The sequence below is a fragment of the Thermostichus sp. OS-CIW-26 genome, assembly GCF_054058395.1.
In genome coordinates this window covers 57,672-114,886 of the sequence record NZ_JBSSAG010000001.1, presented here as the reverse complement: position 1 = coordinate 114,886, position 57,215 = coordinate 57,672, and the positions used below count along the sequence as shown (strand labels likewise).

The 57,215-nt window shown below is 58.5% G+C and carries 47 protein-coding genes, 1 tRNA gene and 1 riboswitch (2 of these 49 cut by a window edge); of the genes, 20 read left to right on the top strand and 28 right to left on the bottom strand.

Translation table 11 applies throughout. From position 1 onward, the window contains the following. Both recG and purL read left to right on the top strand, forming a co-directional pair. Positions 1-2,398 carry the 3' portion of an ATP-dependent DNA helicase RecG gene (recG, locus tag ACVW0C_RS00480; protein ID WP_457384032.1) on the top strand. 116 nt of this gene lie to the left of the window's left edge, so the window shows 2,398 of its 2,514 coding nt (coding positions 117-2,514); the start codon falls outside the window, past its left edge; it ends in the stop codon at positions 2,396-2,398. Positions 2,399-2,419: 21 nt separating this feature from the next. Further along, on the top strand, positions 2,420-4,756 hold the full coding sequence (gene purL / locus ACVW0C_RS00475) for a phosphoribosylformylglycinamidine synthase subunit PurL (RefSeq protein ID WP_457383961.1): 2,337 nt from the start codon (positions 2,420-2,422) through the stop codon (positions 4,754-4,756). Between the two features lie 135 nt (positions 4,757-4,891). Here the strand turns inward: purL and trxB are convergent, their stop codons facing one another. Next, positions 4,892-6,307 (bottom strand): thioredoxin-disulfide reductase, encoded by a 1,416-nt coding sequence (gene trxB / locus ACVW0C_RS00470; protein ID WP_457383960.1) that lies wholly within the window; start codon positions 6,305-6,307, stop codon positions 4,892-4,894. Positions 6,308-6,772: 465 nt separating this feature from the next. Between trxB and glnA the strand changes: the two genes are divergently transcribed. Continuing rightward, positions 6,773-8,197 carry a type I glutamate--ammonia ligase gene (glnA, locus tag ACVW0C_RS00465; RefSeq protein WP_457383959.1) on the top strand — a complete coding sequence of 475 codons (1,425 nt, stop codon included), beginning with the start codon at positions 6,773-6,775 and terminating at the stop codon, positions 8,195-8,197. Positions 8,198-8,445: 248 nt separating this feature from the next. On the opposite strand, the gene ACVW0C_RS00460 is transcribed toward glnA, so the two are convergent. Beyond that, positions 8,446-8,898, bottom strand: coding sequence for a DUF4278 domain-containing protein (locus tag ACVW0C_RS00460; protein ID WP_414356533.1), 453 nt, complete (start codon positions 8,896-8,898; stop codon positions 8,446-8,448). 80 nt (positions 8,899-8,978) lie between these two features. After that, positions 8,979-9,074, bottom strand: a riboswitch (Glutamine riboswitch). Between the two features lie 265 nt (positions 9,075-9,339). Between ACVW0C_RS00460 and ACVW0C_RS00455 the strand changes: the two genes are divergently transcribed. Both ACVW0C_RS00455 and moaA read left to right on the top strand, forming a co-directional pair. After that, a complete protein-coding gene (locus ACVW0C_RS00455; protein ID WP_457383958.1) occupies positions 9,340-11,247 on the top strand; it encodes a cation:proton antiporter in 1,908 nt (635 codons plus the stop codon). 198 nt (positions 11,248-11,445) lie between these two features. Further along, positions 11,446-12,423, top strand: coding sequence for a GTP 3',8-cyclase MoaA (gene moaA, locus ACVW0C_RS00450; RefSeq protein ID WP_011434340.1), 978 nt, complete (start codon positions 11,446-11,448; stop codon positions 12,421-12,423). Here moaA and ACVW0C_RS00445 read toward each other — a convergent pair. Continuing rightward, positions 12,420-13,784, bottom strand: a complete 1,365-nt coding sequence (locus ACVW0C_RS00445) for a CRTAC1 family protein (protein WP_457383957.1) — start codon at positions 13,782-13,784, stop codon at positions 12,420-12,422. The two genes, moaA and ACVW0C_RS00445, sit on opposite strands and share 4 nt — an antisense overlap. Before the next feature lie 87 nt (positions 13,785-13,871). On the opposite strand from ACVW0C_RS00445, the gene rpsT reads away from it, so the two are divergent. Beyond that, on the top strand, positions 13,872-14,201 hold the full coding sequence (gene rpsT / locus ACVW0C_RS00440) for a 30S ribosomal protein S20 (RefSeq protein WP_414355736.1): 330 nt from the start codon (positions 13,872-13,874) through the stop codon (positions 14,199-14,201). 123 nt (positions 14,202-14,324) lie between these two features. Then, positions 14,325-15,536 (top strand): RNA-guided endonuclease InsQ/TnpB family protein, encoded by a 1,212-nt coding sequence (locus ACVW0C_RS00435; protein ID WP_457384030.1) that lies wholly within the window; start codon positions 14,325-14,327, stop codon positions 15,534-15,536. Between the two features lie 64 nt (positions 15,537-15,600). Here the strand turns inward: ACVW0C_RS00435 and ACVW0C_RS00430 are convergent, their stop codons facing one another. Then, positions 15,601-16,038 carry a hypothetical protein gene (locus ACVW0C_RS00430; RefSeq protein WP_414329770.1) on the bottom strand — a complete coding sequence of 146 codons (438 nt, stop codon included), beginning with the start codon at positions 16,036-16,038 and terminating at the stop codon, positions 15,601-15,603. Between the two features lie 209 nt (positions 16,039-16,247). Here ACVW0C_RS00430 and ACVW0C_RS00425 point away from each other — a divergent pair. Further along, positions 16,248-16,320: transfer RNA gene (locus tag ACVW0C_RS00425), tRNA-Arg, on the top strand. A 13-nt stretch (positions 16,321-16,333) separates the two neighbouring features. Here the strand turns inward: ACVW0C_RS00425 and ACVW0C_RS00420 are convergent. Next, positions 16,334-18,994, bottom strand: coding sequence for a sensor histidine kinase (locus ACVW0C_RS00420; protein ID WP_457383956.1), 2,661 nt, complete (start codon positions 18,992-18,994; stop codon positions 16,334-16,336). Positions 18,995-19,904: 910 nt separating this feature from the next. Between ACVW0C_RS00420 and ACVW0C_RS00415 the strand changes: the two genes are divergently transcribed. Next, positions 19,905-21,905, top strand: coding sequence for a primary-amine oxidase (locus ACVW0C_RS00415; protein ID WP_457383955.1), 2,001 nt, complete (start codon positions 19,905-19,907; stop codon positions 21,903-21,905). 181 nt (positions 21,906-22,086) lie between these two features. Here the strand turns inward: ACVW0C_RS00415 and ACVW0C_RS00410 are convergent, their stop codons facing one another. Both ACVW0C_RS00410 and ACVW0C_RS00405 read right to left on the bottom strand, forming a co-directional pair. After that, positions 22,087-22,344 (bottom strand): DUF3146 family protein, encoded by a 258-nt coding sequence (locus ACVW0C_RS00410; protein ID WP_414329773.1) that lies wholly within the window; start codon positions 22,342-22,344, stop codon positions 22,087-22,089. Between the two features lie 229 nt (positions 22,345-22,573). Further along, the gene (locus tag ACVW0C_RS00405) at positions 22,574-22,915 is read right to left on the bottom strand and encodes a DUF3155 domain-containing protein (protein ID WP_049749658.1); all 342 of its coding nucleotides are present in this window, start codon (positions 22,913-22,915) and stop codon (positions 22,574-22,576) included. An 827-nt stretch (positions 22,916-23,742) separates the two neighbouring features. Between ACVW0C_RS00405 and ACVW0C_RS00400 the strand changes: the two genes are divergently transcribed. Then, positions 23,743-24,234: a DUF4168 domain-containing protein gene (locus tag ACVW0C_RS00400; RefSeq protein ID WP_414329775.1), complete on the top strand. Its 492-nt coding sequence runs from the start codon at positions 23,743-23,745 to the stop codon at positions 24,232-24,234. Here ACVW0C_RS00400 and ACVW0C_RS00395 read toward each other — a convergent pair. Continuing rightward, the gene (locus ACVW0C_RS00395; protein WP_457383954.1) at positions 24,224-26,038 is read right to left on the bottom strand and encodes a response regulator; all 1,815 of its coding nucleotides are present in this window, start codon (positions 26,036-26,038) and stop codon (positions 24,224-24,226) included. The two genes, ACVW0C_RS00400 and ACVW0C_RS00395, sit on opposite strands and share 11 nt — an antisense overlap. 295 nt (positions 26,039-26,333) lie before the next feature. Here ACVW0C_RS00395 and ACVW0C_RS00390 point away from each other — a divergent pair, with 295 nt between their 5' ends. Together ACVW0C_RS00390 and ACVW0C_RS00385 are read left to right on the top strand one after the other, a co-directional pair. Then, complete coding sequence (locus tag ACVW0C_RS00390; RefSeq protein WP_457383953.1) at positions 26,334-27,257, top strand: FAD-dependent oxidoreductase; 924 nt, start codon at positions 26,334-26,336, stop codon at positions 27,255-27,257. Continuing rightward, positions 27,142-27,819, top strand: a complete 678-nt coding sequence (locus ACVW0C_RS00385) for a hypothetical protein (RefSeq protein ID WP_457383952.1) — start codon at positions 27,142-27,144, stop codon at positions 27,817-27,819. The genes ACVW0C_RS00390 and ACVW0C_RS00385 overlap by 116 nt, the downstream gene beginning before the upstream one ends. Here the strand turns inward: ACVW0C_RS00385 and lpxB are convergent. The 6 genes from lpxB to ACVW0C_RS00355 form a co-directional block, all read right to left on the bottom strand. Then, complete coding sequence (lpxB, locus tag ACVW0C_RS00380; protein ID WP_414419323.1) at positions 27,816-29,024, bottom strand: lipid-A-disaccharide synthase; 1,209 nt, start codon at positions 29,022-29,024, stop codon at positions 27,816-27,818. The genes ACVW0C_RS00385 and lpxB overlap by 4 nt on opposite strands. 26 nt (positions 29,025-29,050) lie before the next feature. Beyond that, the gene (gene lpxA, locus ACVW0C_RS00375; RefSeq protein WP_414382304.1) at positions 29,051-30,028 is read right to left on the bottom strand and encodes an acyl-ACP--UDP-N-acetylglucosamine O-acyltransferase; all 978 of its coding nucleotides are present in this window, start codon (positions 30,026-30,028) and stop codon (positions 29,051-29,053) included. Positions 30,029-30,261: 233 nt separating this feature from the next. Next, positions 30,262-30,762, bottom strand: a complete 501-nt coding sequence (gene fabZ / locus ACVW0C_RS00370; RefSeq protein WP_011434327.1) for a 3-hydroxyacyl-ACP dehydratase FabZ — start codon at positions 30,760-30,762, stop codon at positions 30,262-30,264. A gap of 340 nt (positions 30,763-31,102) precedes the next feature. Then, complete coding sequence (locus ACVW0C_RS00365) at positions 31,103-31,279, bottom strand: hypothetical protein (protein WP_457383951.1); 177 nt, start codon at positions 31,277-31,279, stop codon at positions 31,103-31,105. Next, positions 31,269-32,123, bottom strand: coding sequence for a UDP-3-O-acyl-N-acetylglucosamine deacetylase (gene lpxC, locus ACVW0C_RS00360; protein ID WP_011434326.1), 855 nt, complete (start codon positions 32,121-32,123; stop codon positions 31,269-31,271). Before lpxC ends, ACVW0C_RS00365 begins: the two co-directional genes overlap by 11 nt. A gap of 14 nt (positions 32,124-32,137) precedes the next feature. Then, positions 32,138-32,725 (bottom strand): hypothetical protein, encoded by a 588-nt coding sequence (locus ACVW0C_RS00355; RefSeq protein WP_414422127.1) that lies wholly within the window; start codon positions 32,723-32,725, stop codon positions 32,138-32,140. Between the two features lie 67 nt (positions 32,726-32,792). On the opposite strand from ACVW0C_RS00355, the gene ACVW0C_RS00350 reads away from it, so the two are divergent. Then, entirely contained in the window at positions 32,793-33,623 is an 831-nt protein-coding gene (locus tag ACVW0C_RS00350) for an RNA methyltransferase (protein ID WP_457384028.1), read from the top strand. 140 nt (positions 33,624-33,763) lie between these two features. Here ACVW0C_RS00350 and ACVW0C_RS00345 read toward each other — a convergent pair whose 3' ends face one another. The 3 genes from ACVW0C_RS00345 to pstS form a co-directional block, all read right to left on the bottom strand. Beyond that, positions 33,764-34,723: a DnaJ C-terminal domain-containing protein gene (locus ACVW0C_RS00345; RefSeq protein ID WP_457383950.1), complete on the bottom strand. Its 960-nt coding sequence runs from the start codon at positions 34,721-34,723 to the stop codon at positions 33,764-33,766. 208 nt (positions 34,724-34,931) lie between these two features. Further along, positions 34,932-36,824 (bottom strand): molecular chaperone DnaK, encoded by a 1,893-nt coding sequence (dnaK, locus tag ACVW0C_RS00340; protein WP_414329477.1) that lies wholly within the window; start codon positions 36,822-36,824, stop codon positions 34,932-34,934. A gap of 290 nt (positions 36,825-37,114) precedes the next feature. Beyond that, on the bottom strand, positions 37,115-38,215 hold the full coding sequence (gene pstS / locus ACVW0C_RS00335; protein WP_457383949.1) for a phosphate ABC transporter substrate-binding protein PstS: 1,101 nt from the start codon (positions 38,213-38,215) through the stop codon (positions 37,115-37,117). 448 nt (positions 38,216-38,663) lie between these two features. Between pstS and speA the strand changes: the two genes are divergently transcribed. Beyond that, on the top strand, positions 38,664-40,586 hold the full coding sequence (speA, locus tag ACVW0C_RS00330) for a biosynthetic arginine decarboxylase (protein WP_457383948.1): 1,923 nt from the start codon (positions 38,664-38,666) through the stop codon (positions 40,584-40,586). A 1-nt stretch (position 40,587) separates the two neighbouring features. On the opposite strand, the gene ACVW0C_RS00325 is transcribed toward speA, so the two are convergent. The 4 genes from ACVW0C_RS00325 to ACVW0C_RS00310 form a co-directional block, all read right to left on the bottom strand. Beyond that, the gene (locus tag ACVW0C_RS00325; RefSeq protein ID WP_457383947.1) at positions 40,588-41,799 is read right to left on the bottom strand and encodes an RNA-guided endonuclease InsQ/TnpB family protein; all 1,212 of its coding nucleotides are present in this window, start codon (positions 41,797-41,799) and stop codon (positions 40,588-40,590) included. A gap of 687 nt (positions 41,800-42,486) precedes the next feature. Continuing rightward, complete coding sequence (locus tag ACVW0C_RS00320; protein ID WP_457383946.1) at positions 42,487-43,791, bottom strand: metallophosphoesterase family protein; 1,305 nt, start codon at positions 43,789-43,791, stop codon at positions 42,487-42,489. Between the two features lie 123 nt (positions 43,792-43,914). Then, positions 43,915-44,166, bottom strand: coding sequence for an RNA recognition motif domain-containing protein (locus tag ACVW0C_RS00315; protein WP_011434316.1), 252 nt, complete (start codon positions 44,164-44,166; stop codon positions 43,915-43,917). A 69-nt stretch (positions 44,167-44,235) separates the two neighbouring features. Then, complete coding sequence (locus ACVW0C_RS00310; protein ID WP_414350215.1) at positions 44,236-44,424, bottom strand: hypothetical protein; 189 nt, start codon at positions 44,422-44,424, stop codon at positions 44,236-44,238. Positions 44,425-44,543: 119 nt separating this feature from the next. Between ACVW0C_RS00310 and ACVW0C_RS00305 the strand changes: the two genes are divergently transcribed. The 4 genes from ACVW0C_RS00305 (at position 44,544) to def (ending at position 46,097) form a co-directional block, all read left to right on the top strand. Continuing rightward, the gene (locus ACVW0C_RS00305) at positions 44,544-44,720 is read left to right on the top strand and encodes an NblA/ycf18 family protein (protein ID WP_041437678.1); all 177 of its coding nucleotides are present in this window, start codon (positions 44,544-44,546) and stop codon (positions 44,718-44,720) included. Further along, a complete protein-coding gene (locus ACVW0C_RS00300) occupies positions 44,720-45,046 on the top strand; it encodes a DUF2499 domain-containing protein (RefSeq protein ID WP_457383945.1) in 327 nt (108 codons plus the stop codon). Before ACVW0C_RS00305 ends, ACVW0C_RS00300 begins: the two co-directional genes overlap by 1 nt. A gap of 3 nt (positions 45,047-45,049) precedes the next feature. Further along, a complete protein-coding gene (locus ACVW0C_RS00295; RefSeq protein WP_414388950.1) occupies positions 45,050-45,364 on the top strand; it encodes a DUF3593 domain-containing protein in 315 nt (104 codons plus the stop codon). Positions 45,365-45,506: 142 nt separating this feature from the next. Further along, the gene (def, locus tag ACVW0C_RS00290; RefSeq protein WP_414350211.1) at positions 45,507-46,097 is read left to right on the top strand and encodes a peptide deformylase; all 591 of its coding nucleotides are present in this window, start codon (positions 45,507-45,509) and stop codon (positions 46,095-46,097) included. Positions 46,098-46,135: 38 nt separating this feature from the next. Here def and ACVW0C_RS00285 read toward each other — a convergent pair whose 3' ends face one another. After that, positions 46,136-46,489 (bottom strand): hypothetical protein, encoded by a 354-nt coding sequence (locus ACVW0C_RS00285; protein ID WP_414350209.1) that lies wholly within the window; start codon positions 46,487-46,489, stop codon positions 46,136-46,138. Positions 46,490-46,688: 199 nt separating this feature from the next. Between ACVW0C_RS00285 and cbiD the strand changes: the two genes are divergently transcribed. Further along, a complete protein-coding gene (gene cbiD, locus ACVW0C_RS00280) occupies positions 46,689-47,795 on the top strand; it encodes a cobalt-precorrin-5B (C(1))-methyltransferase CbiD (protein ID WP_457383944.1) in 1,107 nt (368 codons plus the stop codon). Between the two features lie 277 nt (positions 47,796-48,072). Here cbiD and ACVW0C_RS00275 read toward each other — a convergent pair whose 3' ends face one another. The 4 genes from ACVW0C_RS00275 to ACVW0C_RS00260 form a co-directional block, all read right to left on the bottom strand. After that, positions 48,073-50,604 (bottom strand): ExeM/NucH family extracellular endonuclease, encoded by a 2,532-nt coding sequence (locus ACVW0C_RS00275; RefSeq protein WP_457383943.1) that lies wholly within the window; start codon positions 50,602-50,604, stop codon positions 48,073-48,075. A 166-nt stretch (positions 50,605-50,770) separates the two neighbouring features. After that, on the bottom strand, positions 50,771-52,237 hold the full coding sequence (locus ACVW0C_RS00270) for a hypothetical protein (RefSeq protein WP_011434306.1): 1,467 nt from the start codon (positions 52,235-52,237) through the stop codon (positions 50,771-50,773). A gap of 235 nt (positions 52,238-52,472) precedes the next feature. Beyond that, the gene (locus ACVW0C_RS00265) at positions 52,473-52,742 is read right to left on the bottom strand and encodes a hypothetical protein (RefSeq protein WP_457383942.1); all 270 of its coding nucleotides are present in this window, start codon (positions 52,740-52,742) and stop codon (positions 52,473-52,475) included. 319 nt (positions 52,743-53,061) lie between these two features. Continuing rightward, the gene (locus tag ACVW0C_RS00260; RefSeq protein WP_457383941.1) at positions 53,062-54,087 is read right to left on the bottom strand and encodes a hypothetical protein; all 1,026 of its coding nucleotides are present in this window, start codon (positions 54,085-54,087) and stop codon (positions 53,062-53,064) included. Between the two features lie 169 nt (positions 54,088-54,256). Here ACVW0C_RS00260 and ACVW0C_RS00255 point away from each other — a divergent pair, with 169 nt between their 5' ends. After that, a complete protein-coding gene (locus tag ACVW0C_RS00255) occupies positions 54,257-55,708 on the top strand; it encodes a BCD family MFS transporter (RefSeq protein ID WP_457383940.1) in 1,452 nt (483 codons plus the stop codon). Here ACVW0C_RS00255 and ACVW0C_RS00250 read toward each other — a convergent pair. Beyond that, entirely contained in the window at positions 55,705-56,058 is a 354-nt protein-coding gene (locus ACVW0C_RS00250; protein ID WP_414349734.1) for a DUF6464 family protein, read from the bottom strand. The genes ACVW0C_RS00255 and ACVW0C_RS00250 overlap by 4 nt on opposite strands. 267 nt (positions 56,059-56,325) lie before the next feature. Then, positions 56,326-57,215: the 3' portion of a DUF697 domain-containing protein gene (locus ACVW0C_RS00245; RefSeq protein ID WP_457383939.1), read on the bottom strand. Its footprint extends 613 nt past the window's final position; the window shows 890 of its 1,503 coding nt (coding positions 614-1,503); its start codon lies beyond the right edge, outside the window; it ends in the stop codon at positions 56,326-56,328.

Sequence of the window (57,215 nt, the reverse complement as noted above, 5' to 3'; positions counted from 1 at the left end):
TCCCCCCTCTGACTGGGTGCTGAATGGAGATGACCGGCGGCGATGGAAAGAACTGGGATCCCGCTATACCCTGTATTCCGAGCTGGAGCTGCCCGAACGCCAGCACCTGGTGGCCGAAACCCGCCGCTGGCTGGAGCGAGTCCGACGTCAGCAAGAGCTGTCCCGACCGAGTTCCCACCAACCTGGCTCGTTTGCAGCCTCGTTGCCACAGCGCTCTGGTTTCCCTGCCGTAGGCGTAGCAACAACCCCCCCAGAGGCAGGGCGGAGCACGATTTCCCCATCTCTCCCCGCCGGCCTTAGCCTGGAGCAGCCGCTGCAATTTCTCAAAGGCATTGGCCCCAAGTCGGCGGAAAAGCTGGCACAACTGGGCCTACACAGCGTGCGGGATGCCCTCTACTACTTCCCCCGCGACTACCTGGACTATTCCCGGCGGGTGCTCATCCGCCAAGCCAAGGTGGGGGAGACCGTTACCCTTGTAGGGACGGTGAAAAGTTGCAGTTGCTTTACCAGCCCTAAGAATCCCTCGCTGACCATCTTCAACCTAAAGATTGCCGACAAAAGTGGTGTAATTACCCTCAGCCGCTTCTACAGCGGGCGGCAGTTTGCCCAGCGCAGTTGGCAAGCTTCCCTGGAGCGGCGATACCCCAAGGGGGCCCTGGTGGCTGCCAGCGGCCTGGTCAAAAAGGGCCGGTTGGGCCTAACGCTGGATAACCCGCAACTGGAGGTGCTGGGGGGAGAGGGCGAGGAGCTGGACAGGCTGGGCAAGATCTTGCCAGTTTACCCTCTCTCAGAAGGGATCCCCGCCGATCTGGTGCGCAAGGCGGTGCAACTGGCTTTGCCGGCGGCGGCCTTGGTGGAGGATCCCTTGCCGGCGGATCTCAAGCGGCAGTTGCAGCTTTTGGACTTGCCTGTTGCCCTGCAGCAGATCCACTTTCCTGAGACCCGAGAGCTGCTGGCCCAGGCCCGGCGGCGGCTGGTGTTCGATGAGTTTTTCTACCTACAACTAAGCCTATTGCAGCGGCGACACCGCTATCGTGCCCAAGCTCAGGCCATACCTCGTTACCAGCCGGCTAGAGGGGAGCTGTTGGATCGCTTCTACCAAATCCTGCCCTTTCAGCTTACCGCTGCCCAGCAGCGGGCCATCGACGAGATCCTAGCGGATCTGCGGGATCCCTTGCCCATGAACCGCCTCTTGCAGGGAGATGTGGGATCCGGCAAAACCGTGGTGGCGGTGGCAGCTGTGCTGGCAGCCATTCAATCCGGTTGGCAGGCGGCCCTCATGGCTCCCACCGAGGTTTTGGCCGAGCAACACTACCGCAAGTTGGTGGAATGGCTCAGCCAGCTGCAGGTGCCCGTTGAACTGTTGACTGGATCCACGCCCCCTGCTAAGCGCCGGGAGATCCTGCGGCAGTTGCAGACCGGGGAATTGCCCTTGGTGGTGGGCACCCATGCTCTCATCCAGCCGGCAGTGCAGTTTCGCAACCTGGGCTTGGTGGTCATCGACGAGCAGCACCGCTTTGGCGTGGAGCAGCGGGCCGCCCTGCAACAGAAAGGGGATCACCCCGATGTGCTCACCATGACCGCCACCCCCATCCCCCGCACCCTCACCCTGGCCCTGCATGGGGATCTGGATGTTACCCAAATTGACGAGCTGCCGCCGGGGCGCAAGCCCGTGCACACCCTGGTAGCCCGGCCAGGGGATCGCCTGCAGGTGATGCGGCTTATCGAGCGGGAAATTGCCCAAGGGCGGCAGGCCTACGTGGTGCTGCCGTTGATTGAAGAGTCGGAGAAGCTGGATCTGAAATCTGCCATCGAGGAACACCAGCGTCTGCAGGAAAAGGTTTTCCCCCAATTTCGGGTGGGCCTGCTGCACGGGCGCTTGACCAGTAGCGAGAAGGAAGCTGTCATTGCGGCCTTTCGCCGGCGGGAGCTGGATATTCTGGTCTCTACCACGGTGGTGGAGGTGGGGGTAGATGTGCCCAATGCCTCGGTGATGCTGGTGGAGCATGCGGAGCGCTTTGGGCTCTCCCAACTGCACCAACTGCGGGGGCGGGTAGGGCGGGGATCTGACCAGGCCTACTGCATCCTGATGACAGGATCCAAAAGCGAGGAGGCCCTGCGGCGGCTCAAGGTGCTGGAGCAGTCCCACGACGGGTTTTTCATTGCCGAGATGGATCTGCGCTTCCGCGGCCCAGGGGAGGTGATGGGCACCCGCCAGTCGGGGCTACCCGATTTTGCCCTGGCCAGTCTCATGGAGGATCAAGAGGTGCTGCAGCTGGCCCGCCAGGCGGCAGAGCAGCTTATTGTCCAAGACCCCGACCTGAAGCGCTGGCCCCCCTTAAGCCGCATACTGGAAGAGCGTCAGGCCCGTCTCTTGGGCCCTGGGTTGTTGACCTAAGCTAGGGGCAATTGGAGCACTATGCCCTATACTCTCGAAGACTTAAAAGCCCACGGCCTTTCCCCGGCGGAATATCAACAGATCCAGCAGCAGCTGGGCCGGGATCCCAACCCCAACGAGCTGGCCATGTTTGGGGTGATGTGGTCAGAGCACTGCTGCTACAAAAACTCCCGCCCTCTGCTGAAAAACTTTCCCACCACGGGCGAGCGGGTAGTGGTGGGGCCGGGGGAAAATGCCGGCGTAGTGGATCTGGGGGAGGGGGATTGGCTGGCGTTTAAGATCGAGTCCCACAACCATCCTTCGGCAGTGGAGCCCTTCCAGGGGGCAGCTACCGGCGTGGGAGGGATCCTGCGGGATATCTTTACCCTGGGCGCCCGTCCCATTGCCCTGCTTAACTCGCTGCGCTTTGGGCCGCTAACAGATCCCCGCAACCGCCGCCTCATGGCCAGGGTGGTGGAAGGGATCGCCCACTACGGCAACTGTGTCGGGGTACCCACAGTGGGGGGAGAAGTGGCGGTGGATCCCTGCTACAGCGGCAATCCCTTGGTCAACGTCATGGCCTTGGGGCTGCTGGAGACCCCTACGGTTGTCAAATCTGCAGCCCAAGGGGTGGGAAATCCCGTTTTGTATGTAGGCTCCACTACAGGGCGGGATGGCATCCGCGGCGCCAGCTTTGCCAGCGCCGAGCTCAAGGAGGATGCGCAGCAGGATCGGCCGGCAGTGCAGGTGGGGGATCCCTTCCTGGGCAAGTGCCTCATCGAGGCCTGTCTGGAGGCCTTTGCCACAGGAGCTGTGGTGGCTGCCCAGGATATGGGGGCAGCCGGGATCACCTGCTCCACCGCGGAGATGGCGGCCAAGGGAGGGGTGGGGATCCGCTTTGACCTCGACCGAGTGCCGGCGCGGGAAAGCGGCATGGCTGCCTGGGAATACCTGCTCTCGGAATCCCAGGAGCGGATGCTGCTGGTGGTGCAAAAAGGCCGCGAGGCGGAGGTGATGGAGATCTTCCACCGCTGGGGTTTGCAAGCTAGTGTGGCCGGGGAAGTCATTGCCGAGCCGCTGGTGGAGATCTGGCACCAGGGATCCTGCGTGGTGCAGGTGCCGGTGCGGGCTTTGGCCGAAGACACCCCCGTCTATGTCCGTCCGGTGTTGCCAGAGCCGCCAGCCTACGTGCAGGCAGCGTGGCGATGGGATCCCGCCACTCTACCCCCTTGTGATTGCCAGGGGATCCACCTCGCTCAGGCAACGCTGGCATGGAAAGAGGTGCTGCTGCAGCTTTTGGCCAGCCCCACCCTGGCCAGCAAAGCCTGGATCTATCGCCAATACGACCACCAGGTGCAAAACAACACCGTCCTTTGGCCGGGCCAGGGAGATGCGGCGGTTATCCGCATCCGTTCCCAAAAGTTTGGCGTGGGCGAGGTGCCGCCCCTGCGAGCTTCCCGCAAGGCCATCGCTGCCACCCTGGATGGCAATGGCCGCTGGGTGTATTTGGATCCCTACGAGGGGGCCAAGGCAGCCGTGGCGGAAGCTGCCCGCAACCTCACCTGTGTGGGGGCCGATCCCCTAGCTGTTACCGATAACCTTAACTTTGGCAATCCCGAAAACCCGGTGGTGTACTGGCAGCTGGCCCTGGCCTGTCGGGGGATTGGAGATGCCTGCCGTGCCCTCGGTACGCCGGTAACGGGGGGAAACGTTTCTCTCTACAACGAGACCCTCACCCCCCAGGGATCGCAGGCTATCTACCCCACCCCTGTCATTGGCATGGTGGGTCTGGTTCCCGATTTGCAATTTATCTGTGGCCAAGGGTGGCAGCAGGCAGGGGATCTCATTTACCTCCTGGGATCCCAGGCCCTCACCAGCTTGGGGGGCAGCGAGTATTTGGCGGTCATCCACGAGCAAGTTACGGGCCGGCCCGCGCCAGTGGATCTGGAATTGGAAAAGCGGGTGCAAGCTGCCTGTCGCCATGGAATCCGCCAGGGCTGGGTGCGCTCTGCCCACGACTGCAGCGAGGGGGGATTGGCTGTGGCTTTGGCAGAAGCCTGCTTGAGCGGAGGCCGCGGCGCAACCCTCTCCCTGGCTCCTGGATCCTTGCGCTGGGATCAGGCCCTGTTTGGCGAGGGATCCAGCCGCATCCTGGTTTCTGTGGATCCGGCCCAGCGCTCTGCTTGGGAAGCCTACTTAGAAGCGCAGCTTGCCGGCCAGTGGCAGCTTTTGGGAGAGGTGGGATCCCCTGCGGATCCCCTGCTCTTAAGGACGGCAGAAGAGGATCCCTTACTGGTGGTGTCTTTGGCAGCCATGCAGGCCGCCTATCACGGCGCCTTTGCAGACCATCCAGACCCCAGTTATTTCCAATCCAAATGAAACTGCTTCGTTGGATTATCCCTAGCCCTCCTCTCGTTCTGGGAAAGGGATCGGCGGCGAGGGAATAGCTCAAACCAAGGCATAACCCACGACCACCCCTTAAAGCCAGGGGTTGAAGAGGACGGGGAAAATGTCCTAACACAAATTTGCCTGAATCACCTCTCGATATTGGGACTTGGGCTTAACGCCCACCAACTGGGCCACCAGCGTCTTGTTTTTGAAAAATTGCACCGTCGGGGTGCCCGCCACCCCCCCTGCCTCTGCAATCTCCGGATCTTTCTCAATATCGATCTCCACCACGTGCAGCTTGTCCGAGAACTCATCGATGATCTTGTTCAAGATCGGCTTGAGGGCATGACAAGGGGCACAGGTGGGGGCGGTGTACTTGACCATGAGCAGGCGATCGCTTTCGTGGTAGAGTCGCCGCAGGGCATAGCTCCCCTCATGGCAAGTCTTGCTGAAGTCTAAGTCATCCTGTCCATTCTCCTCAAAGCTGGCCTCCTCAACAGCAGGATCCCCAGCAGACTCTGCCGCAGAAGTCGCAGCAGGGCTGGGTTCAGGATGGCTTTGGGGAAGGACGTGATACTCCTGGGCCAAGCCGTGTTCCGAGAGCCAGCGCTCTGCCAACATGGCCGCCATACAGCCGGTGCCGGCAGCGGTAATCGCCTGACGAAACTCGTGATCCTGCACGTCGCCGGCGGCAAACACCCCCTCCACACTGGTGGCCACGGATCCCGGGCGGGTGACGATGTAGCCGACTTCATCCAGTTCCAGTTGCCCTTTAAATAGGTCTGTGTTGGGCTTGTGGCCAATGGCATAAAATAGGCCACCCACTGACATCTCGCGTATTTCGCCGGTTTGGTTGTTCCGCACTTTCACCCCGGTCAGGCGCAGGCCGTCGCCCATCACTTCCACCGCCTCGGTGTTCCAGTGCACAGTGATCTTGGGGTTGTTGAGAACACGATCCTGCATAGCCTTGCTGGCCCGCATTTTGTCGCTGCGCACCAGCATGTGCACGTGGGATCCAAACTTGGTCAGGTAGGTGGCCTCCTCACAGGCAGTATCGCCGCCGCCGATCACCACCAATTCCACCCCTCTGAACATGGGCATAGCCCCATCGCAGACAGCACAAGCTGACATGCCCCGGTTCCAGTAGGTCTCCTCCCCCGGCAGGTGTAGGCGCTTGGCTGTGGCCCCGGTGGCGATGATCAGGCTGTGGGTGCGCAATTCCCGCTCGTCAGAACGGACGACAAAGGGCCGCTGGCTTAAATCCACAAAGGTGACATCTTCGGTGTAAAGTTCTGCCCCCCACCGCTGCGCTTGAGCCCGCATGTTCTTCATCAGTTGGGGGCCGGTGATGCCCTCGGGAAAGCCCGGAAAGTTCTCCACCTCGGTGGTGGTCATCAGTTGCCCGCCCGGGATCCCGCCCGCCTGGAACCCCTCAAACACAACCGGCTTCAGGTTGGCACGCCCAGCGTAAATGGCTGCTGTAAACCCAGCAGGGCCGGAGCCGATGATCACCACATTCTCAACCCGACTTTGCTCTGTCATCCGATGTCTCTCCTTCTGCAATGGGAATAAAAGCCAAACTCATAACGACTACGCTTTAGCTTAACACCCCTTGGCGAACCGGTCGAGGCCGAGGCCTATTAGCCTCATTTTCGCTCGCCTCAGGCCATTGGGGCCTTTTTTGCCCATCCCATAGGGTTATCTCTGCCCAGAGGTTGGCCAAGTGGCGGCCATTGCCCAAGTTTTGGATCCCCAACACCCAATCCCGGTTGACCCAAGCCAGAAGGAAAAGAGGTGTCTGAGATGGCCAGCAATTTGGTCTTGGTCAGAAAGCGGAGCTCAAATGAATTTTGTATCAGAAACTACAAAATACCCGTGTTGGCCTTTCTAGGATGAGTGAGCGTTTTTGGCCTGTCTGGGTCGAAGCGTGGGGATCACCTGCTGGGATCCCATTTGTTTCAGCCACAGTTCCCCCAGTCTTAACCGCAACCCAATCAGGAGAGAGTAATGGCATCCACGCCCCAAGAAGTGCTTCAGATGATCCAGGACAACAACGTCCAGATAGTGGATCTCAAGTTTGTGGATATCTTTGGCACCTGGCAGCATGTTTCCTTCCACACCTCGATGATCAAGGAAGAAACCTTCACCGAGGGGCTTCCCTTTGACGGATCCAGTATCCGGGGCTGGAAAGCGATCAACGAGTCGGACATGTACATGGTGCCGGATCCCAAGACGGCTTGGATCGATCCCTTTCTGGAGGTGCCCACCCTCAGCATAACTTGCAGCATTGTTGAGCCGCGCACCGGCCAGCCTTATAGCCGTTGTCCCCGCAGCCTTGCCGCCCGTGCCGTTGCCTATCTGCAATCGACGGGCATTGCCGATACTGCCTACTTCGGGCCGGAGGCAGAGTTTTTCATCTTTGAGGATGTTCGTTTCGACCAAACCCAAAACTCGGCCTACTACTTCGTGGATTCCATCGAAGGTCGCTGGAACTCGGGCCGCGAGGAGAAAGGTGGCAACCTGGGCTACAAGCCTCGCTACAAAGAGGGCTATTTCCCGGCCCCGCCCACCGATGCCCATCAAAACATCCGCACCGAGATGCTGCTGACCATGGGCAAGTTGGGGGTGCCCATCGAGAAGCATCACCACGAGGTGGCTACCGGCGGGCAAGGGGAGTTGGGCTATCGCTTTGCCGATCTGATCACGGCTGCCGACTACATGATGGTTTACAAATACGTGCTCCGGAACGTGGCCCGCAAGCACGGCAAAACCGTCACCTTCATGCCCAAGCCCCTATTTAACGACAACGGCACCGGCATGCACACCCACCAGTCCCTCTGGAAGGATGGTCAGCCTTTGTTCTATAGCGAAGGCACCTATGCCAACCTGAGCGAGACGGCTCTCTACTACATCGGTGGCCTGCTCAAGCATGCCCCGGCGATCCTGGCCTTCACCAACCCCACCACCAACTCCTACAAGCGCTTGGTGCCCGGTTTTGAGGCGCCGGTGAACCTGGCTTACTCCCAGGGCAACCGTTCCGCCGCCATTCGCATTCCGGTGACCGGCAACAATCCCAAGGCCAAGCGTCTGGAGTTCCGCTGCCCGGATGCCACCTGCAACCCCTACATCGCCTTTTCGGCCATGCTGATGGCTGGCCTGGACGGGATCAAGAATAAGATCCATCCCGGCGAGCCCTTGGACAAAGATATCTACGATCTGGAGCCGGAAGAGCTGGCCAAGATCCCTTCCACGCCTGGATCCCTGCTGGATGCCCTGGAAAACCTGCAGAAGGATCATGCCTTCTTGCTGGAGGGAGGCGTCTTCACCGAAGATCTGATCCAGACCTACATCGAGTACAAGATCGACAACGAGATCAACCCCATGAATCTGCGGCCTCACCCCTACGAGTTCGCCCTTTACTTCGACGCCTAAGCGGTGTGGCCGATTCTGCAGCGGGATCCCTGATGGGATCCCGTTTTTTTCCGAGGAAATAGCACCCCTCAATTGTGGATCCCTTGGGCAACTTAGCTACTTTTGGTCAACAGCACCTCGTGCCAGCGTTGAAGCGTCCTGTGCCGTCCATCGACCTGAGGAAGCTCAACCCAGAAACCAAAAAGGGATCCCCAGCCGGGATCCCTTCTCGCTGAGCTCATGCCAGAGCATCAACAGTTACGGGCAGATCAGCTCATGCTGACACGGCTACGGTCGTAGTTGAGCCGGAAGGTGGGATGCACTTTTCCTTGGATGCGGTTCCAGAAGTTGCGCACGTTGACATGCAGGCCAATCTGCTCTGTACCGCGGATCAGCATGGATTGCTGACGAATCCGAATCAAACGTTGATGGCTCATCATCAAGCGGCGAGACAGGTCGTCCAAGAGGTGAGAACGGCCAGCAGCAGCCACCGGGGCAGATGCCTCTGCCGTCTGAACGGGTTGAGCCGATCCTTCGACCGCCTTGGGATGATAAGCCACACCTCGATAGAGCAGGTCAAGGTTGGTGGGCAAAACCACCGGCTTGGTCAGATGGCGGAACCGCCAGTCCAGCCCCCGGTAACGACCCCCCACTTTGCCGGGAGAAACCGCCGCTGTTGCAGAAGAGGGGGTGTAATCGACGCCACGGTAAAAGAGTTCCATGATCTTCGCCTCCAAATGAGTTGAGTTTTCATCCGTTCGCCTTCTCCCAAGAGAAGCCCCACGGTTACCAGAAGAGTTGAGGCGCGTTCCTTCGGGATCTCTCCCTACTTCCGTCCTCTGGCTGCGATGTCGCTCTACCCATGATGAGCCGCCCAGCACGCGAGAGGATGAACGATTTCTATCTACATTCTGTATTATAAGCTACGGTTTTGGGGTGTTGTCAGCAACTTTTAACAAAAATTTCCACTGAGTTTCCGTCCAGCTTCCTCTGAATCCAGGCTGGATCTGAATCCGGGCTGGGCCAGCCGGGATCCTCGGGGGCAGCAGGGTGCAGAGCTTGAAGCCGAGTTCTTCGCTCTGTCCGAGATGCCAGAGGAAGCATTATCGTGGAAGAATCCTCAGGATTGGCTACAAAAGTTCACATTCCTCGGTGAGTGCCCTGTGCAGGAAGACTTTCGTCTGATTTTGGACATTGTGACGGTATTGGCGGCAGCGGCAGCGGGTGGATTTTTGGCCTCACTGCTGAGGCAGCCGGTGTTGCTGGGCTACTTATTAGCCGGGATCTTAGTGGGGCCCACCGGGCTGGGGTGGATCAAAGAGTTGGTTCAGGTGGAAACCCTGGCTCAATTTGGGGTGACCTTTTTGCTGTTCACCTTGGGGGTGGAGTTTTCCCTGAAAGAATTGCGCAAAGTGCGGGGGATCGCCGTTGGCGGCGGCATTTTGCAAATCAGCCTGACGATTTTGATCACGGCGGTGCTGGCAGTGGTCAGCGGCTGGTTGACGCCGGTGCAAGGGATCTTTTTAGGGGCCGTACTCTCCTTGTCTTCCACGGCGGTGGTGCTCAAAAGCCTCACCGAGACCAACCAGATGGACACTCCCCAAGCCCAGGCCATGCTGGGGATCCTGATTGTGCAAGATTTGGCGGTGGGGCTGATGTTGGCGGTGTTGCCGGCTTTGGACTCTCCCCTGCCGGAGCTGGCGGGATCCCTGGTCAAGTCGGTAGCGGAAATTGGCCTGGTGGGGCTGGGGGCAGTGGTGAGTGGCATTTGGCTCGTTCCGGCCTTCTTGCGGCTTTTGGCTCAGCAGGAGAGCAAAGAGGTGTTTTTGCTGGGGGTGATCAGCCTCTGCGTGGGGATTGCCCTGTTGACGGAGCGGCTGGGCATTTCCAGCGAGATTGGGGCTTTCATTGCCGGTCTGATGATCTCGGAGGTGGAGTACGCCGACCAAACCCTGGACTATGTAGAGCCTTTGCGAGATGTGTTTGCTGCTCTCTTTTTTGCGGCCATCGGCATGCTCATCGATCCCAGCTTTATCCTCGGCCATCTGTTGCTGATCCTGGGGCTGGTGGGTCTGGTGATGGTGGGCAAGTTTTGCATCGTGGCTCCCTTGGCGCGGCTGTTTGGTTACACTCTGCCGGCAGCGGTGGTGGTGGGGCTGGGCTTATCGCAAATCGGCGAATTCTCCTTTGTGCTGGCCAGCGAGGGGCAGGCGTTGGGGTTGGTGTCGCGGCAGATCTATTTGTTGATTGTCAGCACCACAGCCGTTACCCTTCTGCTCACTCCCTTTCTGCTGAGGGGCGCTCCTCGACTGTTTTCCGGGCTACACGGGATCCCCTTCTTGGCCCGCTGGTTGGAATCGGGCGAGCGGCCCCGCGCTTTGGCCCCCGATGCTCCTCAACAGGGGCACGTGGTGGTGTGCGGCTATGGGCAGGTGGGGCAAGACATTGTGCGCATTCTCGAAGCCCGTCGTCACCCCCTCTTGGTCATTGATCAATCAGAACGGGTGATCCAACACCTGCGTTCCCGTGGGATCCCTTACCTCTACGGAAATGCGGCCAGCCCGTTGGTGCTGGAGAAAGCTTGCCTGCCCCAGGCCCGCGCCCTGGTCATTGCTCTGCCGGATCGCATGAGCATCCGCCTCTGCCTGAAACGAGCTCTGGAGTTGGCGCCGCAATTGGATGTGGTGGTGCGAGCTACCGACAAGGAAGACATCGAACAGCTCTATCAGTTGGGGGCCAGAGAAGTCGTCCACCCCGAATTTGAGGCCAGCCTGGGGCTGTGCAGCCATGTGTTGCTGGAGTTGGGAGAACCCCCAGACATCATTCAGCAGGAGATCCTGGCCATTCGCAGCAGCCACTACCGCGATCTGCGCCCTCTCCACCCCAGTTGTCTGATCCCCGCGCCTGTCAGTTGGCTGACACCGCCGGCCCCACCTCCCTCTCCCCCCCTCCCCGCCAATGCCAACGGCAGCCACGACAGCCACCCACCTGAGTCTGTGCTGGCCTGGTGGGAACGCTGGCAGCGGCCTGTTCAACCCGAATGGGCAGGGATCCCTGGCTCTGCCGAGTAGAGATTTGCACCTCAATCTTCGTAGTATCCTGCAAACTGGAGGTGTGGCCACTGCAAGTTGCAAGCCTCGGGACAGTTCCCCCGCTGCCTTTGCGGATGGAGACGCTGGGAGGTTTTCCAGAGGCAACGGAAAGGGTCCTCGGCGTTGCTCGGCACTCTGGGGGGAGGGGTGCCCCATCTGTTTCTGGCATAGGTTGCCATGCCGACCGTTAACTATCTGCGCATCAGCTTGATCGATCGCTGCAATTTCCGCTGCCAGTACTGCATGCCTGACGAGGCGGAGTTGACGTGGCTGCAAGCCCCAGAGCGTTTAACGGATGAGGAAATCCTCACGTTGGTTCGAGAGGTGTTTTTGCCGTTGGGGATCGATTGCTTTCGCCTCACCGGCGGCGAACCCCTGCTCAGGCCGGGGCTGGAGCACCTCATCCGGGCTCTATGCAGCCTGCCTGGGGTGAGAGATGTGGCCCTTACCACCAACGGCTTCAACCTCAGCCAAAAGGCCCAACTCCTCTATGAAGCGGGGTTGCGCCGCATCAACATCAGCTTTGATTCCCTCAACCCCGAGACCTTTCGACTGATCACGGGGCGGGATCGCTGGCGGCAGGTCTGGGCCGGGATCCAAGTTGCCCACCAAGTGGGGTTCGATCCCCTCAAGTTGAATGTGGTGGTGATCCCTGGGCTCAACGAATCGGAAGTGGAAGATCTGGCTGCCCTTACTCTGGAGCGACAATGGCATGTGCGCTTCATCGAGTTTATGCCCATTGGCAATGCCGCCCTCTTTCAGCAGGCCGGCTGGGTGGAGTCTGAGGTGCTGCGACAGCGAATTCGCGCTCGCTTTGGCCTGGAACCCGGGTTTGTGGCCGGCAATGGGCCGGCAGATGTGTTTCGCATCCCAGGGGCAAAAGGCACCTTGGGCTTTATCAGCCAGATGTCGGAGTGCTTTTGCGATCGATGCAACCGCATGCGGCTATCCAGCGACGGTTGGCTGCGCCCTTGCCTGCTCAACGAATCCGGCCAAATCAACCTGCGGGATCCGCTGCGAGCTGGGATCCCTGCCGAAAGGCTAAGACAGCAGGTGCGAGAACTGCTGGACATCAAGCCGGACATCAACTTCAAAGGACGGGACACCGGCAGCCAGGGATCCTACCGGCGCACCATGTCTCAGATTGGCGGCTAGCGGGGATAAGGGATCCGCAAAAGCTGGTTGACCGGTGGGTGGGCCACCTGCAACTGTTTCCCATCCGGCCACTGGATCTGGATTTCCTTGACCCCTGTTTCGGATCCCAGGCCAAAGTGGGCCACCGGCTCCATCTGACAGAGGTAGCCGCTGCCGGCGTCGATGGCCTGGATCTGGGTACGGGTGGAGGTGAGCAGCCTTACCAACGCGCCGCGGGCCGGGGCTCCCTGGCGGGTGAGGGGCAGAACCCTCAGCCAGTTGTTGGCATTGGCCTGAGGGCGATAGAAGCTGAGAGGCTGGGCGCCAGACTCCCCATGGGCAATCAACAATTCTAGACGACCATCCCCATCCACATCGGCCACCGCTGCTCCTGTCCCCAATCCCTGCGGCTCGGCAGCATCTCCAATGTCGATGGCTTGCCAACGGCCTGAGCGCCAAGCAAACAGACGGTTGGGCTCGCCGATGTTGTTGAAAAACAGCTCTGGGTAGCCGTCGTTGTCGAAGTCGGCAGCGATGACCGTGCGAATGCGGGAGGGCCTAGCCAACTCCGGGGGGGCTACATCCTTAAAAAAACCGCCGGGGGTCTGGATCCAGAGGCGATGGGGGCCTTCCCAGTTGCCATAGAGCAAATCCAGCCGTCCATCCCCATCCAGATCCACCGCTGCCACGCCGCGCCCATGCTCGTCGGGATCTGCTAGGCCCACCTCAGCGGCAATCTCTTCAAAGGTGCCATCTCCCCGGTTGCGAAACAGAAAGTTAGGTCCCTGCTCATTGACGGCAAAAATGTCCATCCGCTGCGAGACCAAGGGCACGGCCACCAACCCCCGCCCGCCCGTCACCCGATTGAGTCTCGCTTCTGGCGCCACATCGGCGATCATTTGGTTAGGGCCCAACTCGTAGAGGCGCATAGGGCCGCCGTAGTTGGCTACGAAAAATCCATAGCTCCCCTGGCCAAGACGATCCACACAAGCTACAGAGCGACCTGCGGTCAAGTTGAGGGCATCTTGGTTTTGCGGCAGGGAGAACAGGTCCACCCAGGCGGATCCCTGCCAGTCGAAGAGGCGATCCCCAAAGCGCTTGCGCCCGCCGAAGGTATCGGTGTTCAAGACATAAAGTTCTTCCTGCCCGTCTCCGTCAAAGTCGGCGGCAGCCACCCCAATTGCCATGCGCCCTGCATCGGCCAGGGTGTCGTCTGCTTGATCCACCAGGGCTTGCCCATCCCACTTCAAGACTCGATTGGAGCCGCGGAACCCGCACACAAACAGCTCAAAGGCCCCATCCCGATCCAAATCGCAAGCGGCAACCCCGTAGAAAAGGGCAGGTGGGTTGAAGCGGATCTGCGAGCTGCAATCTTGAAACATGGGGATCCCATCGGAGAACAATAGGAACTGGTGGAGCTTCCAGCTCTGATGGTATGCTGGATCTTCACTGGAACTTCCCCTTCAACCATGCCACGCATCAAATCTGCCATCAAGCGCGTTCAGATCGCAGAGCGGAATCGGCTGCGCAACAAAGCCACCAAAGCAATGGTGCGCGCTCTGATGAAGAAAGTGATCTCCCTCTCGGCTGCCTACGCTGCCAACCCACAGCAAGAAACTCTGCAGGAAATCCAGGCGGCGATGAGTGCTGCTTTCAGCCGCATTGATAAAGCTGCCAAAACCGGCGTCCTGCACAAAAACACAGCCGCTCGTCGTAAGGCTCGGCTGGCCCGGATTGTGAAGCTATCTGTGGCTTCCTCGGAAAAATCCCAGGCTGAGGCTTTGGGTGGGCGTGATTGACTTCTCCTGCTGCTTCGGAAGTGGTGCTTGTGCGGGATTTCAGCTAGAAATCGCAGGAGCCCCGCACTGTACCCGTAGGGTCAGTGCCGTGAGGAATGCGCTTTGATGAAGTACAATGGACTTATGAGCCAAGTCCTGACCGTCTCCTGTAAGCTCAAGGCGTTCCCGTCACAAGCCGCCAAATTGGACGCGACGATGGATGTCTTTGTGCAGGCATTGAACTGGGTCAACCAGAACACGCCGGAGAAGATCGTCAACGCGGTTAAACTGCAATCCCTTTGCTACTACGAGATTCGAGCTCGGTTCGGCTTGTCCAGTAACTTGGCTCAACAGGTGTGCAGACGGGTGGCGGGCGCTCGCAAAGTGGCGAGACAGAGCAACCGTCCGGTTAAAGAGTTCAAGCGTAGGTTCGTTACCTACGACGCACGTATCTTTTCATTCCGCGAGAAAGACTGGACGGTGTCGCTGACCACGGTTGAAGGGAGAGAACGCTTTGAGCTAGCCATTGGTAACTACCAGAGGGGAATGCTGGCTGGTTCCAACCCCAAATCTGCCACCCTGGTCAAGCGCAAAGATGGCTCCTACTACATCCAGATTTGCGTAGAGAAAAAACCACCCAAGCAACAAGATACCGACAAGGTGATCGGGGTGGACTTGGGGAGGACAGATATTGCCCATACGTCAGAGGGGGACAACTGGAATGGACAGCAGTTGAACAGAGTCCGCGACCACTACTCCCGGTTGAGGGCGGTACTCCAACGCAAAGCCAGTAAGGGCACACGCAGTTCGCGGCGCAGATGCAGAGAACTGTTGCAACGGCTGTCTGGCAAGGAGAGACGCTTTCAAGTGTGGGTCAATCATCGCATCTCCAAAGCTATTGTCTCTAGGGCAAAGGTCACAAACAGCGCTATTGCTCTGGAAGACCTGACAGGGATCCGGGAAAGGGTCAATCAACAGCCACGCAGCAAAGCTGAGCGCCGCAGAACCAATAACTGGGCGTTCTACCAGCTTAGGATGTTCGTGGTCTACAAGGCTGCCATTGCCGGAGTACCTGTGGTGCTGGTTCCGCCTGCCTACACGTCGCAGACCTGCCACCGGTGTTTGCACATTCATCCCGACCCTGCGCAATCCTATCGCAGTGGAAAGAAGTTTAAGTGTGGACACTGTGGATGGGAAGGGGATGCGGATTTGAATGGTGCGAATGTGATTGCGCTTTTGGGGGCTGTCGTAAACCAGCCTAGAGGTTCGGGCCTGTTTTGTTCTCTGGTAGAGCAGAGCAGGCTCAGGGCTACTGAAAGCCCGCTCCGTAACGCTTTAGCGGTCGGAGTCGGGTAGTTTACCCGCACGCAAACGAGATTTTGCCTCGGTGCCGGCAGGGATCCCAAGTAGCAGCCAAAACCTAATCTTGAGTATCCAACCTGCGCACCAACCAGCGCCGCAGCGGATGCCACACCGGCAAGGATAGGATCCAGCGGGATTGCTGCTCCAGCATGAGACGCTCCACCGGATACAGGCCGAACAGCTCATAGCGGCTTTGGGCAATCAGGATCCCCATCGTGAAGCTGACACAGAGCAATAACCCCAAGGTGGGCCATCCTGGGCGGTGAAACAAGGCATATCGCAGGCCCGTCCAAGTAAAGTAATCCCACAGGCGGGCTATATCCGCTCGCAAAGCCCAAAGGCTAGGGATCCCGACTACCAGCCACAGCAGGCCCAGAAAGATGAAGCTACCGCCGTGGTAGAGGCGCAACAGGCGCTTGGCTGCCGGAGACAGGGATTGAGTGCCGGAAGAAGCTTTCTTTCGCCCAACTGAGCCAGGATCAGGGAGCAATGGCATGGGGATCCCGATGTTCAACACCTCAAAACCCATTTTGGCCGGGTCTGCGCCGGGAAAGCTCGGTCACATGGGATCCCGCCCTGGCTCCCCAAGGCAAACCGCGCAATTTGCCCAAGCAACACTGCGGAAATCCAAGCCAGAGGCAGGTGGGCAGGGTTGGGGATTGGGAACTGGGTCGGGGATATAATGGCTCTGCATCCTTTTCTTCGGCCTTGCTAGCTCAATGGATAGAGCACCGACCTTCTAAGTCGATGGTTGCAGGTTCGAGTCCTGCGCAAGGCGCTGGCCTTGCCCTCTAAGCCTTGCTTGGGGTTTCCGACAAGCTGCCCTGATGGGGGCACCACACCTGAACCATCACCTGCCGAGAGTGGCTTTCTACCCGCAGGGATCCGCCCATCAGCTTCACTGCCTTTTGAACCAGCGATAGACCCAAGCCCGTTCCCCCGGCGTTGCGGCAATCCAACTGGGGGAGGCGATAGAACTTTTCAAAAAGGCGGGGCAACGCTTCTGCAGGAATTTCCACCCCTGTATTGCGCACCGTGATCAGCCAGCCGGGACGGCCATTGGAGTTAGCCTGGCTCACACTCAAATAGATGCTTTCCCCAGTGGGGGTGTACTTACACGCATTGTTTAAAAGCTCGCTGACCACCCGCGACAAGAGGCTCTCATCCGTGCAGAGGGGCCAAAGGTCGGGATCCCATTCCACCTGAAACTGTTGGCCCTGTTGGGCAGCTCGCAGCCGGAAGGGCTCGCAAAGATTGGGGATCCACTCCTGGGGAGATAAACAGGTAAGTCTGAGGGCTTTGTTTCCGGACTCGATGGCTTGCAATTCCAACAGGTCGTTGATTAACTCCAGCTCGCGGTTGGTCTCCATCTCCAAAATTTGAAAGTAGCGCCTTTCCCGCTCGGTTAGGTTGGCTTTGGATAAAAACCCAATAGCCAGCTTCATGTTGGTGAGAGGTGTGCGCATTTCGTGGGAGACCATGTGCAGAAACTCATCTTTGAGTTGGTTGAGCTCCTGCAACTGCTGCACCTGGCGCTGGATCGTTTGATAAAGACGTGCTTGCCGAATGGCAAGGGCACATTGGCCGGCTACCCGTTGGATGAGCTGTTGTTCCCGCTCGGTAAATATCTGCCCCGGTGGACGGGAGCCACAAATATTCCCCAAAACAAGCAGTTCCTCGTGTTGAGCTGTCAGATCCCTTTTGTCGCAAATGGGAGCGATGATCAGGGTGTAGCGGTCGTGGTTGGGCCAGCAGGGGTGATGGAAGTTGCTCAATTGGCAGAGCTGTCCGCGCTGGAGCTGACGAAGCACATGGGCGAAATCCGCAAACGAAACCTCCAGGGGGAAGCGCCGGATCCCTTCTCCGGCCAAATAGTCCACCGCCAAAACGCTGACCTGCCGCTCTGGGTCATGAAGGGCAATGGTGCAATTGGATAGGTTCAAGCTCAGGGCCAGTTCTCGGGCTACCGTTTCCAAGATTTTTTGTTCATCCAAAGTGGAGCGAATTTCTTCGGTGATGAGCTGGAGTAGCGCTTCGTCGTTGTAAGCTTGTTCGAGCTCTGCATTGCGCACCCGTACTTGGTAATCCAATTCGGCATTGGTCTGCTGCAGCTTTTGATAAAGTTCTGACCGCTGAATGGCCACCGCCAGGTGATCCCCAATGGCCTTGGCCAGCTCGATCTCGTCGGTTTGCCAATCCGGATCTGAGGTCAGGCGCCGCAGGGACAGGGCACCCCACACTTTTCCCTGGCAAGCCACTGGGATCACCAGCCAAGGGCCCAGGTGGTATTCTCGCTTCTCATAAATGGCAAAGGGATCCAAAACTTGCTCGGGATCCGGCGCATGAAAAACTTGCAGCTGCTTCAAGTATTGGATGGCCACAATGTCTGGACTATCCGGGATGTGCAGGTGAAGGGCAGTGGGCAGATCAGGCGATTGGACGTAGCTGGCAACACCTAACCATACAGCCTCAGCCGGCAGGTACTGGTAAAGGGTAACCCGTGCTGCCTGTAACACTGCCCTCACTTCCCGGACTGCCACATCAAACAGGGTGGGCAAGTCGAGCGAGGCGTTGATGGCCTGAATGAGCTGGCTGAACAGCCTTTCTCGCTGCAATTGCCGCTGCAGCTTCAGCTCGGCTTGCTTACGAGGGGTGATGTTTCTAATGATCATCAGGACTTGATCTTCCCCATAGGGGGCGATGCGAGCCTGCCGATATTGGGGCTGAGGGGATCCCTCTGGGCAGGGGTACTCGATCTCTTGAGCTTGCCGGGTTGCCAGGGCCAGCTCCAGATGCTCGCGAATGGCTTGGGCTGTGGGCTCTGCCGCACCGGTGCAACCGGTATCAGGAAACAGCTCTTCAGGAGTTTTGCCCAGGTAGTAGGCAGGGGGATGGGGGACAGAAAAATGGCTGGGCGGCTTGAACTCCAGACATCGGCCCTGGCGATCCAGACGAAGCAGCATGTCGGGCAGGGCTTCCAGGAGCTGGCGATAGTGGCGCTCTCGCTCGGCCAAGGTGATCTCTAATTGCTTGCGCTCGCTGATATCCAGGGTCACGCCGACAATCTCGCCGGGATCCCCTTTCGGCCCCAGCAGGACAACCCCCTGGGAAAGCTGCCAGCGCATCTGGCCGTCGGCCTGGTAAACCCGATATTCCACCGAAAAGTTGGGATCCCCCTCTACCGCCCTGGGCCCAAGCGTCTGCAAAGCTTCTCTCACCCTTTGGCGATCTTCCGGGTGAACGTGCTGCAAAAACACTTCCAGGGTGAAATCTTGGCCGGGATCCAGCCCGTATTTGGCCTTGCACTGGGGAGAAGCACTCAACTCCCAGGTGCACAGATCCAGTTGCCAATAGCCCAGTTGGGTGGCTTCTAAGGCCAAATAGAGATGCTCCGGATAAAAGCTGCCGTCTCCTGGCCGCACCGGCACCAGGCGGTATCGAGTTGAAGCCATCTCCCTCACCAGACGGTTAATTTGCCGCAAGCCCTGCCTCATTGTGGACGATTTTCAGGAGACGTGAGGGATCCTACTATTCGAATTGCCAGAAATTCCTAACCTTAAGCATGGCTTCAGAATGACTTTGGAAATGTATTCTTTGACACCAACCCTTCAGCCTGAGCTAGGCTTCAAACCCACGGGGAGAAGGCTACCCTGCTGATGCGACCGGGGAACTCTGGGCCGGGCTTGTGGGAAGGGGGGGTGCCTCTGCTATAGTGATGGTCGGTTGCGTTTCGGATCCCAAGCAGTGGGATCCCCCTGGCAGGTAGGGTCGGGGCAGGTTTCGAGACATTTTTGCGTTTTCGGGAGAGGTCGACGTTGGGTTGTGCCTTCTCGGTGTGAGCTTGCCCTTAGCCTGCGTGAAGCGTTTCTTCTTTTTTATGCTTTCCTGTGCAACGTTAAGCCTGACGTTTAATCACAGAAAACTTCTCCTGCTCTCGAGTTTGGGTTTATCTGTAGTAAGACCTGTATTCAGATTTTCCCGATGGGTTGACGGTTTCCTGTTCGCCCTGGCGCGGCTTCTCAAGGTGCCGTTGCCCTCTTCATTTGGTTAGCGGACGGGGAAACAGAAGATTGCTAGATCTGGACAATTAGCAGGGCCGAGGTTGTCTTCACTTCCTTGGGCTTTGGCTTAAGTTTTCCTTTCCCCGGGTATCTCTTGCAAAGTTGCCCGATGTTGGCGATGGCAACAGGATAGTCTGTTTAGCCTGCTGTTAGGTTTTCTGGATTCTCTGAGTTGGGTTGATGGGCTGGCCCGCGGCATGGCGAGCGAAGGGATCCCCTTGACCTTTCTCAGCAGACTTCTCCCTATTTTTTCCTAGCTCAACTCAATCATTTTCCAACCGAAGAATTCAAGGTTATTGCTGTGGTTTGTAAAGTTTCTCCCAGTTTGGATCGACATAGCCAGTCGAGTGAATCTGCTTTGCTTGGCCAGGCTTCATTGCCCCAAGGCCACCCCTTGGATCCCCTCAGTGCTGAGGAGATGCGGCAAGTGGTGCAGATCCTGCGCCGGCAACGGCCCCTCAGTTCTCAGGGGCGCTTTGTAACCATCCAGCTACAAGAGCCGGAGCGGCCTTGGATGGAAGCGTGGCAGCCGGGGCAGCCGTGGGATCGGCAGGCTTTTGTGGTGCTGTTGGATCCGGCCAGTGGCAACACCTACGAAGCCGTGGTCTCTCTGTCAACACAGCAGGTGCGCTCTTGGCAGCTCATTGCGGGCGTGCAGCCCCCTCTGCTCGACGATGAGGTGTACGCCTGCGACCGCCTGCTCAAGGAGGATCCCCAATTTTTGGCGGCTCTGCAGCGGCGGGGGATTGCCGATGTGGATTTGGTGATGGTGGACTACTGGACGGTGGGCTACTTTGGGATCCCGGAAGAAGAAGGGCGGCGGCTGGTGCGAGGCTTTTGTTTCCTACGTACTTCCCCTTGCGACAACGGCTATGCCCGCCCCATCGAGGGGCTCTACCCCTGGATTGACCTCAACCGCATGCAAGTTGTCAAGGTGGAGGATCGGGGTCTGTGGCCCTTGCCGCCGGAGTCCGGTAACTTCGACGAGCTGTTTTTCAAAGATTTTCGCCAAGACTTGAAGCCGCTAGAAATCACTCAGCCCCAAGGGGTGAGCTTCCAGGTGGACGGCCACCACATCCGCTGGCAGAAGTGGGATCTGCGCATCAGCTTTAACCCGCGAGAGGGGCTCGTCCTCCACCAGGTGAGCTACGAGGATCAAGGCCGCCTTCGCCCCATTCTCTACCGCGCCTCGGTAGCCGAGATGGTGGTGCCCTACGGGGATCCGCGGGATCCCCACTGTCGCAAAAATGCCTTCGATGTGGGGGAATACGGCATTGGCATGCAGGCCAATTCCCTGCAGCTGGGCTGCGACTGCTTGGGAGAGATCTACTACTTCGATGCCTGGTTGCCCACCAACAGCGGCGAGCCCATGCTTTTGAAAAATGCCGTCTGTATGCACGAGGAGGACTTTGGGGTGCTCTGGAAGCACACCGACTGGCGCACGGAACGGGCGCAGGTGCGGCGCTCGCGGCGGTTGGTGCTTTCCTTTTTCACCACCATTGGCAACTACGACTACGGCTTTTTCTGGTACTTCTACCAGGATGGCACGCTGGAGTTTGAAGCCAAGCTCACCGGCATCATCAACACTTGCGCCACGTTGCCGGGGGAAGAGCCGGAGTTTGGCGTCTTGGTGGCACCCCAATTGTCTGGCCTCAACCACCAGCACTTTTTCACCGTTCGCCTGGATATGGCAGTGGATGGGCCGTGCAACTCCCTCTATGAAGTGCATGCAGAACCTCTGCCTCTGGGGCCGGATAACCCTCACGGCAACGCCTTTCGCGCCCGCTCCACCCTGCTCAAAACCGAGCAGGAGGCTAAGCAAACGGTGGATCCCTTGCGGGGCCGCTATTGGAAGATTGTCAACCCCAATCGCCACAACCGCCTGGGACAGCCGGTGGCCTACAAACTGATGCCGGGGGAAAACGTCCAGCTTTTGGCCCACCCCGACTCTTGGCTGTACCGACGGGCAGGATACCTGGCCCACCACCTCTGGGCCACGCCCTACCATCCCGGCGAGAAGTTCCCAGCAGGGGACTACCCCAACCAACACCCCGGTGGCGAAGGGCTGGTGAAATGGACGCAAGCGAACCGATCCCTGGAAAACACCCGCCTGGTGCTCTGGTATAGCTTTGGCTGCAATCACTTCCCCCGCACCGAGGACTGGCCAGTGATGCCGGCTAGCTACATCGGCTTTATGCTCAAGCCCCTGGGCTTCTTTGAGTGCAACCCAGCTCTGGATGTGCCTCCTCCCCCGCCGAAGACCAAAGGCTGCTGCAGCTTTATTGACTACCCCCCTGCCTAGAGGGCGAGGATTCTTTCAAGTGCGAACAGCTTGGGCGCGACAGGAGTGAGAGGGGAGGCACTCTTCGCCCACGGGGCTTGAGACCTGGTTTCTGGGTCACCGTAGCAGGTGCCTTCCATTGCTCAGCCCCGGTCTTTGGTGCTGGGCAAAAGCTCTGCTCAGATCTGCTCAGATTGAGAGTTCACAAGCTGCTGCGAATCACAAACGAGTAGTTGCTGCCCGGTTCCAGCAGATAGTCGGATTTTTCCAGAAAACGGCTCAAGGGCTCGCAAATCAAAGCTCGCCCCACAGAAGGCTCCACTCTGAGTTCCCCGGCCCGAAAGCGCCAGCAAAAGCGCCAAACCCAACCATTGGCATTGACTTCCCCCTCTATGGCACCCTCTTGCCAAGAGCGGCGGGTAATTTGGATGTGGGCAGTGGTTTGAGGCAGTCGGCTCATCCGGCATCTCCCGACGGGATCCCTTGTAGGGTAGCGCGTGGCTCCCTCGCTGCCGCCAGCAGGTCGAGTATGGCGAGTGAGGCAGCAGGAGCTCAACCCGTGGGGAGGGATCCCCTAAATAGGGTCAGTTCTTTTGATTTTCTTGATTTTCTGAGAGCGGCTGCAACAAACCCCCCAGGGTAGGGGGGCTGTTTCCTGGGCTCCTGCTGTAGGAAAAGCTGGCCAGAAGCTAGCGAGCGGCAGTTGCAAGGGTCTTCGAGGATTTTTTCTCTGGCTTTTCAGCCGCAACCTCTGCTAGCAAAGCTCGCAGGCTGGGAAAAAGGAAGTGGTTCTCCTCGACATATTGCGCGCCGAACAACCCCTTCTCCGCCCAGAAAAACCGATCAACTGTATGTTCATTTCGTCGCACCAAAATAAGTGCGGGGGGCTGAATAGACTTTTCCTGAATATACTTTCGAGCAGCGGTTACAGACTTCTCTTCACCACTGTCCAAATTAAATTGAGGAATGTGATCTAAAATTTTGCGCCCTTCCAGACGACGGCGACTCTTACGCTTTCTTCTCCTAACCAATGTAAGCCTCCTGTAGAAGGATGACCGAACAACCGCAACCGCAAAGAATATATCAGCGCTGCTTAAGAAAAGCAATAACTTTTACCCATTTTTGTTATCATCTTTTACAAAGGCGATAAAAACAGGAACTACCCCCAACGCCCACGAAGGGCTAGCTATGGGCGCGCCCTAAAAAATCCAATCAGAAACCCCGCAAAGACCGCCTATAAAAAGGGCCGGCGACTGGGCGCTCGCTAGGTTGACCCTTTATGTTGACCGTTTATATTGATGCTAGGTTGACCGTTGACATTGATGGGAATCCAGTGGCTCTGACGCCTACAAAGAAAGTCAGGTGCCGACGTAGGATATCCTCATCAAGTTTGCCCTCAAGTTTAACATTAACAGAAACGATACTCAACAGAACATATACCTAAACTCAGATTTAAGAGGCTCCTCCTTGGGTTGAGGTGCTGAGTCAATTGCAAGTCTGAAGCTGCTTAACTGCCGAGAAAGAAGGGCACTCCAGTGCCAGGCTACCCTCGAACAGTGCACTATAAGTGTATCAGCTAAGTCTACAACCAACTTCTTGTTTCTACAAGAGATCCCCAGCATGTCCACACAGCCCTTTCGCGAGTTCATCCTGGGAGCCCTGGAGTGAGGAGTTCTGGTACCGTAGGGATTGGATGGATCGCGCCTCAGGTGCCGGCAAGCTGGGATGAGCTTGATGGGCACTCAGGACTGCGTTGAACCGATTAGACGGAATTCAGGCATCTTGCTAGTCTGGCTTCAGGTTTGGCTGCACCTCAAGGGCTTAGGTCTATCTTGTCTGGGTTTGGGGAGTTTTGGGCATGATGAAATTCGCGTTGCTGATGGGCCTGGGACTCAGCTTGGGATCCCTGCCGGCTTGGGCACAGGGAGCAACCCCGTCGCCTGGCCCTGCTGCAACTGCTTCTCCGACTTCGGGGGGGGCTCCGGCCACAGCAACTCCCAGCCCTGTGGCATCTCCAGCCCTGACCCCAGAGCAAGTCACCGATGCCCAGGTGGAACAGTTGGTGCGGATTCTGTTGGAGTTGGATCCCCTGATCCGGGAAGCGAGCGCCCAACTGCGGGAAACCCAGAACGAGGAGGAGTACGAGCAAATTATGCAGCGCACAGAAACCCAAGCCAGCCGCATTGTCGAGGAGCAAGGGCTGACAGTGCTTCAATACCGCGAATTGATGACCTTGGCCAACGAAAATCCTGTTCTCAACCAGCGGGTTCGGGCCCGCTTGCAAGAAGTTTTGCAGGAAGGGGAAGCTTCCAACTCTCCAAAGCCGGCTACCCCGACGCCTACACCCTAGGCTGAGCTGGCTTGCCTTGGCCAAAGGCAGGGAGAACCCGAGGCAGCCGCAAGGTAAAGCAGGTGTGGCTGGCCCCGCTGTTGAGGTGAATGCTTCCTTGCAACAGGCTTACCCGCTGCCGCACAAGGGCCAACCCCAACCCTGTCCCCCCTTGCCGCCAGGGATCCGCGCTGGGCACCCGATAGAACTTCTCAAATACCCGCTTTTGCTCTTCCAGGGGAATGGTTACGCCGGTGTTGAGGACTTGGATGTCCAGGTGGTCGGAATGGCAGGTGGCCTGAAGGCTGATCAGGTGCTCAGCAGGGGTGAATTTACATGCATTTTTCAGCAATTCCGCCAGCACCGACTTTAGCACTCCCGGCAGGGTAAAAATGGCAGGCAGTCCTGGAGGGATCCCAAGGCTGAAGCGCTGATGGTGACTATGGGCCTCCTGAGCAAAGGGCTCCGCGATCTGGGGCAACCACTCTTGCAGCTCCAACCAGCAGGGCCGCTGTGAACCGTTCGCGTTAGCGGGACGGAGTCCCTTGAGCATCTCCAACTGCTGCAGTTCCAGCAGATCCTCGACCAGTCTGATCTCCCGCTCACATTCGTTCTCCAACACCTTCAAGTACTGAGAGATCTTGGCCGGATCCGGGGATCGGGCAGCGCCCTGAGCAGGCAGCAGAACGGCGCTGAGCAGGCGGATGCCCATTTTCATGTTGGAAAGAGGAGTGCGCAGCTCGTGGGACACCGTGCTAAGGAAGTCATTTTTTAGGCAATCCAGCCGCTGCAATTCCTGTACCTGGCGCTCCAGTTGGGCGGTGCGGGCCTGTACCTTTTCTTCCAGGGTGCGGTTCAGCTCCTGAACCTGTTGGAACAATTCCGCCTGCTGAATGGCAATGGAGAGGTGATCGGCCAGGGCCAAGATCAGATCCTGATTGGTGGCCAGCCAACCGGGACGTGCCGTTTTCAGTTGCAGGCACAGGCTGCCCCAAAGGGTGGGGTGGGCCGAGTCAGATTCGGGGCTTTCGCCGCCGTAGAGCGGTACCAGCAGCCAACTGCCAGGATAGGCTTTGGCCATGGCGGAGATGTAGACCCAGCCTTTGGCTTGGTCGGCTGCCTCCAGCAACACCACTTTCCCCTGCTTCAGTTGCCGGGCAATGGGGCTTTCGGAATCGGGAATGAGACAGCCCAGGTAGCCATCCTGTTGAGTGCTGTACTCGGAGACAATACGCCAATGCTGTTGCTGAGGCTGATAGATGCTGATGCTTACCCGATCCGCCTCTAGCAAATGGCCTATCTCGCGGGTGACGGCAGCAAGGATTTGATCCAACTGCAAAGAAGTGGGAATGGCTCGGACGATGCGGTTCAGGGCTTGCTCGCGGGCCGCCTGTTGGCGTAGGTTCAACAAGTTCTGGCGGGCCTTGATCAGGTGTTGGATGCGCTGACGCATTATCGGCCAGTGAATGGGCTTGGTCATGTAGTCGCTGGCTCCGGCAGCAAAGGCTTTGTCTACGGAAGCTTGATCCTCGAGCGAGGTAATCATCAAGCAGGGCAGATTCGCATCCAAAGCCCGCAGGCGGCGACAACACTCGAACCCATCCGTGCCGGGCATGAGGGCGTCCAGCAGGGCAATTTGAGGCTGAGTTTGACCGAAGAGCAGCAAGGCTTGGTCGCCGTCTTCAGCCTCTGCCACTTGATAGCCTTCATGAACCAACAGGTGGGTCAAGTACCCGCGTATGCATGGGTCGTCATCGGCCAACAGTACTGTCGGCGAAGCATTTGTCAGCAGATGTCCAGGATTGGGGATGGGGGGAGATTGCACAAAATTCACTCCACAGAGTCGGCCATTCGCGACGGCGGTGCGAAGCACCAAGGCTTTCTTTGCACACAAAAGGGATCTCTAATCTGTCTCCAGCTTAATCTTTCGCGTTAGCGGTGCGGTTCCCGACGGGGTGCCGTAGGCATAGCACTTTCGCGCCCAGGCCGGGGATCCCTTGAACAGACCTATTTCCGTTAGGATTGACGAGGTGGTGTGAGAAGTTGCCATGACTGTTTCTGAGAACATTTCTGAGGAAATGACCCCACTACCAGATGGTACCTCAAGGCAGCTATCCAGAGTGCAGTCCACAGTGGTGATTGGGGCGGGGCCAGCTGGATTGAGTGCCGCCTACGAGCTGAACAAGCAGGGCTACCCGGTAACGGTTTTGGAAGCGGATCCGGTGCAGGTAGGGGGGCTATCCCGCACTGTAACCTACCAAGGCTATCGCTTTGATATCGGTGGACACCGCTTTTTCTCCAAGTCGGCGGAAATTGAGGCTCTGTGGACGGAGATTTTGGGCTCGGAAATGCAGGTTTGCCGTCGGCTTTCCCACATTTTTTACCGAGGTGTTTTCTTTGATTATCCAATTCGACCTACGGATGTTTTTGCCAAACTGGGGCCAGGGTTTACCACCCTCTGTCTGCTCAGTTACCTAAAGGCGCGCCTCTTTCCCAGGCCCAATCCTGTATCTTTTGAAGATTGGGTCATTAACCAATTTGGGGAACGGCTGTATCGCACTTTTTTTAAGACCTACACCGAGAAAGTGTGGGGGATCCCTTGTCACGAGATCAGCGCCGACTGGGCAGCCCAGCGGATCAAGGGTCTGTCGATGGCTTCTTTGATCCGTAAAACCTTTTTCCCCAACCGAGAGGGGGTGATCAAAACCCTGATCGATCGCTTTCGCTATCCTCGCCTAGGGCCAGGCCAGATGTGGGAGCGCGTTCAAACCTTGCTGGCAGAAGCCGGGCAGCCGGTACAACTGGATCGCAAGGTTACGGCAATCCACTGGAACCGGGCCGGAGTTCAAGCTGTACAAGCCTGTTCTCAAGGGGGAGAGACCTTTTGGGTGACCGGCGAGCAGTTCAGGCGAGCAGTTCATTTCCACCATGCCGCTGCGCTCTCTGGTGCGGGCTTTGGTACCTGCAGCACCGGAGCCGGTGCGAGAGGCTGCCGAACAACTGCGGTATCGGGATTTTTTGACGGTGGCTTTGCTGGTGGATGAGCCCAACCTATTTCCAGATCACTGGATCTATATTCACGATCCCTCGGTGCGGGTGGGGCGTATCCAAAACTTCAAGAATTGGAGCGCGGACATGGTTCCGGATCCCTCGGTCACCTGCTTGGGTTTGGAGTATTTTTGCTCAGCGACGGATCCCTTTTGGGGACAAACCGATGGGGATTTGATGGCCTTGGCAACGCTGGAATTGCAGCGGTTGGGCCTGCTGGGGAAGGCAAAGGTTTTGGGCGGCACAGTCATTCGCGCCCCGAAAGCCTACCCGGTTTACAATCACGGCTATCAAGCTCACATCCAGACCATTCGAACCTTTTTGGAAGAAGCACTGCCCAATTTGCAGGTGGCAGGCCGCAACGGCATGCACCGCTACAATAACCAGGATCACGCCATGATGACGGGCCTCTTGGCCGCTCGCAACATTGTGGCGGGGGAACGGCGCTACGATGGGTGGCGCGTCAACCAAGATGCTGAGTATCTGGAAGAGGAGGATTCGACAGCGGCCTTGGCGGGAGGACGGGCCGTGCCCCAGGTGCTGGGTCGCCGGAGTTAGCGGCGGAAGGGATCCTGCTTCGATCCAGCTTCGCCATCCAACACCTCTAGGATGGCCTTGGCAGCGCGAGCCAGAACGCCGGGTTCTCCTAGGGCTGCCCGCATCGCGGCATAGTCGGCTTGCAGTTGGGCTTTGCGTTCCGGCCGAGTTAGCAACTCCAGCGCCAGTTGGGCGATCTTCTCCGGCTGGGCCTGCTCCTGCAGCAACTCCGGGACAATGGGGCGCATCTGCACGAGGTTGGGCGGAGACATGAAGGGCACCGACACCCTCAGCCAATGGCGGGCGATCCAGAAGGTGATGGGGTTGAGGCGATAGATCACCACCTGGGGGATCCCCAAGATGGCCGTCTCCAAGTTCACCGTGCCCGACTTGGCCAACACCAAATCAGCCGCTGCCAAGGCGAGGTGATGAGCTTTGTGGGGGGAGAAGAAGGGCAGAGCTTGGGGATCCAAAAGGGTGAGGTTGAGCCCAAGGCGGCGGGCAGCCCGCGCAATCGGGGCAGCAAAACGGGGCGAGGCCAGGGGCACCCAAAACTGTGCCTGAGGCAGGTGAGCTTGCAACAACTGAGCCGCCTTGAGCAAGACAGGCAGAACCGAGCGCAGCTCTTGCCGACGCGAAGCCGGCACCACCACCACCACCGTGGCTTCGGCAGGGATCCCCAACTGGGCTCTGGCGGCAGCACGGCTGGGCACAGCGGCCAAAATATCCAACAGGGGATGGCCCACATACTGGACATGGGCTCCTGCCGCCGCGTAGTAGCGGGCTTCCTCAGGGAAAATCGCCAACATCAGCCGCATCTGCTGGGCCAGTTGGTAGGTGAGGCGGGCGTCCTGCGACCACACCCACTCTTGGGGGGCAATGTAATAGACAGCAGGGATCTGCCGCCGTTGCAGCAGACGGGCAATGCGGCTGTTGACGCCGATGTAGTCCACCAGCACGGCCACATCTGGCGGGTCTTGGGCCAAAAAGCGGCGAATCTTCCATTCCGTCCAGAGGGCGGGGCCGATAAAGGGAAGAGCCTCTAAAATGCCAACGGAGCTGATCTCGGTGGTGCGGTGCAACAGACGGGCCCCCGCAGCAGCCATGCGCTCCCCTCCCACGGCGGTGATGCGCAGCTGAGGGCGTTGGCGCAGCAATTCTTCGATCAGATGGCCGGCCTGCAGATCCCCTGAGACCTCGCCCGTGCAGATGAACAGGTGGCTCACCAGAGCTACGCTCCCGACCCCAATCTTTAGTCATCCAGCTCTGAAGTGCTCTGCACCGGCGGATCTTCCCCCCTCCCGCGCAGGGCCGGCAGAGGGCCTCGTCGTTGGGGCTGGGAGAGGGAGTCTTCCAAAAATTGCAGCAGATGTTGCAGGGATCCCGTCTCGTCCACCCACTCTTTCCCCTGCAGAGAAAGGACATGGCGCTCTCCCTCCGCACCGCTGTTACAAACGACACACAGGCTGCTGCGCAGTGTTTGCAGCGCTTTTTCCAAAGGCAACCCTGAGCGGTACAAAAATCGGTAGACCTGCCGCAGCAAGGGCAGGGATCCCTCCATCCCTTGGGCTCGCCGCAGCCCCACCAAGTTCAGACCGCGGATGCGAGCCGGATGTCCTTCCACCAACATGTAGGGGGGAACGTCGCGGTCAACCCGGCTCATCGCCCCCACCATGGCCAAGCGCCCGATGCGGGTGAACTGGTGGATCCCGACCATGCCGCCAATGCGGGCTTGAGACTCGATGTGGATATGGCCGGCCAAGGAAACAGCATTGGTAATCACCACCTGATTTTCGATGACGCAGTTGTGGGCGACATGGGTGTAGGCCATCAGCAGGTTGTAATCTCCAATCAGGGTGGCTTCCCCTTCATTGGTGGCCCGGTTGATGGTGACAAACTCGCGGATGCGATTGCCTCTGCCGATCACCACTTGAGAGGGGGCGCCGCTGTACTTCAGATCCTGAGGCTCGGTGCCCACAACTGCTCCCGGAAAAATGTGGTTGCCCTCGCCGATTTCCGTCCAGCCATCGATCACCACATGGGCCCCCACCACCGTATGGGCAGCAATGCGAACATGCTCGCCGATCACCGCATACGGGCCAACCTGCACCGTCTCGTGTAGCTCAGCTTTCGGATGGATCACCGCGGTGGGATGAATCCGCTCCCGTGAGCGGTGCGGCGCACTTGCAGAGATGTTGGGAGTGGATCCCGCTGAAGCGAACGAACTCATTTCCGACCTAGCCAGCAACTGTGGTTACGCTCCCAACCCTGCGAAGGATCACCAAGACTTGACTCCAGGGGAGATGAGCCTTAGAGCTACGCCCCACTGTCGCGACAACATGTTTACCGTATCCCGACAGAAAGGCGCAAGCAGCCCCTGAGCCATCTTTCTATCCCAACACTTTATCTCAATTGCGAGAACACCCACACCGGAGCGCCTCCCGGATGGCCGCTGTTGGCCCATCAATCCACCAGGGAGAACATCAGCTCCCCCTCGGTTACCAGTTGCCCTCCCACCTGAGCGCGGCAGAACATCTTGCCAATGCGCCTCTGGCGAATGGTGAGCAAATCGGCGGAGAGCAGCAGCTGATCCCCCGGCAGTACCGGGCGGCGAAAGCGAACGCCATCGATCCCGGCAAACAGGGCCAAACGCCCGGCCACGTCCGGCAACTTGGTCAACACGATCCCCCCTATCTGGGCCATGGCCTCGACGATTAGGACGCCGGGCATGATGGGTCGGTTGGGGAAATGCCCTTGAAAAAAAGGCTCGTTGAAGGTGACGTTTTTCAGGCCCACCGCCCGTTGCCCCGGTTGATACTCCACAACCCGATCCACCAGCAAGAAAGGATAGCGATGGGGCAAGATCTCCAAAATCTGCTCCGTTGTGAAGACGGGGGGAGCGGTTGCCAATTGAGCGGCTGCTTCAGCCGAGAGAAGGGGAGGAGGAGAGACATCAGAGGACATGGTGAACCCACAGAGGCAGAGGACAAAACCAAATCCCGGACGGGGAGCATGACTCTAGTCAATAATAAGCTCAACTATACTGAAAATAATGTATAATATGTTCAGTATGTATAATATGTTCAGTACGGATTACTACCAGTTGATCTTTCTGTTTACTTTCGAGTCTGCCAACATGGTAGCCAAAGCAAAGCAGAAAATTGGTAGTAAGACGACACGGAAACTGCGCTTTGGGTATTCTACTCAAAGCTTTGCGGGATACCGCCATTCTGGTTGGAAACAAACAGAATGCTATCGCTGCATAGTTGAACAGTGATGTTCAGCAGTGTTCAGCGTAAATGTATCAGGACGGCAGGCCAGAACTCAGCCAAAAGAGCACCCAGGGATCTACGGAGAAGAGATCAAGAGATTCCAATAGAGCGGATCCCCTTGAAGACAAGTGCTCCGCACCGCTCTCGCAACTGAGGATGGCAGGGTTGTTGCTGCGCAACCGGATCCCTTGCTCCCCCTCACTCTTCATGGATCAGCAGGGATCCACTCTTGAGCAACTGCTCGGCCAAACGGTGGTGCAGGGCATGGCCCGCCTTGTAGGCCACAATGTGCCCCTGCAGTCGGCAGCCCAGGAGGCTGAGATCTCCTAGTAAATCTATCAGCTTATGGCGCACCGGCTCATCTGGGTAGCGCAATGGCCCCAACCACTCGGTTTGGCTACAGACAATGGCATTTTCCAGGCTGCCCCCCTGGATTAGCCCCCGTTCCCGGGCCAGCTCCACATCCTGCTGGCGGGCGAAGGTGCGGGCCGGCGCAATGGACTGGACAAAATCCGGCCTGTTCTCCCTCCAGCTCAGCCACTGTTCTCCAATCGGGCAATCGGCAAAATCGATGCCATAGGTAAAGCGGGCTGTAGGATGGGGGAGGGCGCTGACAAAGGCTTCCCCCGCCCAGACAGTGACCGGTTCTTGGATCACCCCCAGCAGGGCTGGCTGATCTTGGGCCTGGATCCCGGCCTGGGCAATGGCCTCTACAAAGGGCAGGGCAGAGCCATCCAGAATCGGCAGCTCCGGCCCCTCCACCTCGATGCGGCAGTTGTCAATGCCCAGGATGTAAAGGGCGGCCAGCAGGTGTTCCACCGTCTGCACTTGAACAGAGGGGGATCCCTGCTGCAACAGGGTGCAGAGATGGGCAGGGGCCAGGGATCCCAACCGAGCCGGGATCTCAGGGGATCCCGGTTGATCCACCCGCACAAACACCCGACCGCTGCCGGCAGGAGCTGGATGCAGACTGCAGCCAATTGGCAGGCCGGTGTGCAGGCCAACGCCTTCTAGGGCAATAGAGCTGGCTAAGGTGTGTTGCCGGCCTCTCATCGTGCTCCGCAGCGCTAGTGCAAACGCTCTTGGCCCTGGTCGAAAACGCGGTAATACAGCTCCCGATAGCCCACGCGCAGGTTGCTGCTGGCATCTGCCAACTTGGCTTTGTGGCTGCGGGTGCCGTAGGCGCTGAACACCTCGTAGGTATCTCCCTCAAAGAAAAAGGAAGAGACATCGGACACCTCTTCGCCCCCCAGCAACTGCCAGCGCCCCTGGCGAAACTGCAGCCGGTAGTGGGCTTTATCCAAGCTGCCGGAAGGACGGTCGATCATGGCGTCGATGCTGCCCTCGTAGAACGGCTCGGCACCACCATTGGGGATGGATATGTCCACAGGCCACACGTCCACAGCGATATCTCGGTAGCGGCAGTTGGGCCGGTTGCACAGGCGAATCGAGCGCATGACCTCGGCAATGGCTTCCAGCCGCTGCCGCGCCTCGGCCAGAGAAAACCGCTCTGAGTCGCTATCGCGAACGAGCTGGGGCGATACCTGAGCCGGCCCTGCCAGCGATGAAGGGGCAGCCAGCGCCGGGGATCCCCAGCAGCATCCCACCAACACCAGACAAATCAAGCTCAGCCAACAACGGTATGCGGATCCCATGGATGCAATCTATGACAAAATCAAGCTCCTCTTCTCTACTCTAGGCACTCTGGGGGATCCCAACCTGATGCCGATATTACCCCACTCTGGCCCTGAACAACTGGCGCAGGTACGGCTTGTATTGGTGCAGCCGGCTGGGCCGCGCAACCTCGGCGCCATTGCCCGCGTGATGAAAAACATGGGCTTCAGGCAGTGGGTGCTGGTGGATCCCCAATGCGATCCCCTCGATATGGAAGCGATCACCACAGCCGTGCATGGGGCAGACCTGCTCCATCAAGCCCGGAAGGTGCAAACTTTGCCCGAAGCCCTGCAAGGGTGTGTGCAGGTTTTCGGGACAACGGGGCGCAGCCAAACCTACCCACCCGAATGGCAAATTCAGTCCCCCCGCCAAGCCTTTCCCGCTCTGCTGGCCGCCGGCCCTGCCGCCCTCGTGTTTGGCCCCGAAGATCGCGGCTTGAGCAACGAGGAGCTGGCCCTCTGCCATCGCCAGATCCAGATCCCCACCGATGCGACCTATCCCTCTTTGAACTTGGCCCAAGCCGTGGCCATTTGTTGCTATGAGCTGTACACCCTTGCCTGCGAGAGCCCTTCTCCCGCTCCTCCTGTGCCCTCACCGCAAAGGCTTGCCCCCTTCGAGCTGCTGCAAGGCTTTTTCGCTCACCTGGAAGCGCTGTTGCTGCAAATTGGCTACCTGCACCCCCACACAGCCCGCCGCAAAATGCTCAAGTTTCGCGCCCTGTTCCAGCGGGCCGGCCTAACCGTGGCCGAGGTGGCCTTGTTGCGCGGGATCCTGCGGCAACTGCAATGGAGCCAGGGATGCTCTCGTCAGGAACCTCTGGAAGCAAATGCAGCTCCCGTCCCGCCGACGCAACCAGATTCCAGCAGGACCCCATCTTGACCCCAAGGCTGGGCCTCCAGCCCCGCCCTACCGCTACCGGAAGCAAGCTAGAAGGGCGGCTTCCTGCTTTCAGGCGGCGCGGAGCGCTTGTCAAGAATCTTGAGGCTTTGGCCGTGGGAGAATATCGGAGAATATCAATGCTAGAGCTTAAGGGTGGCGCGGGGATCGTAGGATTGAACCCGCTGCAGCTTTTCGTAAAGTTCTCGCTCTTCTTCGGAGATCTGGGTGGGCAAATGGATCTGCACCACCACGTAAAAATCCCCCCGTTCTCCGTTGCCTTTGGGAAATCCCCTTTCCGCCAGCCGCAACTTTCGCCCCGGCTGCATGCCAGGTGGGATCCGCAGCTTCACCACCCCATCCAAGGTGGGCACTTCCACCTGGGCGCCCAAAACCGCTTCGCTGGGGCTGATGGGCAGATCGCAGTAAACGTCGAATCCCTCTAGGCGATAGAAGGGGTGGTCTTTCAGCTCAATTTTAAGGTACAGATCACCGGCACCGCCGTTGGGGTTGGGGTGGCCTTGGCCGCGCAGGCGAATCCGCTTCCCTGGCGTAATTCCCGGCGGGATGTTTACCTCGAGCACGCGATCCCCGCCCACCCGCAGGCGACGCTTGCCCCCCTCAAAAGCTTCTGGAATGCTGATCTGGATGGTGGCCTCAGCATCGTAACTGGTGTTGCCAGTGGATCCCGAAAATCCGCTGCTGCGGTCTGTGGTTTGGCTGCGCACCCGGCCCAGCAGTTGATCGATGAAGTCTTGAAAATCATCAAATTGGCTGAAATCGACGCCACTCCCCCCAAATCCGCTCCCCCCAAAGTCTTGGCTGAAGGGGCTGCTGCTGTAGGTGTAGGCATCGCGGCTGGAGCGAAACCCGCCCTGCTGATAGTATTGGCCAAATTGGTCGTATTGCCTGCGCTTGCCGGGATCCGAGAGAACTTCGTAGGCTTCGTTAATGTCTTTGAATTTCTCTTCAGCCGCTTTGTCGTTGGGGTTGACATCTGGGTGATACTTGCGGGCTAGGCGCCGATAGGCTTGTTTCACCTCATCGGCAGTGGCCGTTTTGCTGACCCCCAAAATCTTGTAGTAGTCCTTAAAGTTTTGCATGGAGGCGTCCGCAGGCAAATCGCTGAGAGTGGGCAGAAAACCACGAGGCTAGGCGTCCCCGGCAAGGGCTCCTTCCCTCCGACCTACTGAAGAAAATGAGGAGGCGGGCTAGACGCCATCGCCCATCCCGTCCCTCCTCATTATCGGCGCTACAAGTAAGGGCGGGATCCGCCCTGGGCCCGCGGCCCACGGAGGGATCCCTGAGCAGTCACTTGCTCTCGGTGAAGTCGGCATCGATCACATCATCGCTGCCGCCGGAGGTTTTCCCTGAGCCGGGAGTGGGGCCAGAGGAGGCCCCCGGCTGTTGATACAGCTCGCTGCTCATGGCGTAGAGAGCCTCTTGCAGCTCCCGCTCTTTGCTCTGGATGGCGCTGTCGTCCTCCCGCTGGATGGCCTCCCGCAGTTCTCGCACCAGAGTCTCGATTTGGCTGCGTTTGCTGGAGGAGATCTTGTCGCCCAACTCCTTCAACTGCCGCTCGGCTTGGTAGGCCAGCGAGTCGGCCTTGTTGCGGCGCTCAATTTTCTCCCGGCGGGCCCGGTCTTCGGCAGCGTATTTTTCTGCCTCAGCAATCATGCGCTCCACCTCTTTGCTATCCAAAGTAGAGGCGCCGGTGATGGAGATGCTCTGCTCTTTGCCGCTGCCTTTGTCTTTGGCCGTCACCTTGAGGATGCCGTTGGCGTCGATGTCGAAGGTGACCTCGATCTGCGGCACACCGCGGGGGGCCGGCGGGATCCCGTCCAGCTTGAAGCGGCCCAGAGATTTGTTGTCGCGGGCCAGCTCCCGCTCCCCTTGCACCACGTGGATTTCCACGGAGGTCTGCCCATCTTCGGCAGTGGAGAAGATCTCCGACTTGCGGGTGGGGATGGTGGTGTTGCGCGGGATGAGCTTGGTGGCCACGCCGCCCAAGGTTTCCACCCCCAAGGACAAGGGGGTGACATCCAGCAGCAGCACGTCTTTGACTTCGCCCGCCAGCACACCCGCTTGGATGGCCGCCCCAACCGCCACCACCTCATCGGGGTTGACACTTTGGTTGGGTTCTTTGCCCAGCAGCTCCCTCACCAGCCGCTGCACCGCCGGAATGCGGGTGGATCCCCCCACCAGCACCACTTCGTTGATGTCGGCCTTGGTGAGCTTGGCATCCCGCAGGGCTTGTTCCACCGGCCCCTTGCAGCGCTCCAGCAGGTCGGCACAGAGGTGTTCAAATTGAGCGCGGGAGAGCTTCAGCTCCAGGTGTTTGGGCCCATCGGCAGTGGCAGTGATGAAGGGCAGGTTGATGGTGGTTTCGGAAACGCTGGACAGCTCGATCTTGGCTTTTTCCGCAGCTTCCGTTAGCCGTTGCAGCGCCTGCCGGTCTTGCCGCAGGTCGATCCCTTCCATTTGCTTAAACTGCTCGGCCATCCAATCGACGATCTTCTTGTCGAAGTCATCGCCGCCCAACTGCGTATCGCCGCTGGTGGATTTCACCTCGAAAACGCCATCCCCCACTTCCAAGATGGACACATCGAAAGTGCCACCGCCCAGGTCGAAGACGAGGATGGTCTCGTTGTTGCGCTTGTCCAAGCCGTAGGCCAAAGAGGCTGCCGTCGGCTCGTTGATGATGCGCAGCACTTCCAAACCGGCAATGCGGCCCGCATCTTTGGTGGCCTGCCGCTGCGAGTCATTAAAGTAAGCAGGAACCGTGATCACCGCTTGGGTGACCGGCTGGCCCAGGTAGCGGCTGGCATCATCCGCTAGCTTGCGCAGCACCATGGCCGAAATCTCTTCCGGCGCAAATTCCTTGTTCAGGCGGGGGGCGTATAACTTGACATTGCCCCGCTCATCCCGCCGCACCTGGTAGGAGACCCGCTTGGAGTCGGCATTCAGCTCATCGTACCTACGACCGATGAACCGCTTAACCGAGTAAAACGTGTTTTCCGGGTTGAGCACCGCTTGGCGGCGGGCCATTTGGCCCACCAGGCGCTCTCCATCTTTGGTGAAGGCGACCACCGAGGGTGTGGTGCGAGTACCCTCAGCATTGGCGATGACGGTGGGGACACCCCCCTCCATTACGGCGACAACCGAGTTGGTTGTGCCCAGGTCAATTCCTACAACTTTTCCCATCGGCTCCTTATTCTCCTCTTCTTGAGTACATTGCTTCGGTTACCGCCGCCAGCCTGTGTGAAGTAGCTTGGGCAGCCAATCTGTGAAAATCCGGCAGATGCTTGGTCACTTCCTGGGTCGATCCTAACCAGCTGGTTGGCGAGGCCAGGGCGAGAATGCCGCCCATTTCTCGGGGCTGAAGGGCAGACCGGTTACGGATCTCCGTACCTGCAGCAGCCTTGCTTTCGGTGCCGCTTGGGGTATGGCCTGGGTTGGCAGCTATTGGCAACTCTTGGGGGACTGCTGCCAGGCTAGCTCTGGATAAGCTGCAGCGCCTCCAGGCCGCGGTTCACAACGGTTGCGGCCAGGGGCAGGTAGCCCATCTCCTCGGCCAGGGCTTGTCCTTCGGTAAGGGCCCAGCGGAGCACAGCTTGCAGGGCGGCGGCCATGGCGGGATCCGAGTACCGGCGGTAGGTCAGGATCCAGGTGTAGGTGACGATGGGATACGCTCCAGGGCCAGCGGGATCCGGCACAAAAGCCCGCAGGTTTTCCGGCAGCTCAATTTCGCTCAAGGCCAGGGCCGAGGCTTCCGGGGAGGGGAGAACAAACTCGCCGCGGCGGTTCTCCAGAGCTGCCACCGACAGATCCAGCTCGCGGGCATAGACCGACTCCACGTAGCCGATCACCCCTTCGCTGAGAAGCATTTGGGCGCTCATGCCCTCGTTGCCTTTCACCCCAATGCCCACCGGCCACTCCAGCGACATGCCAACACCGATTTCTGAGGCCCAAGCCGGATCGATGGCCGCCAGGTGGCGGGTAAAGGTATCGGTGGTGCCGCTGCCATCGGAGCGGTAGCAGACGGTGATGGGCAGATCGGGAATGGTTAGCTCCGGGTTCAGGGCCAGGATCTCCGGATCCCGCCACTGGTCGATTTGGCCGCGAAAGATCTTCACCAAAACGGGTCGAGACAGCTTGAGTCCAGAAGGGATCCCCGGCAGGTTGTAGCCTACGGCAATGCTGCCTGCGGTCATCGGGATCATGACCACACCCCGCTTCACCTCGGCGATCTCGGCATCGGTCATGGCCACATCACTGGCGGCAAAGTCCACTGTCTGGTCAATAAATTGCCGGATCCCAGCGGCGCTGCCCACCGGTTGGAAATTGATCTCCACCTTGGGATCCACCTGGCGGTAATCGGAAAACCAGCGCAAGTAAAGAGGAGCCGGAAAGGTGGACCCGGCCCCGTTGATCAGCAAAACTTTGTCGGAGGACTGGCTGCCGGAGGCAGGAACGGGATCCCTGCCGCTGGGTTGGTCAGAACGGGATCCCCTTTGGCAGGCGCTCAAGGTAGCGCCGGTGGCCAATAAAGAAAGCAACACTTCTCGGCGACGGAAGCGGGGCAGTTGAGCCATGGTTCAGGTTCTCCGAGGTCACCGCCCCGATCCTTGTCTTGCCCACGGGGCCCTGTCAAGGGTTGCCGGCGAGAGCTCTTGGGATCCCGTGCGTGGCCCACTTGCCCCAGGTGGCTGTCTTTTCCCTCTGCGCCATCCCCGTATTCCTCGCTACGCTTCCCAGCAAAAGTCGGGATCCGACCCAAGCTCAGAAAGGAGAGACGGAAAACGGAGAATTCAAGAGGAAAATCAAGAAAAACAGCGCAAACAAGAGATTGAGCGAGCTGAGTTCTGCGGCAGTTGCACAGAGATCCTCAAGCCAAAGCCTTGTCTGGCAAGGCTTAGCGGTTTTTGGGCCTGAGTCCCCCCGCACCAGAAAAATCTTGACATATTCTGGAATAAGGCAATATATTGTGGATTCTGTGCAGAAATCCTGCGCTGTTCACATCTCGGTATCTGGGGGGCTACTATGCCGACTTTGACTCGTTCTCCCTGGACACTGCGAGACAGCGAAAAGCTCTATCGCATCTCAGGTTGGGGGGATCCCTACTTCCGTATCAACGCCGCCGGTCATGTGGAGGTGACCCCACAGGGCTTACAGCAGCAGGAACCGGGCATTGACCTGTACCACTTGGTGATGGATCTGGTGGCGCGGGGCCTGCAGTTGCCCCTCTTGATTCGCTTTCCCGAGATCGTGGCCGACCGCATGCGGCAAATTTGCGAGAGCTTTCAGCAGGCCATCCAGCGCTTTGGATACCCCAACGTGTATCGAGGGGTCTATCCCGTCAAGGTGAACCAGCAGCGCCACCTGGTGGAGGAAGTGGTGAAACACGGTCGTGCCTACCACTTTGGCCTGGAGGCGGGATCCAAGCCGGAGCTGTTGATTGCCCTAGCTTTGCTGGATACTCCCGGGGCTTTGCTGATCTGCAACGGCTACAAAGACCGGGATTTTATGGAGACGGCTCTCTTGGCCCAGCGGCTGGGGCGCACACCCATCATCGTTTTGGAGCGGCTGCAAGAGCTGGAGCTGGTGCTGCAGGCTGCCGACCAACTGGGCATCGACCCCATCTTGGGGGTACGGGCCAAGCTCTCCGCCCAGGGCAGTGGACGCTGGGGCACCTCGGCTGGGGATCGGGCTAAGTTCGGCCTCACGGCCACCGAGATTTTGCAAGTGGTGGAACGGCTGCGGGAAGCGGGCAAGCTGCATTGTCTACGCCTGTTGCACTACCACATCGGCTCCCAGATCTCGATGGTGAGCGTGCATGGACGAGCCGTGCGGGAAGCCAGCCAAATCTACATCGAACTCACCAAGCTGGGGGCCCCCATGGGCTACCTGGATATCGGCGGCGGCTTGGGGGTTGATTACGACGGATCCCAGTCCCCCAATCCTTTTTCCCAGAGCTACAGCATGGAGGACTACGCCGCCACCGTGGTGCAGACCGTGCTCACCGCCCTGGAACCCCACGGGATCCAGCCGCCGGTACTGGTGACCGAAAGCGGACGCGCCCTGATGTCCCACCAGTCGGTGCTGGTGTTTGACGTGCAAGATGTCAACGCTGCCAGCCCCTACCCGATGCCCACCCAGCTCACTTCCGATGCGGAGGTGATCCAGAAGCTAAACCAGCTTTACTACCAAATCCAGCCCGATACTCTGGTGGTCAATTACCGCCGTTGTCAGGAGCTGAAGGAGGCCGCCCTGCGCCAGTTCACTGAGGGATCCCTCAGCCTGCAGGAGCGGGCCGAGGTGGAACGCCTGTTTTGGAACTGCTCCGACAAGATCTGCACCTTGGCCTACGAGCAGCACCAAGCAGGGCACCCCGTGGCGGTGGATCTCTTGGATCTGGACGAAATGTTGGCCAGCATCTACTACGGCAATTTCTCTCTATTCCAATCCCTGCCGGATAGCTGGGCCATCGACCAGGTCTTCCCCATCATGCCCATCCACCGTCTGGATGAGGAGCCACGCCAATGGGCTACCCTGGCGGATCTGACCTGCGACAGCGACGGCAAGATCAACCGCTTCTTTGGCGAAGACGGGCAAATCACCTCGGTTTTGCCGCTGCATGATCCTGACGGGCATCCCTACCTACTGGGGGTGTTTCTGGGGGGTGCCTACCAGGAGATCCTAGGGGATCTGCACAACCTGTTTGGCGATACCAACGCGGTGCATATTCGCTCCCGCCCCGGCGGCTACCACGTTTCCCAAGTCATCAAGGGGGACACCATCGGCGAGGTGCTGAGCTGGGTGCAGTACAACAGCGAAGATCTGGTGGAGACCCTCCACCACGCCACCGAGACCGCCCTGCAGCGAGGGCAGATCACGCTGGATCAAGCCCGCGCCTTGCAGCAGCACTTTGAAGACAATCTGCGGGCCTACACCTACTTGCAGTAAACTACCCGACTCCGACTGCTAAAGCGGTACGGAGCGGGCTTTCAGTAGCCCTGAGCCTGCTCTGCTCTACCAGAGAACAAAACAAGCCCGGACCTCTAGGCTGGTTTACGACAGCCCCCAAAAGCGCAATCACATTCGCACCATTCAAATCCGCATCCCCTTCCCATCCACAGTGCCCACACTTGAACGACTTGCCACTGCGGTAGGATTGCGCAGGATCGGGATGGATATGCAAACACTTGTGGCAGGTCTGCGACGTGTAGGCGGGCGGCACAAGAATCAGAGAAACCCCTGCAACCCTCGCCTTGTACTCCAGAAATTGACGTAGTTGGTAGAACGCCCAACTGTTGGCCCTGCGCCGCTCGGCTTTGCTGCGTGGCTGTTGATTGACCCTTTCCCGGATCCCTGTCAGGTCTTCCAGAGCGATAGCGCTGTTGGTAGCTTTTGCCCTGGAGACAATAGCTTTGGAGATGCGATGATTGACCCACACTTGAAAGCGTCTCTCCTTGCCAGACAGCCGTTGCAACAGTTCTCTGCATCTGCGCCGCGAACTGCGTGTGCCCTTACTGGCTTTGCGTTGGAGTACCGCCCTCAACCGGGAGTAGTGGTCTCGAACTCGGCTCAACTGCTGTCCATTCCAGTTGTCCCCCTCTGACGTATGGGCAATATCTGTCCTTCCCAAGTCCACCCCGATCACCTTGTCGGTATCTTGTTGCTTGGGTGGTTTTTTCTCTACGCAAATCTGGATGTAGTAGGAGCCATCCTTCCGCTGGACTAGGGTGGCCGATTTGGGGTTAGAGCCAGCCAGCATTCCCCTCTGGTAGTTACCAATGGCTAGCTCAAAGCGTTCTCTCCCTTCCACCGTGGTCAGCGACACCGTCCAGTCTTTTTGACGGAACGAAAAGATGCGAGCGTCGTAGGTAACAAAGCCGCTCTTAAACTCCTTGACGGGACGCTTTTTCTGCTTAGCCACTTTGCGGGAACCCGCTACCCGTCTGCACACCTGTTGAGCCAAGTTACTGGACAAGCCGAACCGGGCTCGAATCTCGTAGTAGCAAAGGGATTGCAGTTTGACCGCGTTGACGATCTTCTCCGGCGTGTTCTGGTTGACCCAGTTCAAGGCTTGGCCAAAAGCCTCCATCGTCGCGTCCAATTTGGCGGCTTGCGACTGGGACACCTTGAGCTTGCAGGAGACGGTCAGGACTTGGGTCATGGTTCTATTGTAACCTCGCATTCCTCCCGGCACTGACCCTACGGGTACAGTGCGGGGCTCCTGCGATTTCTAGCTGACTCTATAGAAAAGAAGATGGGAATTTCATGAATGCTAGAAAGGGATCCCCCGCTCGCTGCGACTTCACAGCCCCCAGGCCCTAAACAAAAAAAGACTGGCAGTGTGAGGTCTACCAGTCTGAGTCAGTTCCCTGTGAGTGAGCTGATGCCGTCGTTGCCAACGTCTTCAACCCGATTCCCAGTTTGTGTTGCTTTTTGCCATTTCGAAGTGATTCAGATCACTTGAAACTTGAGGAGCCCGCAGCTTTGGCGAGCACTCCTGTCCTGATTTCTTCGTACAGGGATCCCCCATCCCCACCCCTATGAACCCTGAGGCGACAAAGAGAGCATGCCTCTAACCCCCAAAACCCTGAACTTTGCTGAATTTACTGAGCTTTAGGCGGTTTGGCAAAAGTCATTGAGAGGGATATAGTAGACCAAGTTTCCCCCCTGATCCTTGAGTCCACCGCAACGGTTGCCGGGAAGTGAAGGGGGAAAGCGCTCGGGGGGTATTCCTCAGGGCTTTGCGGGATACCGCCTTCCTGCTCAGAGATAGGCAGGATGCGATCGCTTCTTTCCTGAACCATGTTCAGGAGAGTTCAGCGTGAATGTATCAGCATCTCAAAACCAATCAAAACAAAGGCAACTGCTCCTCTTCTGCTGAGGCAGGGCTTGAAGCTCCCGGCTCCTCCCAGTTGGGATCCCAGTCCTGCAAGGGATCCACATATTCCTCCAACAACTGACGGGCCGCGGCCAGCAAATCGTTGTGCAAGGGGGCCAGATCGCTGCGGTCGGCCAGATACTGCTCCAGAGCCGTCAGGGGCTCAAGTCGGCTGGGATCCCATCCCGGCAGACGGATGCGGCTGGGGCTGACCACTTCTGGGGCGATGGTGTAGCTAAAAGCAGGGGCAAGAGCGTTGTGCAGAGCCCGCTCATCAATGCACTCTAGCTGGTCGGGCCGTATGCGGTAGATCAACCGCAGGATGGAGCCGGCCACGGGGGCCTTGGCGATGGCGGCCAGCAGCTTGGACTGCGCCTGCTGGGGTGGATCTGCGCTCAGATCCAGGCGAATGGTGTGAAAGGTACGGGTTGGCAGGGGCAAAAATTCATAGCTGGCCCCCGTAGGGGTGACTTCCACCAGCACACAGCCTTTTTCCTCTTTTTCTTCGCCAAAATCCACCCGCTCAATGCTGCCGGGATAGAGCATCAAGGGATCCCGACACAGCACCTGGTGACGGTGTACATGCCCCAAGGCAACATATTGATAGGCAGGCCGAGCCAGCAGCGAAAGGGGCACCGTAAATCCTCTGCCCACCGAAAGATGGCGTTCTGCTCCGTAGCGGGCTGTCTCCACCATGACGTGAGCCAACAAAATTGCCGGGATCCCTGGCTGCAGGGTGCGGATCTCCCCTTCTAGGGCTAGGCGGAGGCGCTGCAGGAGCTGATGCGCGAGGATTTCCCCTTCAAGCGCCAAGCTTTCCTGTTGGGCGAGTAGAGCAGAGCGACTCAGCCAAGGTAAAGTGGTCACCTGCACCGGGCCACCGCGAGTTTCGATCCGATGAGTTTCCAGTCTGTCCCCCACAATAAAGCCTGAGACCCCCAAAGCGCGGTAGATAGCCAGGCTGTTGCCTCCCTGTCCCTGCCCGTACTGATCGTGGTTGCCCACCAACAGGACGGTTGGGATCCCTGCATCGGCCAGGCGGCGAAACTGTTGGGCAAAAAGCTCTTGATGGAGAGGGGGGGGTGTCGCATCGGGGAAAGCATCGCCCCCAAACAACACCAGATCCACCGCTTGGTTGAGAGCATGGTCAATGCACAAGCGCAAAGAAGCTACAAAATCTTCCAAACGGGTATTCAGGCCGGTGGCCGGGTTAATGTGGCCGTAGGCAAGGCCACTGCCCAGATGAATGTCGGAAAGATGTAGCAACCTTACCATCTTGGGCGCTCTTGGAGACTTTGCAGCTCTCCCATCTGTTGGGATAAACCTTGCCGTTCGCGTTAGCGGGACGGAGTCCTTTGGTTGTCCAGAATGGCAAACCCAGGGTTGAACAATCTTTGCTTAGGCTTGGCGGCGGGGCCTGGCTCGATCCAAACGCAGAGGCCGGCCCATGAATTCCTGCCCGTTCGCGCTCTCAATAGCTTCATCTTCCTCGGCCTCGGTTGCCAGATCCACAAACGCGAAGCCTCGTGTCTGCCCGGTTTCTCGGTCTATCGGGATTGTAACCGACTTAACGTTCCACCTCTGCTGGAAGAAAGCTTTTAGTTCTTCTGTTGAGGCTTTATAGTTCAGGTTCCCCACAAAAATGGTCATGGCAATTCAAGCAAGGTAAGTCACCAATCAGCAAGGGTGGCAACAAAGCTCCAGAGTACTTCACTTCTATCATGGAGCCTTGCTAAGTCGCACAACGTGAAAGGATGTAAAGGGATCCCTGCCGGAAAATCTTCCCCCTTCCCCATCCAAAATGCACCTTTGTCCAACTTGACGGGCCTGTACTTTTTCTGCCACTGGGTTGAGGTTCTCTGCCCTCGCCTCGGCCAAGCTCCCTTCCGGCACGTCGAGATCCGGCATCTTGTCACGTTGTTGCGATTTGTTAAGATATGTATTATCCCGCTTGCACTACCTGGCCAGATCTGCGCTGTTGGAACTCTTTGCAGACCTCTCTACCTGAGCACCCTGAGGTGATAATGATGGATGAAACGCTAGAGCTCTCTTTGGAGCAGCAATTTCGCCAGCGGGCTTTCGAGACCTTGGTTTCTCGCATGAGCCCCGAGCAGGCCAAGGACATCTTGGTCAAACTGCACAAGCAAATGCTGTTGCAGGAGGCCACTTACCGCCAACTGCTGCGTCATTCCCTCAGCGCCTGATGCACGCCCTTTCGCTTCCCACCTGGTGGATTCACATTGCCAGTGTTTTGGAGTGGATCGCTGCTATTGTGCTCGTGTGGCAATTTGGGGAGCGAGTGGGCCGGCCCGAATGGCGAGGTCTAAGCTGGGCGATGCTGCCCGCTTTGTCGGGGGCAATGTGCGCGATCACCTGGCACTGGTTTGACAACGACCCCAAGTTGGACTGGGTGGTCACTGCACAGGCCAGCTTGACCTTGCTGGGCAACTGCACCCTGGCTTGGGCTGCTTACCGCATTTGGCGGGCTGAAAGGGTGGATGAGCCTGCACAGAAGGGGGATCCCGACTAGGCGATGAACAGTTTATTTGCCCTTTCTTTGTTCCCCTACCTGGTCTTTTTATTCTTCCTGTCGCGGCTGCGCCGGATCCCACGTTTGGCCTTGGTTGGATTTTGGCTGCTGTTGCTATTTGTTGCCGTCAGCATCCCGGCAGGGCTGTACGCTCAGGTTCACTACGGCACTTCCCTGGCCAACGTGGATCCCTTGCATGGAGGGGCAGAGGCTTTTCTCACCCTCTCCAATATTTTGGTGGCCTTGGGCTTTAAGCAGGGAATTGACCAACAGGCCCAACGACTTCCAGAGGCTGGCGACGGCAACCCTGAGCCATGATCATCCCAAACAGGTCCCTACCCCCTCTTCAAAATCAAAAACGAGAGGAGAGCTAGGCAACAATGGTTTCAGCACAACCAGGACTGAATGTAGAATGGGGATCCAGGCCTGATACCTGCTGTTATTCTGTGAGATCTGCCGGATGGTGGCTACCCTTTCTGTTGCTGTTCCCAAAGTGAAGCTGAAGCATCCGCCCCTGCACATTTATCGCATGGGGGACAAGGTGCTGCGGCAGCCGGCCAAGCGCATCAGCCAGGTCAACGACGAGATCCGCCAGCTTGCCCGGGACATGCTGCAGACCATGTACAGCTTCGATGGGATTGGTCTGGCGGCTCCGCAGGTTGGCATTCCCAAGCGCATGATTGTGGTGGATCTTTATCCCGATAAGCCGGAGGTGCCACCGCTGGTGCTGATCAACCCGGAGATCCGGGAGTACATTGGCGAGGCCGTTGCCGGGCAGGAGGGTTGCCTGAGCATTCCGGGGGTGTTTTGCGAGGTCGTGCGCCCAGAAGGGATTGTGGTTTCGTTCAAGGATGAAACGGGGCGGCCCCGCACTCTTCGAGCCGACGATTTGCTGGCGCGGGTGATCCAACACGAAATCGACCACCTCAACGGCGTGTTGTTTGTGGATCACGTGGAAAACGAGCTGGTGCTGGATCAAGAGCTGCGCAAGCACGGCTTCCAGATGCAGGATGTGCAACGCAAAGGCAAGCCCTCTGCTGTTCCCCGTTGAAGCCTTTCCAGACCGGTCCGGACGACTGTCGGTTTGGTTTAGTGTTGCAAGCGCTGGGCCAAGAGCTGCTCTTCCAGAGCGGCAATGCGGTTGTAGGCAGCGGTTAACTGGGCACTCAGGCGCTGTATTTGGGCTTCGGGGGCCAGCTCATGCCCCATGCTGCGGTTGCTCACCACGGTGGGTTCATCATCCAGCAGGAAGTTGTGGCTGCCATCTTCCACCAAGTCTGAGATTAGAACGCTGTAACGGGAGGGGGCGGGGGTGTTTTTTTTGGCTTCCTGGGTAGCCAGGAGAACGGCCACCACCTGCTCGGGCATCCGCTCGATGGCAGCTTTTAGCTCCTGTATTTGCGACTCCAGACGCTCAAGGTAGTGCTGCACTGCTTCGCTCATAGCTGCCCCAGTTTTCGACTACCTTTATTGAAAAAGGCAAATTTCGGATCCCCTCTTCTTCCCCCAGATCATTTAACGATTGCTTCCGGGAGGTGTTCCCCGAAACTCCTGGGTTCTCTCACAAGCCACAATTGAGGTGTGCATTTTCCGGAGATTTTGGTTTTCCGGTCATCCATTTCCGAAGCAAAAAGCTGTGCAGATGCAGGATGCTGTTCAGGGATCCCGACCGCGGGGCTATACCTTGCCCGTTTTCGCCGTTGCCTCGGCCAGGGCTGCTCTTCACCACCTTCTGGGGATCCCTTTGGAGAAGGAAGGGGGGCGCTTGGTTGTTGCGGTGCAGGCTGAGCCCCAGTCCCTTGAGGCTCGGATCCACATCCCAGTGGAGCAGGTAGCTGCCTTGGAGAAGACAACAGCTCTGGCCATTACCCGCTCGGATCCCGGCCCCCACCTGGATCTCACCCGCGACACACCGGTCTGGGCTTGGGTGAGGTTGGAGGAGAGGGATCCCGAGGATCCCCCCTTGATCTTGGAAGCCGGGGAAGGGCTGGGGCGACGCACCGATGGCAGCCCGGCCATTTATGCCTATGCCCGCCGTTTGTTTGAGATCAATCTTTTGCCCGGGATCCCCCCCGATTGCCGGTTGCGGGTTCGCATTATCTTGCCTGAAGGAAAGCTGCTGGCCGAGCGCACCTCCAATGCTGCTTTTGGGGTGCTGGAAGGGCTGGCCCTGTTGGGAACGCGGGCGGAGGTGGAGCCTTCCTCAAGTGTTGAGAGCTTAGAGCAAGCCCGCCAAGAGCTGCAACAAAAGTTGGAGCGGCACAAGCATTTGATCTTTTGCGTGGGCAGCCATGGGCAGCAGGTGGCGCTGCGGCAAGGGATCCCGGAAAACCAGATCCTGCGAGTAGCCAATTGGATAGGGCCGTTGCTGGTGGAAGCGGCGCTGCGGGGGGCGGAGTCCATTCATTTGATCGGCTACCACGGCAAGCTGATCAAGCTGGCAGGGGGGATCTTCACCACTTCCAGCCACGTGGCCGATGCCCGCTTGGAAATTCTGGCGGCAGCCCTGATCCGGCGTGGGGGAACTGCAGAACAGGCACGGCAAGTGCTGGAGTTGCGGACAGTAGAGGCAGCGGTGCACCATCTGGATGGCCTTGGCTGGGCAGCACCCGTGATGCAGGAGTTGGCTCGCCAAATCCTGGAGCGAGCCACAGGCTATGTGCAAAAGTATGCCGGTCGATCCCTGCTGTTGGCGGTGACGTTGTTCGACCGACAGGGGCACATCTGCGCCCAGGTGGGGATCCCATAATGAGGTCATTTCGATTGAGACGAGGACATTGCAATCCCCCCGGATCCTCAACCATTTTTCTCCCGAAGTGTCTTAAGCGCTCCGTGCCGCCAAAGGCAACCACCCCCGGCTCCTCTCCCTTTAGTCCGTGCTCCAAAAGTCAATCCCTCTGCTCGAAACCCGCTGAGCAACGGTGGATCCCGGCCAAGACCACATAGGAGAGCGTTACGGCTGAGGAAGCAGATCCACTTTCCCAGCCACTGCCAATCAGACTCAGGTTGGCACTGGGATCCCACACCTAGTTCCCGGAGATGTTGACACTATCCACCCGCCAGCGAGTGGCCAAGCCGGAAGCTGTACCAGAAGAGCGATAGCGGAAGGCAATGTAAACACGGTTGGAAGGCTGGATCCCAGCCAGAGAAATCGGGCCGGAGTCGACGAAGCTGCCCGTAGAGCCCGTAGAGAGAGCGGGAATCGTCAGAGCAGTCCAAGTGGCTGCATTCACTGCCGCTGGAGTGCCTGCACCGCTGTAGTTGGTGGAGTAAAGAACGCTTAGTTGTTGCGAAGGAGGAAGGCCGTTATCGCTAAAAGAACTCTGATTGCGGAAGGTCAGAACTGGGTTGCTGACGGAAGCCAGGTTCAGAGGAGGAGTGATCAGCCAGTCATTACCCGGTTGCTGACCGTTGAAAGCGTTGGCCTCGGCAAGGGAGTTGACACAACGCCAGGAACGACTGGTGTCGCCGTCCACATCCACAATCTGCCAGCCGGCTGGAGCAGGGTTGCAGTTATCAAAGCCTTCAGTCAAAGGCAGGTTAACGGAAGGAGGAGTTGGTGTCGGTGTGGGCGTCGGCGTCGGTGTTGGGGCCGGAGTCAGGTTCAAGCCAACGAGCACCGGATCGTGGTCGGAAGAACGGAAGGGATCGCTGGCGTAGAAGAGGCTCTGCTGAGAGGGACTCTTGAAGCTCAGGGTGTAGTCCAAGCTCACGGGCTCATCAGCGTTGATGTGCCACTTAGCTGAGCCTGTAACTTGGGGTCTCAGACTGCTATTGGCCAGGGCATGATCCAGAGATCCCCACCGTCCTTGGAAGCTAAAGGAGTAGCTGTTGGAGCCATTGAGGTTGATGAACCCGCCCGCCTCCAGAGTTTTGATCGGATCCTCCATAGCGTAGGAGTTGAGATCCCCCATAATCAACACATCCGGATCGGTGGAGCCAGTTGGATTGGTGGCGAGCCAGCTCAAGAGTTGCTGAGCGGCCCGGGTGCGGTTGCCGTTGCAATTGCCTTGGAAGGGATCGTTGTCAATAGGATCGCAGGGAGAAACCTTGGACTTGAAGTGGTTGACCACAACAGTGAAGGTGGCGTTGTTGCTCCGCTGCCGGAAGGTTACAGCCAGAGGAGGACGATGGAAGCGTCCGGGGCCTTGGGTGAATTCCCCTGTGTCCAGGAAGGCCGGGTTAGTGCCGGGGGCAATTTCAACCGTAGCTGGCTTGTAGATAAAGCCGTTGGTGATGGCATCGCCGCCCAGGTTGGGCACTCCAACATTCACAAAGGCGTAGGTTCCTGCCCCCATGACCTGGTTGAGCCCGTTCACCAAATCCTGAATGGAACTATTCGAACCGTATCCATCGTTTTCTAACTCGTTGAGGCCTACGATATCGGCATCCATGCGGCGAATAGCCTCGATGAGCTTATCCCGCTGGCGGGTGAACTCGGTGGCGTTGCTGGCTCCCCGACAGGAGGAGTTATTGGGGAAGCAGGCGTTGCCGAAGGTGTTGAAGTAGTTGAACAGGTTAAAGCTAGCTACCCTCAGGGAGCCCCCTACTGAGGGTGGGTTTTGCGGGCGAGGGTTGGTGGCTGTAAACCTGGGCAAGTTGTTGGGATCATTGGGGTGGATACGGTAGTCGATGGTCGCATCCACATCGCCACTGACATTCCGGCCTCGCAACTGGGTCATGATCCCGGTGATGTTGCTGACGCGATCGCCGCCGCGCACAGTGTTAGCCGCGCTCAGGCCACCCGGAGTGGGGTAGATAACCGGATCTGGGTTTTGGGTGAGCAGCCGGTCATCAATGCGAATCCGCTTTCGGTCGTTTTCCGCTTGAATGGCAGCTGCCCGGCTGGGAGCCGCAATTTGCGTAGGAGTGAACAACCGCTCTGTGGCCACACTCAGCTCCCCGTGGCGTCCCAGCAAGAAGGAGTCGGTTACAAACAGGGGCTGATTTCCAAATGTGACCAGCATTCCTTCCAGAGCTTCCCTTTGCTCCGCAGTCAGCGGTAGAGAGATCTGCACTGGGGCCGGCAACGGATTGTCAGAGCTACAGACAGTAAAGCTGGTGACGTTGGAGAGCTGGGTTTGCTGGCGGAACTCAGCAACCGTTCCGGTCACCTGAACCCTATCCCCAAGCCTGACGTTATTAGCTGTGCCACTGAAAACGAAGATGCCATCTGATGTGGCGGGATTCCCGTCACCATCATCTTGTAGGTAGTAGCCCTGAAGATAGGTTTGGCCAGCCACCCCCTCATTTTCAAAGTCTCCTACTACGATTCCAGAAACCGTGACTGTTTGGTTCACCAGGGGGGAAGTGAAGCCAGTGCCCTGGACAGTGCCAACTGGGATCAGGTTGGCGTTGGGATCACAGCCTCCCGGCGTGGGCGTCGGTGTTGGCGTGGCTGTGGGTGTTGAAGTCGGGGTCGGTGCTGGCACAGGTGTAAGTATTGGCAAAAGAGTTCTTCTGGAGCCGAACCCTTGCAGAGAAACCAAAAGCACCAAACCAAAAACTAGCACCGCAATTGATTGGGCAACACGACGCGAAGTAACCCTAGACCACATCTGCTTCACTCCTCCCGAAACTTCAAAGGATCCCGTATTTTTACCGTCTGTATGGATACCATCTTCAGGAAGGAATTAAAGGGGCAGCTAAGGTACGCTTAAGAAGACAAGAAGTTACCCCCGCCTGAGTCAAAACTCAGGGGAGAACATGGGCAGGCTTTTTCCCCTAATCCCCCAATTCGGGATCCGGTCGTACCCGCACCCCCATCTGGCGCAGCAGGCGTAAAGAGTTTTCTGGCCCATCGATCATCTGCTGCTCGTTGATCCAGTAGGTGGCAATGCCCAGGTCTTCTAGAAATCGCACATAGGGATCCGGCGGCGGTCCATCGAAAACGGCGGCCTTCTGAACGGAAAAGCCCTGCTCGATCCAGGGGCCGAGGGCAAAGCGCTCGTAGTAGAGCAACTGTCCCACCACTTCCTGCAAAGCCTCTGCCGCATCCTTGTGGTGCAGGAGCTTCACTTCGGCCAAAAGCAGATGCCCGTCCGCCACGGCCAAAAAGTCAAAGGTATGCTGATCCTCCCGGACTTCCAATCCTGCCAGGCGGAACCAGCGGCGAAACTGGTGCAAGATCTCGTTGTGGCGCTCGCTGCGCTCCAACTGACGTCGACGGCGGCGTTCTGCCATCAGCGGGTCTGTCCCGGCGCTGTGAGGGATCCCACTGCTGCGGAACTGGGGCGGCTCATCGGGATCCAAAACCACCTTGCCCCCAGCAGGTTGATGCAGGAGGGGCGGCATCTGGGGCAAGAGTTCTGTGGATCCCCACTCCACCTCTGGCTGCTGAGCCCAGGTAAGCAGGTGTCGATTCAAGGGGTGCTCAGGGTGGGTGTCGAACAACAGGCGCAGTTGAGACTGGCTAAACTGAAAATCCAGACGAAATTGCTCGATGGAGAGGCTGCTCCGCCCCTTTTGCAAAGTTTCTTGGCCAAAGTAAAGCATCACCAAGAGCGGGTAAATCGGCAGCGGACGATGGGAGGGAATGAGCATCGCCCACATGTCATCCGTCCAGTGGGGGAGCAGGATCTCGGCCTGTTTGCCTTTGCCCACCACCTGCAACATTTTGGGGTGTCCCGGCTGCCAGCCACAGGGGTGATCGTCAAAGCCGCAAGTCTGTCGCCCTTGATCCACGCTCAAGGGGTAGCGCCCATCATAAAGGCGGAAAGGACAGAGATCCCGGTCTTCGGCCAAAAAGCGCTCGTCTTGCCACAAGTGGGCCGCCAAAGCATGACAGCCGATCCCTTCCTGGCTGTTGCAGGCTTTGAGCCAGCGCCGCTCCGCCAGTTTCCCGCCCACTTTGCTCGGGGCCAGGGGCCGGATCAAACCGTTTTCCCCCTGGTTGAACAGAGGCCACACCAAAGGCTCGCCAGTTTCGGGTAGGGTCGGCAAAAGAGGATGGGTTTTGCTGTAAAACGGGTCGCAAATGCGCTGGGCCACTTGCTGCAAGGGCAGTCCGCGAGGGGATCCCACCCAAGGCAGCAGAGATCCCGATCCGGCCTGAGCGCGGTGATACTGGATGGCCAGAGCCACCTCTAGCCCTATGGGACGGAGTTCCGGCGTGAGCTGCCGGTAGCGCTGCAGCAGCCGGGAAGCCTGCACAAACAGGTCGTAGCGCCGAACGGGAACTGCGTCAGCCATAGTGTTGCAGGAAAAGCTCCCCACTGCCTTGGGCAAGAGCTGGCACAGACAAGCACCATGGCCTCAAGAAATGAGACCTTGGCAACTGTCTCTGCAGACCCTGACCTTGCCGAGGATATCGGGCCGACACCCCCTCCTCTTGGCACCAGGTCAGTTGTCAGTGTAGTAGAGAAACTCTAGGGCGAGAAGATGCTGCCCCTCGCTTGCAGGTTGTGGGAAGAATGCGCAGTAGGCCCTAACGCCACGGCCACCCAGGAAAGGGGCGCTCTGTCTCTGCATCACGGTCGTACTCCGTAGGTCGGCCTGTATCCGGCTGAATCACCAAGCTGCCCACATAGTCGGCCTCTCGATAGACGCGGGCAATTTGATGGTGAATTTGGGCCATGTCCTCGGCGGAGACCACACCATTGTCGGTGGCTTTGTAGAACTGGACCGTGACCCGAATGGGAAAGCGGGGATCCCGCTCGATGTCCAGGTTGTTGACCTCGGTGAAGGGGCCTTCCACCGGCCCATGTCCAATGACAGCGGCTTCTACATTGCTGAGGCCGGCCAGGTCGGCTGCGGGTCCGAAAAACTTGACAGAGATATCCTCAACTTCCCTTCGCGGCGGCTGCCGCTGCTGGAGAGCATGCCTCTAACCCCCAAAACCCTGAACTTTGCTGAATTTACTGAGCTTTAGGCGGTTTGGCAAAAGTCATTGAGAGGGATATAGTAGACCAAGTTTCCCCCTGATCCTTGAGTCCACCGCAACGGTTGCCGGGAAGTGAAGGGGGAAAGCGCTCGGGGGGTATTCCTCAGGGCTTTGCGGGATACCGCCTTCCTGCTCAGAGATAGGCAGGATGCGATCGCTTCTTTCCTGAACCATGTTCAGGAGAGTTCAGCGTGAATGTATCAGGTACTTGGATCACCATCACCAGGTTCAGGGCTTCTTCTGCTACTTCCGCCGAATGGGGATCCTGAGGGGTTGGGTTGGCGGCTTGCTCGGCCCGAAAATCGCTGAGGCGCTGCCCGGTGAGGCTGGCCCGTTCACCATTTTGGTTGAAGAAAAGGCGCTGGCCCCAAATAGCTTCGCCCACCTTATCTACCTTATCTTCAGTGCGGTTCTCGATCACCGTAATGCTGGTGCCCTCGCGGGTGGCCAAAATGGCCAGTACGGCTGGGTTACCGGGATAGGATTGGTAGTTGAACAACACCGGGTTGAATTGGGCAGAGCCCCCGGCAGGGATAGGCAAAAAGGCGGCCTGGGCGCTCACCAACACATGGCTATCCCGTGGGGCCAGCAGAGAGTTGCGGTTGCCGGCCCAGGAGCCAGGATCGTGCAAGTAGCGGCGCAGATTCCCCAGCAGCTCTCGCAACGACACTGGTTGCAGGGGTTTTCCTTTTTCGTTGCCCACCAGCACCTGCAGGCTGTCGAGGGGCAGGTCGGCAGACAGATCGGCGAAGTTGGGGTAGCGGATCACCGGCATCAGGCTCAGCTCGTAGCGGCCCGTTCTGGGGTTGAGCTGTTGTACCTGGATGGTCATGTCGCTGATGTTGGGGCCAAGGGCGGATCCCTTGTGGCGTCCGGTATCTTCCCAAGTGACGTCGACGATATCCAGCCCGTAGGGCTCTGCCAAGGCTCGCGCTTGCGGATCCCAGGTCATGGAGATCGTCTGGTCAATCACCTGCCTGTAGGCCAAGTACTCTGCCCACTCTGAAGGCGAGGGGGAAGAAAGGGACTGGTGGAGGGGAAAATCCATAGGGGTTGCCTGAGAAGTAGAAATTATCAACGTAGGGACGAGGGCTGCTCCGGCCAGGGAAATGCCCACCCAGCTCAGTGAACTCAGCAGCCAGGGGATGGGGGCGCGCATAGCAATATTCCTGAGGATTGGAAATTGGGGGACTATACCCTGACAATAGCTCCCAAAAGGGGAGAGGACGTGGCGGTTTCGCTTTTGGCAACCCCATGCTTTTGCCGGGATCCCAAGCCACCTGGGCTACGATAAAAGGCTGTAGCACCCTTTCGAATCATTCCAGATCATGGCCAATATCCGCCGGGATCCCGAGGTCAACGCTTCTGTAACTCCAGCTTCTCCAGAGCCTCAGGTGCAGGTTCAGTCTTTGCCGCTGCATGTCATGTTCCGCCTGGGCCTGTTTCAGATGGGCTTGGGAATGATGTCGTTGCTCACTTTGGGAGTGCTGAACCGCGTCATGATCGACACGGATCTGCTGGCCATCCCGGCAACGGTGGTGGGGGGATCCCTGGCCATGCACCAGTTGGTCTCCCCGGCTCGGGTTTGGTTTGGGCAGCTCTCGGATGCCAAGCCCCTGTTTGGCCTGCATCGCACCGGCTATGTGCGTCTGGGATCGGTGTTGTTTGCGGTCTGCATCTTCCTGGGGGTGCAGGTGGTGTGGGGTTTGGGGGATAGCTTTGCGGCTACGGGCTGGTCTGGAGCCACCTATGGCTGGATAGGCTTGGCCTGTTTGATGTTTGCCCTTTATGGTCTCTGCCTCAGCGCCTGCTCCACGCCTTTTGCGGCTCTGCTGGTGGATGTGTCAGAGGAGGACAACCGCTCTAAGTTGGTGGGGATCGTCTGGTCTATGTTGATGGTGGGGATTGCCGGCGGGGCCATTGGCTCGGCAGTTCTGCTGCGGGGCTTGGATCCGGACAACCTGCAGAGCACCATTAATCGCCTCTTCGTCATCATTCCAGCCGTGGTGATCCTGCTGGGGGTGATCGCCACCTGGGGGGTGGAAAAGCGCTATTCCCGCTACGGATCCCGTTCCACCCTGGCCGGACGGGAAGACCAAATCACCCTTGGCACGGCCATCAAGGTGCTGACCGCCAGCCGCCAAACCCTGATCTTTTTCGGCTTCTTGGTGTTGATGACCATGGGCCTGTTTATCCAACAGCCGATCCTAGAACCCTACGGCGGCGAGGTGTTTGGCATGACGGTGGCCCAGAGCACCCAGCTCAATGCCTTTTGGAGCCTGGGTATTTTGGCAGGGATTGTGCTGACCGGATTTTTCATCGTGCCTAAGCTAGGCAAGCAGACAACGGCTCGTCTGGGCTGCCTGCTGGTGGCCATCTCTTTTGGGCTGACCATTGCCTCAGGGTTTACAGGCAATCCACGGCTGCTGCAGCTGTGTATGATCCTGTTTGGCTTGGCTTCTGGGATCACCACCAATGGCGCCATTACCCTCATGTTGGATTTGACGGCAGCGGAGACGGCAGGCACCTTTATCGGGGCTTGGGGTCTGGCCCAGGCCATGTCCCAGGCGGTTTCCACCTTGCTCGGCGGGGCTTTGCTCGATCTGGGGCGCATTCTCTTCCCCACTTCTTCAGTGCTTGCCTATGCCACCGTCTTTGGGGTGGAGGCAGCGGTGATGTTGCTGGCCGTGTATTTGCTGGGACGGGTGAGCGTGGCCGAGTTTCGCGAAAAGACCAACCGTGCGCTGACCCAGGTGTTGGCTCTGGAGCTGGAGGGCTAGCAACGCGGGGCCGACTCGTAGTGGGGGCAGCCCTGACAGGGCCCGCTGGGGTTGACGGCGCAGCGCAGCAAGGGCGAGTGAGCATTAAACCGACAGGAGGGATCCCCCAGGAACCTTCCCACTTCCTGAGGTGGGGTGACCGAACGCACCAGGGCGCGGATCCCACACAGGTGGTATTTGCCTTGCCGGAGCCGGTAGGAATGACGCTTTTCCAGAACTAGGTAGTGCTGCTCTGCCAGTTGGACGTAGGTGCCCGGATGGGGACTGCTCTCCCAAGGGCATTCTTCCACCACCTCTCCCGAATCCGCGTCGATCCACTGAATGGGCAAGGTCGGGTTGATGGAAGACATAAGGCGCAAATGGAGCCAGTTTAGGGCAGCAGACTACAAAATGATGGACTGGGCTTGACTTGTGATTAACAAATTGTGCAACTTTTTCCGGCAACACTGAGTATGGCTGGTACAAATGTTCTCTCTTGTGTGACCTGGAGCCTGCTAATCTACAGAACTTCTACAAAGTTAAGTTAGAAAAAGCTGTACTCAGTGTAATGGATTTTCTGCGGCGGGCGGAGAACGGGATAGGTTGGGCCTGCGGCGGCGAAAAGATGGATGCTTGGACTAGCTATTGGAATGGGCTTGGCGGGCCAGTTGGGTGAGAAAAGCCAGAGGATGACGGTTTTGGAGCTGCTGCCTAACCCGCTCTTGCAGGATTTCCTCTTGCCAGGGATCCCCAGAGGACAGCCACTCTAGGTAACTGAGCCCCGCCACCCGTGTCAGATAGGCCCCCGTCACTGCCTGCAGGGGGATCCCCATCACCATCAAGGGGCTGGCCTTGAGCAGAGAGCCCAAAGCCTGAGTAGCCAGCTCCAGCCCCCCCAGTTGCACCACCATTTGCGCCAAACTCTGGGCGATTTGCTGGGCCCGGCGCAAGGTAATGCGTCGGTCAAACACCTGGTGCAGTTCCCCAATCATGCGCGCCTGAATGGCCACTCCTGCCAGCACATCCAAAGCAGGAAGAGGGGTTGCCGCCAGGGCAGCAGCGGTGGCCCACTGCATCCGTTCCACGATCTGGCGACCCTGTTGGCGACGTTCTTCTTGGAGGGCCTGCTGGACGGCTTCGCTGAGAGTTCGGGTTTGCAACAAGGCATTGGCCAAGCGCAGGTGGGATCCCTTCTGCTGCAGCAGGTGAGCCATTTGTTGAATGAGAGCCTCTGTCTCGGGGGGCTGCGGCTCCCAAGTTTCCCACACAGAGCCATCTTCGGAGTAGTAGCGAACCTTGAGGGGCTCTGGATCAGCGGCGATGGCCACCACCTGTTCGGCGGGGATCACACCGGCGGTGCGTCGGCGCAAATGGGCCAAGATGGTCTCTACATCCTCCGGCAGCATCTGATCGGTTTTGTTGAGGGCCAGGATGGCGGATTTGCCCAGCCGGGCCAACTCCAGCATTTCGGCATATTCCGAAGCCAGCAGGTCTCCGGCCACCACCAAGATCAGCAGATCCGCCTTCT

Excerpts from the sequence above, each read along its gene's own strand:
- purL (WP_457383961.1), top strand. The coding sequence starts at position 2,420 with ATGCCCTATACTCTCGAAGACTTAAAAGCCCACGGCCTTTCCCCGGCG.
- trxB (WP_457383960.1), bottom strand. The coding sequence starts at position 6,307 with ATGACAGAGCAAAGTCGGGTTGAGAATGTGGTGATCATCGGCTCCGGC.
- glnA (WP_457383959.1), top strand. The coding sequence starts at position 6,773 with ATGGCATCCACGCCCCAAGAAGTGCTTCAGATGATCCAGGACAACAAC.
- ACVW0C_RS00460 (WP_414356533.1), bottom strand. The coding sequence starts at position 8,898 with ATGGAACTCTTTTACCGTGGCGTCGATTACACCCCCTCTTCTGCAACA.
- moaA (WP_011434340.1), top strand. The coding sequence starts at position 11,446 with ATGCCGACCGTTAACTATCTGCGCATCAGCTTGATCGATCGCTGCAAT.
- ACVW0C_RS00445 (WP_457383957.1), bottom strand. The coding sequence starts at position 13,784 with ATGTTTCAAGATTGCAGCTCGCAGATCCGCTTCAACCCACCTGCCCTT.
- rpsT (WP_414355736.1), top strand. The coding sequence starts at position 13,872 with ATGCCACGCATCAAATCTGCCATCAAGCGCGTTCAGATCGCAGAGCGG.
- ACVW0C_RS00435 (WP_457384030.1), top strand. The coding sequence starts at position 14,325 with ATGAGCCAAGTCCTGACCGTCTCCTGTAAGCTCAAGGCGTTCCCGTCA.
- ACVW0C_RS00430 (WP_414329770.1), bottom strand. The coding sequence starts at position 16,038 with ATGCCATTGCTCCCTGATCCTGGCTCAGTTGGGCGAAAGAAAGCTTCT.
- ACVW0C_RS00420 (WP_457383956.1), bottom strand. The coding sequence starts at position 18,994 with ATGGCTTCAACTCGATACCGCCTGGTGCCGGTGCGGCCAGGAGACGGC.
- ACVW0C_RS00410 (WP_414329773.1), bottom strand. The coding sequence starts at position 22,344 with ATGAGCCGACTGCCTCAAACCACTGCCCACATCCAAATTACCCGCCGC.
- ACVW0C_RS00400 (WP_414329775.1), top strand. The coding sequence starts at position 23,743 with ATGATGAAATTCGCGTTGCTGATGGGCCTGGGACTCAGCTTGGGATCC.
- ACVW0C_RS00385 (WP_457383952.1), top strand. The coding sequence starts at position 27,142 with ATGCCGCTGCGCTCTCTGGTGCGGGCTTTGGTACCTGCAGCACCGGAG.
- lpxA (WP_414382304.1), bottom strand. The coding sequence starts at position 30,028 with ATGAGTTCGTTCGCTTCAGCGGGATCCACTCCCAACATCTCTGCAAGT.
- fabZ (WP_011434327.1), bottom strand. The coding sequence starts at position 30,762 with ATGTCCTCTGATGTCTCTCCTCCTCCCCTTCTCTCGGCTGAAGCAGCC.
- ACVW0C_RS00365 (WP_457383951.1), bottom strand. The coding sequence starts at position 31,279 with ATGAAGAGTGAGGGGGAGCAAGGGATCCGGTTGCGCAGCAACAACCCT.
- lpxC (WP_011434326.1), bottom strand. The coding sequence starts at position 32,123 with ATGAGAGGCCGGCAACACACCTTAGCCAGCTCTATTGCCCTAGAAGGC.
- ACVW0C_RS00355 (WP_414422127.1), bottom strand. The coding sequence starts at position 32,725 with ATGGGATCCGCATACCGTTGTTGGCTGAGCTTGATTTGTCTGGTGTTG.
- ACVW0C_RS00350 (WP_457384028.1), top strand. The coding sequence starts at position 32,793 with ATGCCGATATTACCCCACTCTGGCCCTGAACAACTGGCGCAGGTACGG.
- ACVW0C_RS00345 (WP_457383950.1), bottom strand. The coding sequence starts at position 34,723 with ATGCAAAACTTTAAGGACTACTACAAGATTTTGGGGGTCAGCAAAACG.
- dnaK (WP_414329477.1), bottom strand. The coding sequence starts at position 36,824 with ATGGGAAAAGTTGTAGGAATTGACCTGGGCACAACCAACTCGGTTGTC.
- pstS (WP_457383949.1), bottom strand. The coding sequence starts at position 38,215 with ATGGCTCAACTGCCCCGCTTCCGTCGCCGAGAAGTGTTGCTTTCTTTA.
- speA (WP_457383948.1), top strand. The coding sequence starts at position 38,664 with ATGCCGACTTTGACTCGTTCTCCCTGGACACTGCGAGACAGCGAAAAG.
- ACVW0C_RS00325 (WP_457383947.1), bottom strand. The coding sequence starts at position 41,799 with ATGACCCAAGTCCTGACCGTCTCCTGCAAGCTCAAGGTGTCCCAGTCG.
- ACVW0C_RS00320 (WP_457383946.1), bottom strand. The coding sequence starts at position 43,791 with ATGGTAAGGTTGCTACATCTTTCCGACATTCATCTGGGCAGTGGCCTT.
- ACVW0C_RS00315 (WP_011434316.1), bottom strand. The coding sequence starts at position 44,166 with ATGACCATTTTTGTGGGGAACCTGAACTATAAAGCCTCAACAGAAGAA.
- ACVW0C_RS00310 (WP_414350215.1), bottom strand. The coding sequence starts at position 44,424 with ATGCCGGATCTCGACGTGCCGGAAGGGAGCTTGGCCGAGGCGAGGGCA.
- ACVW0C_RS00305 (WP_041437678.1), top strand. The coding sequence starts at position 44,544 with ATGGATGAAACGCTAGAGCTCTCTTTGGAGCAGCAATTTCGCCAGCGG.
- ACVW0C_RS00300 (WP_457383945.1), top strand. The coding sequence starts at position 44,720 with ATGCACGCCCTTTCGCTTCCCACCTGGTGGATTCACATTGCCAGTGTT.
- ACVW0C_RS00295 (WP_414388950.1), top strand. The coding sequence starts at position 45,050 with ATGAACAGTTTATTTGCCCTTTCTTTGTTCCCCTACCTGGTCTTTTTA.
- def (WP_414350211.1), top strand. The coding sequence starts at position 45,507 with ATGGTGGCTACCCTTTCTGTTGCTGTTCCCAAAGTGAAGCTGAAGCAT.
- ACVW0C_RS00285 (WP_414350209.1), bottom strand. The coding sequence starts at position 46,489 with ATGAGCGAAGCAGTGCAGCACTACCTTGAGCGTCTGGAGTCGCAAATA.
- cbiD (WP_457383944.1), top strand. The coding sequence starts at position 46,689 with ATGCAGGATGCTGTTCAGGGATCCCGACCGCGGGGCTATACCTTGCCC.
- ACVW0C_RS00275 (WP_457383943.1), bottom strand. The coding sequence starts at position 50,604 with ATGTGGTCTAGGGTTACTTCGCGTCGTGTTGCCCAATCAATTGCGGTG.
- ACVW0C_RS00270 (WP_011434306.1), bottom strand. The coding sequence starts at position 52,237 with ATGGCTGACGCAGTTCCCGTTCGGCGCTACGACCTGTTTGTGCAGGCT.
- ACVW0C_RS00260 (WP_457383941.1), bottom strand. The coding sequence starts at position 54,087 with ATGCGCGCCCCCATCCCCTGGCTGCTGAGTTCACTGAGCTGGGTGGGC.
- ACVW0C_RS00255 (WP_457383940.1), top strand. The coding sequence starts at position 54,257 with ATGGCCAATATCCGCCGGGATCCCGAGGTCAACGCTTCTGTAACTCCA.
- ACVW0C_RS00250 (WP_414349734.1), bottom strand. The coding sequence starts at position 56,058 with ATGTCTTCCATCAACCCGACCTTGCCCATTCAGTGGATCGACGCGGAT.